Here is a 43905-nt window from a genome sequence, read left to right as displayed (position 1 = left end):
TCTTCAAGACCACAAATCAACGTTCAGGTTGCCTATTACCCGATCAAGGGCAACCCGGCGCCTTGCGCTGGTGGTCTTCGTCGTACTTTTCCAGGCCTTCCGGGCCCACGCGCTTGCCGATGACCGGCACAGTCTCGGCCTGCCAGTCGGACTGATAGCAACCGCCCTTGTGCGACTGCGCCGGGTCGGTATCCGAGGCCGGGCTGCCCGCGCAAGCGCTCAGCAGACCGGCCAGCATCATCACAGGCAATTGTTTGACCACCAGGCCACTCCCTTTGCCAAGCGCCGACGTCATCAGGCCTTGGCCCGCTCTTCCAGGATTGCCACAGCTGGCAGGACCTTGCCCTCGACGAACTCGAGGAAGGCGCCACCACCGGTAGAAATGTAGGAGATTTCCTTGCTGACGCCATATTTGTCGATGGCGGCCAGGGTGTCACCGCCACCGGCGATGGAAAACGCGGCGCTGTCGGCGATGGCCTTGGCCAGTACCTTGGTGCCGTTGCCGAACTGATCGAATTCGAACACGCCAACCGGGCCGTTCCACAGAATGGTTTTCGACGATTTCAGCAGCTCGGCGAAGTTGGCTGCGGTTTGCGGGCCGATGTCCAGGATCATGTCGTCGGCAGCTACGTCGGCAATGGCTTTGACGGTAGCTTCGGCGCTCTCAGCAAACTCCTTGGCAACCACCACGTCGACTGGCAGCGGCACGCTGACCTTGGCGGCAATGGCCTTGGCGGTGTCGACCAGGTCAGGCTCGTACAGCGACTTGCCCACCGGGTGGCCGGCAGCGGCCAGGAAGGTGTTGGCAATACCGCCACCGACGATCAGCTGGTCGCAAACACTGCTCAGGCTGTTCAGCACGTCCAGTTTGGTGGAAACCTTGGAGCCGGCAACGATGGCCGCCATTGGCTTGGCCGGGGCTTTCAGGGCCTTGCCCAGGGCATCCAGTTCGGCTGCCAGCAGTGGGCCGGCAGCGGCCACCTTGGCGAACTTGGCGACGCCATGGGTCGAGCCTTCGGCGCGGTGTGCGGTGCCGAAAGCGTCCATGACGAATACGTCGCACAGGGCTGCGTATTTCTGCGCCAGCTCGTCGGCGTTCTTTTTCTCGCCCTTGTTGAAGCGCACGTTCTCGAACAGCACCAGTTCACCGGCCTGTACCGCGACACCGTCCAGGTAGTCGGCAACCAGCGGCACGTCACGGCCCAGGGCCTTGCTCAGGTAATCGGCGACCGGCTTGAGGCTGTTCTCGGCAGAGAATTCGCCTTCGGTCGGGCGGCCCAGGTGCGAGCAGACCATTACCGCTGCGCCCTTCTCCAGGGCCAGCTTGATGGTCGGCAGCGCTGCCAGGATACGCGCGTCGCTGGCTACCACACCGTCCTTCACAGGCACGTTGAGGTCTTCGCGGATCAGTACGCGCTTACCTTGCAGGTCGAGGTCGGTCATCTTCAACACGGTCATGAATGCAGTCCTTCAGGGCTGTTTGTTGCGGGTTGGGTGAACGACGTGCAGAAAGTGTTCGGCAACGTCGAGCATACGGTTGGCAAAACCCCATTCGTTGTCGAACCAGGCCAGCAGGTTTACCAGGCGGGGCCCGGAAACACGCGTCTGGCTGGCATCAACGATCGCCGAATGCGGGTCATGGTTGAAATCACAGCTGGCGTGCGGCAGCTCGGTGTAGGCCAGCAAGCCTTTAAGCGGGCCTTCCAGCGCGGCCTCGCGCAGCACTCGGTTGACTTCGGCCGCACTGGTGTCGCGGGCGGTCTGCAGGGTGATGTCCAGGCACGAGACGTTGACGGTCGGTACACGTACCGCTTTGGCCTGGATTCGCCCGGCAAGTTCCGGAAGCAGGCGCTCGATGCCACGCGCCAGGCCAGTGGACACGGGGATCACCGACTGGAAGGCCGAACGCGTGCGGCGCAGGTCTTCGTGGTGATAGGCATCGATCACCGGCTGGTCGTTCATCGCCGAGTGGATGGTGGTGATCTGCACATATTCGATGCCAAACGCCTGGTCCAGCACACGCAGCAGCGGCACGCCGCAGTTGGTGGTGCACGAGGCGTTGGACACCAGGCGCTCGCTACCGGTTAGGCAGTCCTGGTTGATGCCGTAGACCACCGTGGCGTCAACGTCAGCCTCGCTGGCCATGGGCTGCGAGAACAGCACCCTTGGCGCCCCGGCTTCGAGGAAACGCTGGCCATCGGCACGGGTGTTATAGGCACCGGAACACTCCAGCACCAAGTCGATGCCCAGCGCAGCCCAGTCGATGCCTTCGGGGGTGGCACTGCGCATTACCTTCACGCAGTCGCCATTGATGTGCAGACAGTCGCCGTCGACCTTGACCTCGCCGGGAAAACGCCCGTGGGTGGAGTCGAAGCGTGTCAGGTATTCGAGGCTGGCCTGATCGGCCAGATCGTTCAGCGCGACGATCTCGAAACCGGCCTTTGCCCCCCGCTCGAACAGCGCGCGCAGGACACAGCGGCCGATACGGCCATAACCGTTGAGTGCAACTTTGTAGGGACGGTGGGGCATTCGGGGCTCACGAGACAGTTCAATTGTCGTCAGCCTGCGGAATTTGCGGTGTGGCATTCGCGGGCAAGCCCGCTCCCACAGGGTTTCATGCAACCTCTGTGGGAGCGGGCTTGCCCGCGAATGAAGGCGACACCGCCCGCAGATCTTTAAATCAGTCTTCCAGCAGCTCTTCGGCAGTACCGAGGATGTTCTCCAGGGTGAAGCCGAACTCTTCGAACAATGCCGAAGCCGGCGCCGACTCACCGTAGGTGGTCATGCCGATGATACGACCTTCCAGGCCGACGTACTTGTACCAGAAGTCGGCGTGGGCAGCTTCGATGGCGATGCGCGCACCGACTTCCAGCGGCAGCACGGACTGCTTGTAGGCAGCGTCCTGGGCATCGAACACGCTGGTGCACGGCATGGAAACCACGCGCACCTTGCGGCCTTGCTCGGTCAGCTTGTCGAAGGCCTGAACAGCCAGGCCCACTTCGGAACCGGTGGCGATCAGAATCAGTTCAGGCTCGCCGGCGCAGTCCTTGAGCACATAACCACCGCGGCTGATGTCGGCGATCTGCTGGGCATCGCGGTCCTGGTGCTGCAGGTTCTGGCGCGAGAAGATCAGCGCCGATGGGCCGTCCTTGCGCTCCAGGGCGCTTTTCCAGGACACAGCGGATTCCACCGCGTCGGCCGGGCGCCAGGTGTCCAGGTTCGGGGTGCTGCGCAGGCTGGTCAGCTGCTCGATCGGCTGGTGCGTCGGGCCGTCTTCGCCCAGACCGATGGAGTCGTGGGTGTACACGTGGATCACGCGCTGCTTCATCAGTGCCGACATGCGCACGGCGTTGCGGGCGTATTCCATGAACATCAGGAAGGTCGCGCCGTAAGGTACCAGGCCACCGTGCAGGGCAACGCCGTTCATGATGGCGGTCATGCCGAACTCGCGCACGCCGTAGAACACGTAGTTGCCGCTGGCGTCATTGGCTTCGACGCCCTTGCAACCTTTCCACAGGGTCAGGTTGGAGCCGGCCAGGTCAGCCGAACCGCCGAGGAACTCGGGCAGCAGCGGGCCGAAGGCGTTCAGGGCGTTCTGGCTGGCCTTGCGGCTGGCGATGGTTTCGCCTTTGGCAGCCACTTCGTTGATGTAGGCCTGGGCCTTTTCGCTGAAGTCGGCCGGCAGCTCGCCGCTGGCACGGCGCTTGAACTCGGCAGCCAGCTCCGGGTAGGCCTTGGCGTAGGCGTCGAAGCGCTGGTTCCACTCGGCTTCAACCTTGGCACCGGCGGCCTTGGCATCCCACTCGGCGTAGATGTCGGCCGGGATTTCGAACGGGCCGTGGTTCCAGTTCAGGGCCTGGCGGGTCAGGGCGATTTCGTCGTTGCCCAGCGGGGCACCGTGGCAGTCTTCCTTGCCCTGCTTGTTCGGCGAACCGAAACCGATGGTGGTTTTGCAGCAGATCAGGGTCGGGCGATCGCTCTTGCGGGCGGTCTCGATGGCCATCTTGATTTCTTCGGCATCGTGGCCGTCGACGTTGCGGATCACCTGCCAGTTGTAGGCTTCGAAGCGCGCCGGGGTGTTGTCGGTGAACCAGCCGTGCACTTCGCCGTCGATGGAGATGCCATTGTCATCGTAGAAGGCGATCAGCTTGTTCAGGCCCAGGGTGCCGGCCAGCGAGGCGACTTCATGGGAGATGCCTTCCATCATGCAGCCGTCGCCGAGGAACACATAGGTGTTGTGGTCGACGATATTGTGGCCGTCACGGTTGAACTGGGCAGCCAGCACTTTTTCGGCCAGGGCGAAGCCCACGGCGTTGGCGATACCCTGGCCGAGCGGGCCGGTGGTGGTTTCAACGCCTGGGGTGTAGCCGTATTCCGGGTGGCCCGGGGTGCGGCTGTGCAGTTGGCGGAAGCCTTTGATGTCATCGATGGTGACGTCGTAGCCGGTCAGGTGCAGCAGCGAGTAGATCAGCATCGAACCGTGGCCGTTGGACAGCACGAAGCGGTCACGGTCGGCGAAGCTCGGGTTGCTCGGGTTGTGCTTCAGGTAGTCGCGCCAAAGCACTTCGGCGATATCCGCCATGCCCATGGGGGCACCTGGGTGGCCGCTGTTGGCCTTTTGCACGGCATCCATGCTGAGGGCACGAATGGCGTTGGCACGTTCACGACGGCTGGGCATCGCTGATCTCCTAGGGGGCTTGAATAGGTGGTGTCACGAAAAAGGCGGCCATTTTCGCCCACTGGGGGCGCTTGGGGCAAACATTTAAGCGCCAAGCGCCAGCTTTAAGCCGCAACTGAAGAAGCAGAGCGCGACTCGGGGCGCCCCAAAGCGTGTAACTTGAGGCTTTCGGCTTGCAGCACATCGCCAATATCAAAACTTTTTGATATTGGCCTTGCTAGGGCATCGATGCCTGTCTAGACTGCCGCCCCATGAATCTGCGTGCGCAATCGATCCCCGAGCAACGCGAAACATTGGCCGCCCTGTGCAAAGCCAGTGGCGATGCGTTGCGCCTGAACGTATTGCGCGCCTTGGCCAATGACTCGTTCGGTGTGCTGGAGCTGGCGCAGATCTTCGACATCGGCCAGTCGGGCATGAGCCATCACCTCAAGGTGCTGGCTCAGGCCGACCTCGTGGCAACCCGCCGCGAAGGCAACGCCATCTTCTACCGCCGTGCCCTGCCCGATGGCCTGCGCCTGGGTGGCCGGCTGCACGCGGCGCTGCTCGAAGAAGTCGACGACCTGGCCCTGCCGCCCGATGTGCAGGCGCGCATAGCCCATGTCCAGCAGCGCCGGGCGGCCACCAGCCAGGACTTCTTCCTGCGCGTGGAAGAGAAGTTCCGTGCCCAGCAGGACCTGATCGCCGGCCTTCCGCAGTACCGCGACAGCCTGCTGGCGCTGCTCGACAAACTGCATTTCGACCCGGCCGCCAGCGCGCTGGAAGTCGGCCCCGGCGACGGTGGCTTCCTGCCCGACCTGGCCCGGCGCTTCGCCCAGGTCACCGCCCTGGACAACAGCCCTACCATGCTCGAGCTTGCGCGCCAGGTGTGCCAGCGCGAAGGGCTCGACAACGTGAACCTGCAGTTGGCCGATGCACTGGGTGCAACGGATGTGGCCGCCGACTGCGTTGTGCTGAACATGGTGCTGCACCATTTCAGCGACCCGGCCCTGGCCTTGCGCCAGCTGGCCAAACGGGTGAAGGCAGGCGGCAGCCTGCTGGTCACCGAACTGTGCAGCCATGACCAGGGGTGGGCGCGCGAAGCCTGCGGCGACCTCTGGCTGGGCTTCGAACAGGACGACCTGGCGCGCTGGGCCAACGCTGCCGGGCTGGCCCATGCGGACAGCCTGTACGTGGGCTTGCGTAACGGTTTCCAGATCCAGGTCCGCCATTTTCAGCGGACGGCTGGCGACATACACCATCGGTAAATTTCAGGAACCTTCGAGATGAGCGAATACTCCCTTTTCACCTCCGAGTCCGTGTCCGAAGGGCATCCGGACAAGATCGCCGACCAGATTTCGGACGCAGTCCTTGATGCCATCATCGCTCAGGACAAATACGCCCGCGTAGCCTGCGAAACCCTGGTCAAGACCGGTGTCGCCATCATCGCCGGCGAAGTCACCACTTCGGCCTGGGTCGACCTGGAAGACCTGGTGCGCAAAGTCATCATCGACATCGGCTACAACAGCTCCGACGTCGGCTTCGACGGCGCCACCTGCGCCGTGATGAACATCATCGGCAAACAGTCGGTAGACATCGCCCAGGGCGTGGACCGCTCCAAGCCGGAAGACCAGGGCGCCGGTGACCAGGGCCTGATGTTCGGCTATGCCAGCAACGAAACCGAAGTCCTGATGCCTGCACCGATCTGCTTCTCGCACCGTCTGGTAGAACGCCAGGCCGAGGCGCGCAAGTCCGGCCTGCTGCCATGGCTGCGCCCGGATGCCAAGTCGCAGGTCACCTGCCGCTACGAGAACGGCAAAGTGGTCGGTATCGACGCCGTGGTGCTGTCGACCCAGCACAACCCGGAGGTTTCGCAGAAAGACTTGCAAGAAGCCGTGATGGAGCTGATCGTCAAGCACACCCTGCCGGCCGAACTGCTGCACAAAGGCACCCAGTACCACATCAACCCGACCGGCAACTTCATCATCGGTGGCCCGGTGGGTGACTGCGGCCTGACTGGCCGCAAGATCATCGTCGACTCTTACGGCGGCATGGCCCGTCACGGGGGTGGCGCGTTCTCCGGCAAGGACCCGTCCAAGGTCGACCGTTCCGCCGCCTACGCCGGCCGCTACGTGGCCAAGAACATCGTCGCCGCCGGCCTGGCCGAGCGTTGCGAGATCCAGGTGTCGTACGCCATTGGCGTGGCCCAGCCGACCTCCATCTCGATCAACACCTTCGGTACCGGCAAGGTCTCCGACGACAAGATCATCCAGCTGGTGCGCGAGTGCTTCGACCTGCGTCCGTACGCCATCACCACCATGCTCGACCTGCTGCACCCGATGTATCAGGAAACCGCTGCCTACGGCCACTTCGGCCGTACTCCGCAGCAGAAGACTGTCGGCGACGACACCTTCACCACCTTCACCTGGGAGCGCACCGACCGCGCCCAGTCGCTGCGTGACGCTGCCGGCCTGTAAGCTTCCTGCAGCGCCAGACGAAAGCCCCTGCCGAGCGATCGGCAGGGGCTTTTTTGTGCCTGTCACGGCATGTTCATCGCCCGTGAGATCGAGCGCCGCGCTCGTTTCTTGCTCCGCCTCGGGCTTGGAGACGAGCACCAGCGAAATATCACCTGACAACTGCACGCACCGCCCGCCCCGCCACCCGCCTACGCTAAGCGCTTCCCCGCCATGCAAGGATGCCAGGCCATGCCGTACCTGTTGTTGTTCGCCCTGCTATTTGTGCTGAACACCCCATTGGCCAGGGCTGCCTCATGCCCACACTGGAACCCGCAACAGGCCAAGGCCGAAGTTGCGCAACTGCGCGCCACGCTTGCCCGATGGGACGAGCACTACCATCGGCAGGGCATAGCCCTGGTGGCCGACGAACTGTACGACCAGAGCCGCGAGCGCCTGAACCACCTGCAGCAGTGCTTCGCGGTTGGCACCAGCCCCTCCCCCCTGGCCAGTGCTCGCGGCCCGGTCCCCCACCCCGTGCCGCATACCGGCGTCGACAAGCTGGCAGACCGCCAGGCCGTGGCGCGATGGATGGCCGGCAAGACCGGCGTGTGGGTACAGCCCAAGGTCGACGGCGTAGCCGTTTCCCTCACTTACCAACAGGGCCGATTGGTGCAGCTGACCAGCCGGGGGGACGGTGTACACGGCCATGACTGGAGCCGACACATCCCACAGCTCGGCGCTGTCACCCGGCAGTTGCCTGAGGCGGTCGACCTGCACTTGCAAGGTGAGCTGTATCTGCGCCTGGACGAACATGTGCAAGCCAAGGCAGGCAGCGCCAACGCCCGGGGTACCGTGGCAGGGCTGCTCGCACGCAAGCAACTGACTGGCGCACAAGGCAACGCTATCGGCCTGTTCGTATGGGGCTGGCCGCACGGCCCCGAGCAACAGGCCGAACGCCTCGCCCAGCTGGCACGACTGGGTTTTCCGGATAGCCAGCTTTACAGCATCGCCATCGATACGCTGGAGGATGCAGCACACTGGCGCGAGCACTGGTATCGCTCTGCTCTGCCCTTCGCCACCGACGGTGTGATCCTGCGCCAGGGCAGTCGGCCACCTGCCGAGCGCTGGCAGGCCAAGGCGCCCTACTGGATCGCGGCCTGGAAGTACCCCTATGCACAAGCCTTGGCCGAAGTACGCGACGTGCGCTTTCGGGTCGGCCGCACTGGCAGGGTCACGCCCGTTCTTCACCTGCAACCCGTTACCCTCGATGACCGGCGCATTACCCAAGTCAGCCTTGGGTCGCTGGCGCGCTGGCAACGCCTGGATATTCGCCCCGGCGATCAGGTGGCCGTCAGCCTTGCCGGGCTGACCATTCCCCGGCTCGAACACGTCGTGCACCGCGCTGTAGAGCGCCAACCGATAACCGCACCAGCACCCGACCAGCATCATGCCCACAGCTGTTGGCAGGCCAGCGAGGGCTGTGATGAGCAGTTCATTGCCCGCCTCACCTGGCTTGGCGGTAAACAGGGCCTGGCCTTGCCACGCACCGGGCCCGGCACATGGCGTCGGCTGGTCGAAGCTGGCTTGGTAACGTCCATGACCGACTGGCTGCAGCTCGATGCCGAGCGCCTGCAGCAGGCCCCCGGTATCAGCAGGCTCACTGCGGCACACCTGATGGGCAGTTTCGACGAAGCTCGCTCACGCCCATTCGATCAGTGGCTGCGCGCCCTTGGTATGCCCATTGGCAAGCATTTGCCACTGACTGGCGACTGGCAGGCGCTGGCCTCACGCAGTGCCGGGCAATGGCAAACCGTGCCCGGCATCGGCGCAAAACGCTCGCGCCAACTTGTGGAGTTTTTCGCGGCCTCCGAGGTGCAAGCCATTGCCGCACAGTTGGCCGAAGCCGGCATAGAAGGTTTCCGGACCCCACCCCAGCGCATTGAGCAATGATTTTTTACCAAATAGTGCGTAGGAAAAACCCGAGACTCCGGCAGAAAACCTCACCAAGGGTTTCTAAATGGGCAAAACCAAGGCAGGATTTCCCCCAACTTTTGCTGCCCCGCCCCGTTAGGGAGGCTTTTCATGAAACGTATTTCGACTCTTTTCCTGCTCGCAACACTGGGCCTGGCCGCGGGCACTGCTCAGGCTGCCCAGCCGGATGCCGGCCTGACCGGTTGCGCCGCCAAGCGCAGCGCCATCGAAAACCAGCTGAAAATTGCCCGTGACCACGGCAACAGGGACCAGGTTGCAGGGCTGGAGGAAGCCCTGCGCGGTGTGGACAACTGCACCGACGCCAGCCTGCGCAAGGAACGTGAGCAGAAGGTGCTCGATGCGCGTCACGAAGTGGCGCAGCGGGAAAAGGACTTGAAGAAGGCAGAGAAGAAAGGCGACGCCGAGAAGATCAACAAGCGCAAGGACAAGCTGGCCGAGTCGCGTAAAGAGCTGCAGGAAGCGGTCGACGCTCTCGACCGCTAAGGCATCTGGCCGGCAAGCCTGGTCTTTGTGGAATTTGTACACGCCTCGAAGGTTTGCGCAAACAGCACAGCCATTCAATGATTACGAAATTCGCTATGACAGGCCTTGCACGCAGCCTCGACCTTGTCCATCGGTGCCTTCAGTTGCGCAGCATCCAGTGGCTGGTTGCGGGTGACATCGACCAGTTCGCCGGTGACGCCCTCAAGCTGCCGGGCCAGGTCATGGAACCGCGCCTGGCGCTCCCACACTTCGGCACGGGCGGCGCTGTCACCACCATCGCGCACCTGTGGAAAATGCTGCCACGGCTGATGCGACAGGCTGTCCAGCTTCAGCGCACCGTCGGCAAACTTCACCCCGTCGAACGGCAACCGGCCACGCAGCATGCCGCCGAGGTCCTCGCTGGTCTTGAGCATGTCCTTGAAGATCACCTTGCGTTTGCCCAGCGGCGAATTCGGGTCAACCCGGTCACAACCCGTCAGAGCCCCTCCCAGGGCAAGTGCTGCCAGCAGAACAACGGTCAATCGCTTCAACATCACGCTCACTTCGGCCTACGCAAATGGGCGGCCAGTATCGCTGCCCCTGGGCCAAACACCAATAGCCACATAAAAGACAGGGGCGAACCTTCATGTTCGCTCATGACAGGAATGCACACATGAAATCTGCCCTGCGCCACCTGGCCTGGACACTGCCGGTGCTGGCTTTGCTGGCCGGCTGCAACGGCGGCGAGAGCGCCAAGCCCGAGCCCCACGCTGTCGCCACCTATGCCCCGGCCACTTGGAAAGACTTGCCGGCCGTCAGCGATGAAGACCTGCTGGCAGGCTTTTATGCATGGCGCAACGGCTGCGAAAAACTCAAGCGCGACGCGGTGTGGGCCGCCACCTGCGAAGCGGCCGGCAGCGCCACAGCCAGCGCCGCCCAAGTGCGAACCTTCCTTGAGCAGAACCTGCAGGTGTACGGCCTGCGCTCTGCAGAGAACAATGCCAACGGCCTGATTACCGGCTACTACGAGCCAGTCTACCCAGGCAGCCTGAGCCAATCGGCAACCAACCATGTGGCGGTCTACGGCATCCCTGATGACATGATCGTGGTCGACCTGGCCAGCGTGTACCCCGAACTGAAGGGCAAACGCCTGCGCGGCCGCCTGGAGGGTCAGGTGCTCAAGCCCTACGACACGGCCGAAGTCATCAACCGTAATGGCGTCAAGGCACCGGTGCTGGCCTGGCTGACCGACCCGATGGACCTGCAATTCCTGCAGATCCAGGGTTCTGGCCGGGTGCAACTGGAAGGCGGACGTCAACTGCGCCTGGGCTACGCCGACCAGAACGGCCACCCCTATCGGCCGATCGGCCGCTGGCTGGTGGAGCAAGGTCAGCTGAAAAAAGAAGAAGTGAGCATGGGCGCCATTCATGCCTGGGCCCAGGCCAACCCGCAGCGCGTACCAGAGCTGCTGGCCAGCAACCCCAGCTACGTATTCTTCAGCACCCGCCCGGACAGCAACGAAGGCCCGCGCGGCTCGCTGAACGTACCGCTTACCGCCGGCTACAGCGTGGCCATCGACCGCAAGGTGATTCCCCTGGGCAGCTTGTTATGGCTGTCTACCACACGCCCGGACGGCACGCCGGTGGTACGACCGGTTGGCGCGCAAGACACCGGCGGGGCGATTACCGGCGAAGTGCGTGCCGACCTGTTCTGGGGCACCGGGCCGGAAGCCGGCGAACTGGCCGGGAACATGAAGCAGCAAGGGCAGATCTGGATGCTATGGCCCAAGGGCCAGCCACTGCCTGAGGTACCCAAGGTACCTTGATCGTTGTGGCTATCTTCGCGGGGGCTGCCCGCGAAGATGGCCAGCCGGTTTCAGATGGAAACCACGAAGAACGACACGATCAGTGCCAGGCTGGCAAACCACACCAGCGACCGCAAGGCAGCCCAGTCGGCCAGGTAGCAGATGATGTAAAGCAAGCGGCTGGTGATATACATCACCCCCAGCACATCCTGGGTCACCTGCTCTGCATTGCCCACGATATCCGCCACAAGCACCGCCGCAGCAAATGCCGGAAACGCTTCGTAGCCATTCTGCTGCGCTGCATGAGCACGCCGCGGCAGGCCCGACAAGGTATCGAGAAAGGCTCGCGGATCGTGATTGTCCTTAAGGCCGAAACGGCCACTGCTCGCCTTGGCGATCAAGGCACAAAGCGGGTTCAACAGCAGCGCAATCAGGATGCACCACAGGGCAACAGTCATGGACAGGACTCCTTGTTCAGTCTTCAGTTCAAAGCTTCATTACCAGCATGCCGGCCAACACCAGCCCGCAAGCTAGGAGTCTTGGCCCGCCAAAAGGTTCTTTGAGGTAGCGCATGCCCAGCAGCACCACCAGGATCACGCTCAACTCCCGCAGTGCCGCCGCTTCGGCCACTGACCCCAGATGCATGGCCCACAGCACCAGGGCATAGCTGAACAATACGCAGAACCCTACCGCCAACCCAAGGCGCCATTGGGTTCGCCAGAACAGTACGAATGGCGCCCGCCGCGCTACGCCCGCCAACAACGGGAATTGCCAGGCGCTGAGCAGGGTCAGCCAGACCAGGTAATCCCACGGCTTGCCCCACAGGCGCACGGCCTGGCCGTCGAACCAGGTGTAGCAACCAATGCACAGGCCAATCAAGGCAACTACCGGCAGCATCGACCATGGCAGCCGGTCACCGCCGCCGCCCTGCCACAACAGGCAGGCCATGCCACAGGGGATCAACAGGATACCGATGATCTGCTGCTGGCTCAGCGATTCCCCGGCAAAGGCCAGGGTCAGCCCCAGCACCACCAGCGGTGACAGCCCGCGCATCAGAGGATAGACCAGCCCCAGGTCGCCCACGCGGTAGGCCTTGATCAGCAGATAGCGGTACAACTGCTCAGCCAGTGCCGAAGCTACCAACCAGGGCCAGATTTCAGCAGGCGGAACATCGACGAAGGGCACCGCCAGCACCGCGAAGGCCAGCGCTACCGTGTCCATGCTGGCAATTACCAGCAAGCGCTCGCCACTGAATTTGATCAAGGTATTCCAGGTTGCATGCAGCAGGGCGGCAACCAGCACCAGAGATGTTGCCAACACGCCTTCTTGTCCTTATGGCTTTTCATGGCTGTGAATATATAGCGTTCAGGGGGGCTTTGTGGGAGCGGGCATGCCCGCGAAGAATGCAACTCGGTGTATGGCACCGGCTTTGCCGGTGTTCGCGGGCACGCCCGCTCCCACAGGGTAACCAGTGCAGACTGTCACGGGAACGATTTGGACTAATTCGGTCAAACCCTGTGCCCCGAACCCCGAGCCAGGTCATCAAAGAACTGCCCGAGTCACTCGGGTAACGACTTGGAAGCCACTGTTACAGGATTCGGGATGCTTGAATTAGTTGCCGCGTTTATCTGCCTCACCACCCTTCTTACCTATGTCAATTACCGCTTCATCGGCCTGCCCCCCGCTATCGGCGTGATGGTTACGGCGCTGTTGTTTTCCCTGATATTGCAAGGCCTGAGCCTTGTCGGCTTCCCCGGCCTGGAAGAGCGCGTCGAAGGGTTGATGAACCAGATCGACTTCAACGATCTGCTCATGCACTGGATGCTGGCGTTCCTGCTGTTTGCCGGCGCCCTGCACGTCAACCTCAGCGACCTGCGCAGCTACCGCTGGCCGATCGGCCTGCTGGCCACCTTGGGCGTGCTGATCGCCACCGTGGTCATCGGCTACCTGGCGCATTGGGTGTTTGCCCTGTTCGGCTGGCAGGTGCCCCTGATCTACTGCCTGCTGTTCGGTGCACTGATCTCACCGACCGACCCGATTGCAGTGCTTGGCGCGCTGCGTACTGCCAATGCGCCCAAACCGCTTAAAACCACCATCGTCGGCGAGTCACTGTTCAACGACGGCACGGCAGTCGTGGTATTCACCGTGTTGCTGGGCATCATCCAGCTGGGTGAAACACCGAGCATGGCCGACACGGCGATCCTGTTCGCCCGCGAGGCCATTGGCGGTGTGGTGTTCGGTGGCCTGATCGGCTACGCCACCTACCGCATGATCAAGAGTGTCGAGCAGTATCAGGTGGAGGTCATGCTGACCCTGGCGCTGGTAATCGGTGGTTCGGCGATGTGCTACGAGCTGCATGTGTCGGCACCGATCGCCATGGTGGTGGCAGGCCTGATCATCGGCAACCTGGGGCGCAACCTGGCGATGAATGACATGACCCGCCGTTACATGGACGGTTTCTGGGAGCTGATCGACGACATGCTCAATGCCCTGCTGTTCGCATTGATCGGCCTGGAGCTGTTGCTGCTGCCGTTCAACTGGATGCACCTGGCGGCCGGCGGCGTGCTGGCGCTGGCAGTGCTGCTGTCGCGCCTGTTGACGGTGGCCCCGGCGATCGTGCTGCTGCGGCGCTGGCGCCCGGTGCCCAAAGGCACGGTGCGGGTGCTGACCTGGGGCGGCCTGCGCGGTGGCGTGTCGGTGGCACTTGCGCTGTCGCTACCGCTGGGCGATGAACGGGACCTGCTGCTGTCGATCACCTACATCGTGGTGTTGTCGTCGATTCTGGTGCAGGGGTTGAGCATTGGGCGGGTGGTGCGCAAGGTCAGCGCCCAGCCTTGAGAATGCCGGGGCCGCTTTGCGGCCCATTCGCGGGTTCACCCGCGAAGAGGCCGGCACAGGCAACCAGGGTCTATTCGACTGCCGAATCCGGGAACTGGTCCTGCACGTACTTGATCTCGGTGCGCCCATGGGCTGCCGGCAAGCCATCCTCGCCCAGGTTGACGAACACCATCTTGTCGACAGTCAGAATGCTCTTGCGGGTGATCTTGTTACGCACTTCGCACTTGAGGGTGATCGAGGTGCGGCCGAACGCGGTAGCGGTGATGCCCAGCTCGATGATGTCACCCTGACGCGAAGCACTGACGAAGTTGATTTCCGACATGTACTTGGTCACCACACGCTGGTTGCCCAACTGGACGATGGCGTAGATCGCCGCCTCTTCATCGATCCAGCGCAACAGGCTGCCACCGAACAGGGTGCCATTAGGGTTGAGGTCTTCGGGTTTAACCCACTTGCGGGTGTGAAAGTTCATCTGTACTCCTGACCTGCTTGGCTAACGTGTAGCAATGATGGCAGAGCGGCTGCCTTCGCTCCATTGAACATCGACTATCGTCGCGATTAATCGACGGAAAACCTTGGGCAAGCCGGCGGGGACAGCTATAATCTGCGCCGTTTTACATGGTTGCCCACAGCGGTGCCATGCCCGCCACCTGTCCGAGGGGCGCTGCAGCAGGCTAGGCCTGTCAGGCTCGGATGGGGCGTTGCTCGCTCCCGCGAGCGCTTAACGCACAACGGCGCCCATTCGCACATTACGAATGGAGGCTCTCATGAGCGCTGCAAACATGCCTGCTGGTTTTACCGATTACAAAGTCGCCGACATCTCCCTGGCCGCCTGGGGCCGTCGCGAAACCATCATTGCCGAATCGGAAATGCCTGCGCTGATGGGCCTGCGTCGCAAGTACCTGGCCGAGCAACCGCTCAAGGGTGCGAAGATCCTGGGCTGCATCCACATGACCATCCAGACCGCCGTGCTGATCGAAACCCTGGTTGCCCTGGGTGCCGAAGTGCGCTGGTCGTCCTGCAACATCTTCTCGACTCAAGACCAGGCCGCCGCCTCGATCGCCGCCGCCGGTATCCCGGTGTTCGCCTGGAAAGGTGAAACCGAAGAAGAGTACGAGTGGTGCCTGGAGCAGACCATCCTGAAAGATGGCCAGCCATGGGACGCCAACATGATCCTCGACGACGGTGGTGACCTGACCGAACTGCTGCACAAGAAGTACCCGCAGGTACTGGAACGCGTGCACGGCGTGACCGAAGAGACCACCACCGGCGTACACCGCCTGCTGGACATGCTGGCCAAGGGCGAGCTGAAAGTCCCGGCGATCAACGTCAACGACTCGGTCACCAAGAGCAAGAACGACAACAAGTACGGCTGCCGTCACAGCCTGAACGATGCCATCAAGCGTGGTACCGACCACCTGCTGTCGGGCAAGCAGGCCCTGGTGATCGGCTACGGTGACGTGGGCAAGGGCTCGGCCCAGTCCCTGCGTCAGGAAGGCATGATCGTCAAGGTCTCCGAAATTGACCCGATCTGCGCCATGCAGGCCTGCATGGACGGCTTCGAGCTGGTCTCGCCGTTCATCGACGGTATCAACGATGGCACCGAAGCCAGCATCGACAAGGCCCTGCTGGGCAAGATCGACCTGATCGTGACCACCACCGGTAACGTCAACGTCTGCGACGCCAACATGCTCAAGGCCCTGAAAAAGCGTGCCGTAGTCTGCAACATCGGCCACTTCGACAACGAGATCGACACCGCCTTCATGCGCAAGAACTGGGCCTGGGAAGAGGTCAAGCCGCAGGTTCACAAGATCCACCGTACCGGCGCTGGCAGCTTCGACCCGCAGAACGACGACTACCTGATCCTGCTGGCCGAAGGCCGCCTGGTCAACCTGGGCAACGCCACTGGCCACCCAAGCCGCATCATGGACGGCTCGTTCGCCAACCAGGTTCTGGCACAGATCTTCCTGTTCGAGCAGAAGTTCGCTGACCTGCCGGCCGAAAAGAAAGCCGAGCGCCTGACCGTTGAAGTGCTGCCGAAGAAACTCGACGAAGAAGTGGCCCTGGAAATGGTCCGCGGCTTCGGCGGCGTGGTCACCCAGCTGACCAAGCAGCAAGCCGACTACATCGGCGTGACCGTCGAAGGCCCGTTCAAGCCGCACGCCTACCGCTACTAAGCGGCAAGCATGAAGCTGCAAGTGGCAGGCAAAGGCATACCGTGCCGTTGCCACTTGCAGCTCCGGAAACACAGATCTTGAACGACGCCCAAGCCAGACCGGCCATCACCGATCTGGCTTTTACTTGCAGCTTGCCGCCAGACGCTTGTTGCCAGAGGAACGCCTGATGTCACAAGAACGCCGCTACAGTTTCGAGTTCTTCCCGACCAAGACCGATGCCGGTCACGAAAAGCTGATGGGCGTCGCCCGCCAGCTGGCCACCTATAACCCGGACTTCTTCTCCTGCACCTACGGTGCCGGTGGCTCGACCCGCGACCGCACGCTCAATACCGTGCTGCAGCTGGAAAGCGAAGTGAAGATACCTGCCGCGCCGCACCTGTCGTGCGTGGGCGACACCAAGGCCGAATTGCGTGCCCTGCTGGCCGAGTACAAGGCAGCCGGCATCAAACGCATTGTCGCGCTGCGTGGTGACCTGCCGTCGGGCATGGGCATGGCCAGTGGTGAACTGCGCTATGCCAGTGACCTGGTCGAGTTCATCCGCCAGGAGACCGCTGATCACTTCCACCTGGAAGTGGCTGCCTACCCGGAAATGCACCCGCAGGCGCGCAACTTCGAGGCGGATCTGGCCAACTTTGTGCACAAGGTCAAGGCCGGTGCCGACAGCGCCATCACCCAGTACTTCTTCAACGCCGACAGCTACTTCTACTTCGTCGAGCGTGCACAGAAGCTGGGCGTGGAGATTCCGGTGGTACCGGGCATCATGCCGATCACCAACTACAGCAAGCTGGCCCGCTTCTCCGATGCCTGTGGCGCCGAGATCCCGCGCTGGATCCGCAAGCAGCTGGAAGCCTATGCCGACGACACCGCCAGCATCCAGGCCTTCGGCGAAGAAGTGATTACCCGCATGTGCGAACAGCTGTTGCAAGGCGGCGCGCCGGGCCTGCACTTCTATACCTTGAACCAGGCCGAACCGAGCCTGGCGATCTGGAACAACCTGAAGCTGCCGCGCTGAAATCTTTTGGCAAAGTCTGCTTAAGAAATGATTAAGGCTTTGGTCATAGACTAAAGCCTTATTCATTTTCGGGTTAAACAGGTCTTGCCTGCCATGCAGCACACCCAACCTTCGCGCCCACAGCTTGTATACCTGGCTTTTGGCCCGGCAACCTACCATCAGGAAGCCTGCTTCAGCATCGTCAGCGCCCTCGCCCAGCTAGGCAGCGCAGCCGGCGAGGCCATGGACATCCAGGTCTACACCGACAATGCGCAGCCCTACGCCAGGCTGCCCGTCACCGTCCACCTGCTGGACGAGGCCACGCGCCAGGCATGGAATGCCCCGCACGGTTATCACTTTCGCAGCAAGCATGTGCTGCTGCGCCAGGTACTGCAGCAACACCCGCTGGCAGTGCTGATCGACACCGACACCTTCTTCCGCACTTCGCCGATGCATCTGTTCGCCCGTGTGACGCCCAACCGCCTGCTGTGCAACGCCATCGGCACGCGCTACGGCGCTGACCAGAAGTGCCTGTTGTACAAGAACCTGCTGGCCATTCTCGAGTCCCGGGGACTGGCCGACTGCCAGATGCCGCTCGTCAATTCCGGCGTTATCGGCCTCACTGCCGAGAACTGCGACACCCTGGACCGCTCCATCGCCATGATGGACGAATTCTACCCCTTGGCTCGGGAGGCCTATACCCTTGAGGAGTTCTGCCTGGCAGTAGCGGCCTACCGCAACCTGGAGCTGGCCGAGTGTACCGATGTCATTCATCACTACTGGAGCCGGAAGGCGCAGTTCCGCGCCAAGATCCAGGCCTGGCTGCGCAAGCACGAGCACGACCCACTCAGCCCCTCGGCCTTGGCCGACGTTGCGCTGGTCAACGACCAACTGCCGCGGCCACCCACTCTGCACCGCCTGGGTTACAAGGCGTTGAGCCTGACCCTGCCCAGTCACGAGCGCCAGTTCGCCCGCGAATTGCTCTATGGCTGCTACCCCTACCCCAATGAGTTCGATCGCGCCTGTGCGTCTGCCTGGTGGGACAAAGCCCTGGAAAACCTCAATGACCGCTACGGCCACGTGGAGCCCGAGCGGCTGCGTCAGTGCCTGCGCCATCCGGGGCTACGGCTATCGCTGGGCGAGCGGCGCAAGGATATCGAGGCGCATCTGCTGCGATCCACCCAAGCCTGATGTGCCCGCAAAACTCATTGCCTTGCGCGGTCTTGTGGGAGCGGGCGTGCCCGCGAAGAGAGCAACCCGATCGTTGACACCGGCTTCGCCGGTGTTCGCGGGCACGCCCGCTCCCACATCGATAATGCATGCCTTTACCGTACACCGGCCGAGCGCGTAATCTCCGGCCATGCCACATATCGCCCGTCTGTTCTGGATCCTCCTGCTCGTTTGCCTGAGCCCGTTGGCTCTGGGCGAACGCTTGCGCCTGGTAACCGACGACTGGGCACCTTATGTGTTTCAGCACAACGGCCAACCGCGCGGCATCGACTATGAAGTCGCCAGCCAGGTCTTCGCACGCCTCGGCGTCGAGGTGGAGTGGCAATTCCTGCCTTGGAAGCGCTGCTTGGCGATGGCTGAGCAGGGCCTGGCCGATGGCATTCTCGACATCTTCCAGACGGACGCGCGCCAACCCTACATGGTGTATGGCTCCGAACCCATGTCGGAGGTCGAATTCGTCCTGTTCCAAAGCCGCTCGCGCCGCCATGCCGTCACCCACCTGGACGACCTCGCCGGCCTCACCGTCGGCACATCGCCCGGCTACGCCTACGGTAAAGCGTTCACCGAGGCCCCACACTTCAAGCGCGAAGCCGCACCCACCCACGAAGCCAACTTCGGCAAGCTGGTGCTGGGCCGTATCGACCTGGCGATCACCGACCGCAGGGTCGGGCATTACCTGCTCCGCCAGCTCGGCCTGCAACAGCAAGTCGAAGAACTGCCGCTGGTAGTCAGCCGCCAGGCGCAGTATTTAGGCCTGGTGCGCAAGCCTGGGCGCGAGGCACTGGCCGTGGCCTTTGCCGAAGAGCTGCAGCGGTTCAAGCAGGAGCCGGCCTATGCAGCGATCAGCAACCGCTACACAAGCGACACTGGAAACATTCTCAACGCCGTTGAGCAGCAGGAAAGCAGCACAGCGCGATAGCTCTGTTATACTCGGGCCTTCCCGCCCGGCTCACGCCCGGACGCTCGGCCTCGCAACAGGCATCCCGATCGGTACCGACGCCCCTTCGCGTCCAGCCTCCGTTTCCCGGATGTGCAGTGAAAGCCCAGCTGGACCGGACGCGATCGCATTTCATCGATGCCCGTCGCGCCAGGCAGAACATCCCAACGGGCCCAGCCCACACGAGAACAGGATCGCCCATGTCCTTTGCTTCCCTCGGTCTCTCCGAGGCTCTTGTCCGCGCTATCGAGGCTGCGGGCTACACCCAGCCGACCCCCGTGCAACAGCGGGCTATTCCCGCCGTGTTGCAAGGCCGCGACCTGATGGTTGCCGCACAGACAGGTACGGGTAAAACCGGCGGCTTCGCCCTGCCGATTCTCGAGCGCCTGTTCCCGGCCGGCCATCCCGACAAATCGCAGCGCCACGGCCCACGCCAGCCTCGCGTGCTGGTCCTGACACCGACCCGCGAACTGGCAGCCCAGGTGCATGACAGTTTCAAGGTCTATGCCCGTGACCTGCCACTGGTCAGCGCCTGCATCTTCGGCGGCGTTGGCATGAACCCGCAGATCCAGGCCATTGCCAAAGGCGTTGATGTGCTGGTCGCCTGCCCAGGCCGCCTGCTCGACTTGGCCGGTCAAGGCAAGGTCGACCTGGCCCACGTGGAAATCCTGGTACTTGATGAAGCCGATCGCATGCTCGACATGGGCTTCATCCACGACGTCAAGAAGGTCCTCGCCCGCCTGCCGGCCAAGCGCCAGAACCTGCTCTTCTCGGCCACCTTCTCCAAGGACATCACCGACCTCGCCGACAAGCTCCTGCACAACCCGGAGCGTATCGAGGTCACCCCGCCGAACACCACCGTCGAGCGTATCGAGCAGCGGGTGTATCGCCTGCCTGCCAGCCACAAGCGTGCCCTGCTGGCGCACTTGATCACCTTGGGCGCCTGGGAACAGGTGTTGGTGTTCACCCGAACCAAGCATGGCGCCAACCGCCTGGCCGAGTACCTGGAAAAGCAAGGCCTGACCGCCGCCGCGATCCACGGCAACAAGAGCCAGAACGCCCGCACCAAGGCTTTGGCCGACTTCAAGGCCAACAGCGTGCGCGTACTGGTCGCCACCGACATCGCTGCCCGCGGCCTGGACATCGACCAGTTGCCCCACGTTGTCAACTTCGAGCTGCCGAATGTCGAGGAGGACTACGTCCACCGCATTGGCCGTACCGGCCGTGCCGGTCGGTCGGGCGAAGCAATTTCCCTGGTCGCGCCAGATGAAGAGAAGCTGCTCAAGAGCATCGAGCGGGTGACCAAGCAGCGCATCGCGGATGGCGACCTGATGGGCTTCGACGCCAGCCAGGTAGAAGCCGAGAAGCCCGAAGCACGCGAGCGCCCACAGAACAACGGCCGCGGCGGCCGCAACCAGCAAGCCCGTGGCGAAGGTGCTAAAGACAGCAACGGCGGCCGCAAGGACAAAGGCAAGGACAAAGGCAAAGCCAGGCAGCAAGCTGCGGCCAAGCCGGACGACAAGGAAAAGAGCGGCGACAAGCAGCAACCGCGCAAGCCGCGTGACAAGAAACCACGCCCGCAGCAGGCCAGCAGTAACAGTGTTCCGAAGCCGCCGGCAGACCGCGACCCGGAAGAATTCCTGGACGACGAGCTCGATAACTTCGGTAACCGCGCCGACTATGTCAGTCCGTACCAGGGCAAGAACCAGGGCCGCAACCGCCGCCCGGGTGGTGCTGGCCAAGGTCAGGGGCAAGGCAATGGCCAACGCAGCAACGCTGGCGGCCAGGGCCAAGCCCGCAATGGCGGCCAGCCACGCAGTGGTGGCGGAGAAAAACGCCCGCCCCGCGCCAACAACGGTGGCGGTGCCCGTCGTGATGGCGGCGGTGGCCGTGGTCGCCCTGCGCGTGACGATGCTGCCCGGCAAGAGCCGGCTGTGCGCAACCCGCGTCAGCCGGAAAAACAGCCAGTGATCATTCGCAAGGAGTCCAAACTGGACCGTTTCCCGACGCCTGAGCAACTGGATGACCTGCCAAGCCGCCCACGCGGTGAGCGCCCAGCGCTGCTGACCCGCAAGGGCTGATAGAAGTACCGAGGGGGCTGCTTCGCAGCCCTATCACGACACAAGGCCGCGCCTGCAGAGAATTTCTTGATCTCTGCAGGAGCGGCCTTGTGTCGTGATAGGGCCGCAAAGCGGCCCCCTCGGTTTTCAGCTGGCAGAAATTACTTCTGCTTCACACCTTCGACACTGATATCCAGGTCCAGGGTCTGCGAGGTAGCACCTGGGCCTTTGATGCCGAAGTCGTTCAGGTTCAGCGTCGTGGTGGCGTTGAAGCCTGCGCGCTCACCACCCCATGGGTCCTTGCCTTCACCGTTGAAGGTAGCCTTGAACGTCACCGGTTTGGTGACACCGTGCATGGTCAGGTCGCCAGTCACGTCAGCAGTCTTGTCGCCAGTCGACTTGACGCTGGTGGAGACGAATTTGGCGTCCGGGTACTTCTTCACGTCGAGGAAGTCGGCGCTGGCGATGTGCTTGTCACGCTCGGCGTGGTTCGACCACAGGCTGGCAGTTTTCAAGTCGACGCTGATCTTGCTGGCTTCAGGCTTGGCACTGTCCCAGGTGAAGCTGCCGTCGAAATCCTTGAAAGTACCGTGGATGAAGCTGTAGCCCAGGTGGCTAATTTTCCAGTCAACGAACGCGTGCTGGCCTTCCTTGTCGATCTTGTACTCGGCAGCCATGGCCTGGCCAGCAGAGAGCAGAGCGGTACCGAGCGCCAGAGCGGCAAAAGTCTTTTTCAACATCCTGTTCCTTCCTGTGTAATTGAGGTTGAGAGTCAAGCTTTGCGGCCCAGCATGCGAGTCAGGGTCGCGTCACGGTCGATGAAATGATGCTTGAGCGCGGCAAGGGCATGCAGCACGGCAAAAATCACCAGCCCCCAAGCCAGCCACAAATGAACCACACCCGCCACATCTGCCTGGTCAGGCAGGTCGCTGATCAGTGCCGGCACTTCGAACAGGCCGAACACCGGAATGCCGACGCCGTCGGCGGTGGAAATCAGGTAACCGGCAACCATCACCGCAAACAGCCCAAGGTACAGGGCCAGGTGGCCCAGCGTGGCCGCCAGGCGTGTGACCGCACCATGGTTGGTTGGTGCCGGTGGTGGCGGGCTGATGAAACGCCAGACTACCCGCAGCAGCATCACCGCCAGCAGCACCAGGCCGATGCTCTTGTGCAGGTCCGGGCCAGCTTTGCGCCAAGGGCTGTAGTAGTCGAGGCCGACCATCCACAAGCCCAGGCCGAACAGGCCGAAAACTGCCAGCGCCACGCCCCAGTGCAGGATGATGCTGACCACGCCGTAGCGAGAAGGTGAATTGCGCAGTTGCATGTTGCGTGTTTCCCCGTGAAAGCTATGCACAGACTAACGCGTAACGTATCGAAGAAAAGCGGAAAAAATTGCTTTGGATTATCGAGGAATCCGATATTTATTCTGTTAGCCGACCATTAAGAAAACATTAACGATAGTAGGAGAGTTGGGGTTGCAGTGCCGGCCCTCAGGCGAACAGGCCGGCACTGTCGATCGATCAGCCCGCCTTGGCCTGGGTATTGGTTACAGCCTTCTTCGCAGGCTCCGACTTGGCTGTCGCCTTCTTCGTCTCGGCAGGCTTGTGGGCTGGCTTGTGCGCGGGCGCATGCTTGGCGGGAGCGGCTTTGGTTGCCGCAGGCTTGGCAGCCGTTTCCTTGGCCACAGGCGCAGGTGCTGCAGGAGCCGGAGCTGCCTGTGGAGCGGGCGCAGGTGCAGGCGCCACTTCCTCAGCCTTGGCAATTGGCTCAACCTTCGCCTCTGGCGCTTGCGCCCCGCCAAACAGGCGCTTGAAGAAGCCTGGCTTGTCCTGCGTGTCCTGCTTGGCCTCTTCGGCCTGCTTAGGCTCAGCTTTGGCCGGCGCCTTGTCAGCTTTGTCGCCCTTGTCGGACGAACCGCCGAACATATTGGAGAAGAAGCCGCCCTTGCTCTCCTTGGCGGCCGCCGCACCTGCCGCCGCCGCAACCGGCAGCGCCTTGGCCGGGTCGAACGACTTGCCGGCCAACAGGTCCTGTGCCTGGCTGGCCGCACGCTGGCCACTGCGCAGCGCGCCTTCCAGGGTGCCCGGGTACAGGGCATCCGTGTGCTCACCGGCAAAGGTCATGCGCTGCACCGGACGTTCCCACAGGCGCCAGTATTTACTGATCTGCCCTGGGCCGTAGGCCAGGTAGGCACCACCCGTGCCAGCGTCCGCGCTGTATCGCTTGACCTCGTAACCAGTGAACGCGCCACGGGCCTGGGGGTAGAACGCATGCAGACGGATCAGCACCTGGTCGACCATCTGCTTTTCACCAAAGGCCTGCAGCAGGCGAGCGTTATCGCCGGACAGGTTGATCACCACATTGGCACCACCCTTGAGCGCCGGCTCGACCCACAGCATGCCGAGGCCGGCGTTACTGTAGATTTCGCCCGACATGCGTGCACGGCTTTCCCATACGGGTTTCTTGAACTTGAGCATGATCTGGTCGCGCCAACCATAGTTGGTGCCCTTGAGCGCCGCCAGGTGCTGGCTGTCCAGGCCAGGGGTCATCTGAATCTTGGCCAGCGCGCGCAGGGGCACAGCCATGACCAGATAGTCCGCCTTGTAGCCGACGCTGCCGACTTTTACCGTGACACCATCCTTGTCCTGGACAATGGCGGTAACCGGCGAGTTGGTCTTGATGGTTTTCAGCTGCTTGACGAAAGCCTGGGCCAGCACCGGGCTGCCACCGGGCAGGCGCGCAGCGCGCAGGTCGCGGTCGCTGACGCCGCGGTAGACGCGGTTCTGCTGGGCGAAGTACAGCAGCGACAGGCGCGACGGTTCATCGTAACGGGTGCGGATCTGCTGATTGATCAACTGACGGGCGGTGGCCGGCAGTTGCAGTTTGTCCAGCCAGGTGGATACGTTGATCTGGTCGAGGGCGAACAGCGTGCTGGTTGCCTGCGGGTTCAGCGGGTCATCGATCGAGCGGGCCAGGTCATCGAGGGTTTTCTCGTAACGCTTGAGCGCCTCGGCAGTGGCCGGTTGCTTGGTGGCCAGGTCGCTGGCGCTGAAGTACTCGCCGTCGATCAGGTAACCCGGGGTACGCACGAACTCGGGCGCCGGCAGTGTTTCAAGCTTGAAACGGTCGAGGTACTGGTTGAGCACCGGCTGTGCCTTGGCGTTGCCGATCCACTCGCTGGTGGCCAGGCCCGAACGCCCGCCCATGCCCGCCTTGGCCTCCAGCAGGGTCACCTGCCAGCCTTTGTTCTGCAGCTCGTAGGCTGCCGTCAGGCCTGCCAGGCCACCCCCCACGACAATCGCCGTGGGCGTCTTGTCTTTTGCCAGCGCAGCGCCGCTGGACACACCAATCAATACCAACGCGCACAGGCGCACCCAAGCAGCAGCCATGTCGGCGAACTCCGAGTCAGAGGTTACAGAAACGGGGAGAGGCAGGAATGCCCCGGGAAGATGCGTTAAGAATACGTCAGGTCCGGTCACCCTGCCAGCGCAGTGACATCAAGTCCTTTTGGCAACTGACATTTTTGCCAGTAGCCATGTCACAGGGTGGTAGACGAAGCTGGCGAAGATGGCCAAAAGCCCGCCAGGGGGGGGCTGCGCATGATCTTCGAGGAGCGTTTCAACCAAGTGGAGCGGCAGCTTCTGTTACACAGGCAGACACTTCGCACAGCCTCAGGCCTGAGCTTCCACGCCAGCAGCACGTCCTGGATCGGCTTTCACGAAGCCTTCAAGGGCGAGGACGGTACCGAGCTGGTCATTGGTGAACACAGCGAAATTTCGATTGCGTTCGCTCAAGAGGTCGAGTCCCTGCGGCTGGAATACTACGTAGTCAGCGACTTTCTGAGCGAAGACCTGCACATGTTGTTCGATGCCGAGAACATCGACTATGACCTGGTTGCGCCATCCCCTCGCATTTTTTACTGGCTCACCCTCGAAGGTAGCGGCTTCCGGGACGCTCGCCCGGGCCCGATCGCTACACACCCCTACTACCAGGTGATTGACGGCCCCTTTCGGCGCCTGACCATCTCCACCTCGCACGCCGGCACCGTGCATATCCGCAAGCTGGAATGGACCGGCACCCACCGCCATTGAACGGCAGCGGTTGTCCTGCCCTGCGGCATTGCTTAGGCTTACGCGGTCGAACCACGCCGCAAAGCCAGGAGAAGTGCCCATGGGCCTCAATGATCAGTGGATGCAACGCGACCTCAAGGTCCTGTGGCACCCCTGTACCCAGATGAAAGACCACGAGCAGCTGCCGCTGATCCCGATCAAGCGCGGCGAAGGCGTGTGGCTGGAAGACTTCGAGGGCAAACGCTATCTGGATGCGGTGAGCAGTTGGTGGGTCAACGTCTTCGGCCATGCCAACCCGCGCATCAACCAGCGCATCAAGGACCAGGTCGACCAGCTCGAGCACGTGATCCTGGCCGGTTTCAGTCATCAGCCAGTGATCGAGCTGTCCGAGCGCCTGGTCGCCATGACCCCGGCCGGTCTCGACCGGGTGTTCTATGCCGACAATGGCTCGTCGTGCATCGAGGTGGCGCTGAAGATGAGCTTCCACTACTGGCAGAACATCGGCAAACCGGACAAGAAGCGCTTCGTCACCCTGACCAACAGCTACCATGGCGAAACCATTGCCGCCATGTCGGTGGGTGATGTGCCGCTGTTCACCGAAACCTACAAGGCGCTGCTGCTCGACACCCTCAAGGTGCCAAGCCCTGACTGCTACCTGCGCCCCGAGGGCATGAGCTGGGAAGAGCACTCGCGCAACATGTTCCAGGCCATGGAGCAGACCCTGGCCGAACACCACGCCTCGATCAGCGCCGTGATCGTCGAGCCGCTGATCCAGGGTGCCGGTGGCATGCGCATGTACCACCCGGTGTACCTCAAGTTGTTGCGCGAGGCCTGCGACCGTTACGACGTGCACCTTATCCACGACGAGATCGCCGTGGGCTTCGGCCGCACCGGCACGATGTTCGCCTGCGAGCAAGCCGGCATCCGCCCGGATTTCCTGTGCCTGTCCAAGGCCCTGACCGGCGGCTACCTGCCGCTGGCCGCCTGCCTGACCACCGACAAGGTGTACCAGGCGTTCTATGACGATTACCCGACACTGCGCGCATTCCTGCACTCGCACAGCTACACCGGCAACCCGCTGGCGTGCGCTGCAGCGCTGGCGACCCTGGATATCTTCGAGCAGGACAACGTGATCGAGGCCAACAAGGCCCTGGCCACGCGCATGGCCACAGCCACTGCACATTTGGCCGATCATGCTCATGTTGCCGAAATACGCCAGACTGGCATGGCCCTGGCCATCGAAATGGTGCAAGACAAGGCAGGCAAGCTTGCCTATCCCTGGCAGGAGCGCCGTGGCCTGAAGGTGTTCGAGCACGCCCTGACCCGCGGCGCCCTGCTGCGACCGCTGGGCAGCGTGGTGTACTTCCTGCCGCCGTACGTGATCACCCCCGAGCAGATCGACTTCCTTGCCGAAGTGGCCAGCGAAGGCATCGATATCGCCACCCGCGACAGCGTCAGTGTCGCAGTACCGGCCAACTTCCACCCCGACTTCCGCGACCCGGGCTAGGCCCGGCAATTCGCCACACCACTTTTCCTGTGGGAGCGGGCGAGCCCGCGAACAAGGGCGAAGCCCTTGCCAGGCACCGCGGCGCCTGATTCGCGGGCACGCCCGCTCCCACAGGGGATCTGCGTCTCTCTATTTACCGAGCAAACCCATGAGACTGTCCCGCTTCTTCATCGACGCCCCCCTGAGCCTTGGCGAGCACGACCTGCCCGAGGCCCAGGCCCATTACATTGGCCGCGTGCTGCGCATGGCACCCGGCGACGCCGTGCAGCTGTTCGATGGCAGCGGCCAGGAATACCGTGGTCAGTTGCTCGAGGTGGGCAAGAAAACTGTCCGCGTCAGCCTTGACCAGGCCTTTGCCGGCCAGGCCGATTCACCGCTGCATGTGCACCTGGGCCAGGGCCTTTCCCGTGGCGAGCGCATGGACTGGGCGATCCAGAAGGCCACCGAGCTTGGTGCCAACGAAATCACCCCGATCGTCAGCGAGCGCTGCGAAGTGCGCCTGAAAGACGAGCGCGCCGACAAGCGCCTGGCCCACTGGCGCCAAGTGGCGATCAGCGCCTGTGAACAATGCGGGCGTTCTACCTTGCCCGTCATCCATCCACCCGTGACCCTGGCCGAATGGTTGAGCAGCACCAAGGCTGACCTGAAGCTGGTCCTGCACCCGGTGGCCGAGCCGCTCACCAGCCATGAAAAGCCCGCCACCCTGGCCTTCGTGATCGGCCCCGAAGGCGGCCTTAGCGAAGCCGAGGTCGAGCAGGCCAAAGCCGCCGGCTTCCACGCAGCACGCCTTGGCCCGCGCGTGCTGCGCACCGAGACCGCGCCGGTGGTGGCGCTGTCGGTGGCACAGCAGTTGTGGGGCGACTTTTAACTAGCGCACGTAGAGCGACACCGCCACGAAGTGCATCAGGCTGCCAGCGATGACGAACAGGTGCCAGATGCCATGCCAGTGGCGGAAACGGCTGTCGAAGGCGAAGAAAATGATGCCGACGGTGTAGAACACGCCGCCGGCAGCCAGCCAGGCGAAGCCTGCAGTGCCCAGCGAGTTCAGCAGTGGCTTGACTGCCACCAGCACGATCCAGCCCATTACCGCATAGATTATGATCGACAGGATCCGCGCCTCGGAGCGCGGCTTGATCTCTTGCAACATGCCGATGATCGCCAGCCCCCAGACCACGCCGAACAGGCTCCATCCCCAAGGGCCGCGCAGGCTGACCAGGCAAAACGGCGTGTAGCTGCCGGCAATCAGCAGATAGATCGACAGGTGGTCGAGCTTGCGCATGATCACTTTCGCCCGCCCACGGGTGCTGTGGTACAGGGTGGAAATGCTGTACAGCAACAGCAGCGTGCCGCCGTAGATGGAGAAGCTGACGATCTTCCACGGGTCGCCTTGCAGGCCCGCAGCCACGATCAGCCAGATGGCACCAATAGCAGCGAGGACGGCACCGACCAGGTGGGTCCAGGCGTTGAAGCGTTCACCGTAATACATGCAAACACAGACCTCCTGAGGTGGGCTGGGTTCCTGTTGTGATGCTGATGACCCCTTCGCGGGTAAACCCGCTCCTACAACGGAGCGCGCAGCCATTGTAGGAGCGGGTTTACCCGCGAAGAGGCCCTGCGCCTCACATCCTAACCAAGGTCAGGTTGCAGATCCGCGTCACGCACCAGCCTTTCCAATGCGACCAGGTCCGGCACCCGCGCCACCTGCTCACCCACCTGCACCGCCGCCAGCTCCAACCTGCCCAGCGCCACATCCACGTAGTTAAGCTGACTGTCGAGCTTGCACGAGCGCGGAATGTCCTGCAGCAACAGCGCCAGGTAGCGCAAACCGGTATCGCCCAACGCATTGAGCACCACCACGCGAGCCCGCTCCCCGCACGGTGTCTCACCACCGCATGCGGCCTCGAAACCGATCAACGGCAGGCGTTGCTGACGCCAGTCGATCCACCCCAGGTGCCAGGCGGGGTCGCCGTGCTGGCACACCAGGTTACGCTGCCCGCTCAACTCGGCCACCGCCACGTTGGGCAACACCAGCGTGCGGTCGCCCAACGGCAGCAACAGCCCGGTCAGGCTGCTGCGCTGGCCGGAAATCAGTTCAAGCATGGGCCTGGCTCCAATGGGCGATGCTCTGCAACAGCAGCGATTCCTGGTACGGCTTGCCCAGGTATTCGTTGACGCCGATGGCCATGGCGCGGTCCCGGTGCTTCTGGCCGGTGCGCGAGGTGATCATGATGATCGGCAAGTCTTTCAGCCGTGCGTCACGGCGGATGCGTGTGGCCACCTCGAAGCCGTCCATCCGCGGCATCTCGATGTCCAGCAACAACACGTCGGGCCGGTGCTCTTCCAGCAGGGCCATGGCATCGACGCCATCCTTGGCCGTGAGCACGCTCATGCCGTGGCGCTCCAGCAGGCGGCTGGTTACCTTGCGTACGGTTACCGAATCGTCCACCACCATCACCAGCAAGGCACGGCGCGGTGCCGGGCCAAGCAACTGGCGTTGGCTACCGCCACCAGGCAAGCGGGCCAGCCGTCGCTGCTGGCCGCGCAGCTGGCCCAGCAGGTCAAGAATCAGCACCACCCGGCCATCGCCCAGCAGTGTCGCCCCCGATAACCCGGCAACCGCGGCAAACTGCGGCCCCAGGCTTTTCACCACGATCTCGCGGCTGGGCGACAGGCTGTCGGCCTGGATGGCGAACGACTGCTCCTTGGAATGCACCAGCAGCACCGGCAACGGCACGCTCTGCCCCAGCAGCGCGGGGCGCGGCAGGCCTTGCAGCAACTCGCCCAGATAGCGCAGCTCGTATTCGTGGCCGGCATAGACATAGCGCGGCGAGTCCAGCTGGTAGCACGCCGCAAGCTCGGCAGGTGGCACGCGGACGATGCCCTCGATGGTATTGAGCGGAATGGCGTATTGCTCTTCGCCCAGGTGCACCATCAGCGCACGATTGATCGACACGGTGAACGGCAGGCGGATCAGGAAACGCGCCCCCTTGCCCTGCGCCGACTCGATACTCATCGAGCCACCCAGTTGCTTGACCTCCTCGTGCACCACATCCATGCCCAGCCCGCGCCCGGAAATCTGGGTGATCTTTTCGGCGGTGGAAAAGCCTGGCCGCAGGATGAACTGCAGGATCTCGTGGTCACTCAACTGCGCCTGCGGGTCCAGCAGGCCGCGCTTGATGGCCTTGCGCCGCACCGCCTCCAGGGGCACGCCGGCACCATCATCCGTCATTTCGATGACGATATCGGCGCCCTCATGCAGCAAATTCAGATGGATGGTGCCCTGCTCCGGCTTGCCGGCAGCCAGGCGCATTGCGCGGCTTTCCAGGCCGTGGTCAACGGCGTTGCGCAGCATATGCTCCAGCGGCGCCACCATACGTTCCAGCACGCTGCGGTCCAGTTCGCCCTCGGCATTGCCAACCACCAGTTCCACCTGCTTGCCCAGCTCGCTGGCCACCTGCCGCACCACGCGCTGCAAGCGCGGCACCAGGCGCTCGAACGGCACCATCAGGGTGGCCGTCAGGCCCTCCTGCAACTGGCTGTTCACCCGCGCCTGCTGTTGCAGAAGGCTGTAGGCCTCCTGAGCGCGCTGAGTCAGGGTTTCCTTCAGGTCCAGCAGGTCCGAGGCAGACTCGAAGAGGGCCCGTGACAGCTGCTGCAGCTGGGAATGGCGGTCCATTTCCAGCGGGTCGAAGTCGTCATAGGCATCGCCTTCGAACTGCTGCCGGCTGGAGATTCGCCCCTGGGTCTCGACATCCAGACGCAGCAACTGATCACGCATGCGCTCGAGTGTGGTCTCCATCTCGTTGAGGGCGAACTGCGCATCGTTGACCTGCTGCTCGATGCGCCCCCGGATGATCGAGTGCTCGCCGGCCAGGTTACCCAGGTCGTCGAGCAGCTCGGCGTCGACCTTGACCATGTCACCTGGTGCCCGCTCTGGCGCTGCTGCCGGTACTTCGGCAGTTGCAGCTTCTGGCGGCCCCTGGCCCGCGGCACTGTCTGTCAGTGCGGCGCTGCTGAAGTTGCGAATGTAGTCGATCAGCGCTGTAGCGGCATGCAGCGGCTGCCCCAGGCGCACGGCGTCAAGCATATGCGCCAGCCGGTCGTGGCAGTTCTGCAGCAGTGCGAACAGTGGCGCGCTTGGCGGCAATCTACCCGCAGCCAACAGCTCATAGAGGAACTCCAGTTCGTGGGCCAGGTCGCCGATCGGGGTAATTTCGACCATGCGCGCCACGCCCTTGAGGGTGTGCAGGTCGCGCATCAGGTTGTCCACCTCGACGCTGCTGCGCGGGTCGGCCTGCCAGCGCGCCAGGGCCGCCGCGGCGCTCTCGACGATGTCCGAGCTTTCTTCCAGGAACACTTCCAGCAGCTCTTCGCCGGGGCTTTCCGGCTCCTCGGCAAGCGGCTCGGCCACCTGCGGTTGCAACGGCGGGCGTGGCAACCCCAAGGTATCGGACAGGTCCATGTCCGGGTGCAGTGGTGTGACCGTATCGATGCCCACCAGGCCGGTGGCATCTGGCGCCAAGGCCTGGTCCAGCAGGTTGCGCAGGCTGTCGACCAGCTCCGGGCGCGGTGGAATATCCTGCCCGGCCGCCACTTCGTCCAGCATGTCCAGCAAGGCTTCATGGGCCCGCTGCGCCTGGCTGAAGAAGCGGGCATCGGCAGGCAGGCTGCCCTCCTCCACAGCGCCATACAGGTCCAGCAACGCCTCGCACACGTCATCCATCTGCCACAGGTCGGCCAGGTGCGCGGCGTGCCCCAGGGTGGTCATCTGGTCGAGCAGGTTATCCAGTGCGTCGCGCTGGCCGGGCTGTTGCTGCCAGCGCGACAACAACGTCTCTGCATCGAGCAGAATGTCCATGGCCTGCGCCAGGAAGCTGGCGACCAACTGCGGATCACGCTTGCTGCGGCCGGCAGGGTGCGAGTCTTCATGCAGACTGGCCAGGCGGCCGTCCACGGCCTGGCCCACCTGCTCGATCAGTTCCGCGGCGCCGGGAATGGCGGCCAGCGGTGTGCTATCGAGTTGCGCCAAGCCCAGATGGAACAACGACCGCGCAGCTTCCAGCCACTCCATCTCGGCCATTTGCAGTGGCAGTTGATGACCCTTGTATTCACGGGCCAGGCGGTCGAAGGCGGTGGCCAGTTCGGCGACCGGCATCACCCCGGCCATGGCGGCACTGCCTTTGAGCGTGTGCAAGGCACGCTGCAAGTCATCGCTGACCGGCGTGTCGTGGCCACCGGCGCTTTGCAGATAAACCTCAAGGCTGGCCAGATGGCCCTGCGCCTCGGTACGAAAAATGCCCAGCAACTGCGGATCGAGGCCATCGACACCGGCAGCCGCCGGGGCATCGTTTTCGGCCAGGCTGTGCAGGTGCCCGGCCAATTGCTCGATTTCAGTCAGTTGCGGCAACTGGCCGGCGGCAAAGTCGGCCAGCAAGTCAGGCAGGTGAACGAACACCTGCTGCAGCGCTACAACCCCTTCCGGGGTGAGCACGCTGCGGCCCTCGAGCACCCGGTTCAGCAGGTGCTCGGCGCCCCAGGCCAGTTCAGCCACCGCCTCGGCATGCACCATGCGGCCACTGCCTTTGAGTGTATGCAGCGCGCGACGCACTTCGCCCAGCGCCTCGCGCTGCTGGTTGTCGGCACGCCAGCGCAGCCAGTGGCGCTCGATTTCCGGCAGCAGCTCGCCCGCTTCATCAAGGAACACCTCGCGAAGCTCGTCATCGATGCCGTCGCCACTGCCGTCCAGGTCTGCGCTGACCCCAACCACCGCGCACTGCACACCCAGCGCCGCCAAGCTGGCCCGCGCCATCTCGATAAAGGGTTGGCCATCGGCCAGCGGGTCGGCCGCCCGCCATTGCAGGTAGCATTCGGCAGCGCTCAGCGCCTCAGCCAAGTGCGTCAGCTCATCAACCGGCGGCTCTTCCTCCAGGTGCTGCAACCAACGCTGCACATAGCTTGCGCAGCCGACAAACAGCTCGGCCACGGCGGGCAGCATCAACATGGCCAGTGCCCCGCGGATCTGCTGCAACAGCCCCGGCAAGGGTTGCAGGCGTTGCCGGGGCCAGTCGGACTCCAGGTAATCGCCGATCAGATCCTTGGCCTGCTGCAACACGTTCAGCGCTTCATGCAGCACCAGCTGGCGTATCTCCGCCAGGTCCGAGCCTGGCAGGCTGCCTTGGCCGCTTTCCTCCAAAGGGCCGACCATGCCGTTCAAGGAGGCCTCCACGTACAGCAGGGCCCCCGCCACGTCCATCAACACCGCGTCGTCCACCGCCCGCTCGCCCTGAGCCAATGCCTGCAACGCCAACACCTGGTCGATGATCACCCGCCGCGGTTGCTGAAAGCCCAGTACCGCCAGGGTGTCAGCCACGTGGCGCAACGGTGCCAGCAGCGCATCGAGCTGCTCGCTGTGCTGACGGTCGCCGCGGCCGTACTGGTCCAGGCGCTCCTTGATGCGCATCAAGTCGTCGCACAGTGCAGTCACCACCGAACGCAGCGCATCGCGCCCTGACCCGGCCTGCAGCTGGTCACGCCAGTTGCCCAGCGACAGGTCGAGGTTGGCAAGGTCATCGTCACCCGCAAAGCGTTGGGCGGCACCGGTCATCAGGCTGGCCTGGGCCAGCGGTTCCTCCCCACGGCAGGCACGCAGCTGGTTGAGCAACGGCAGCATGACCAGTGGCAGGTCGTGGCGGGCACCGCGCAACCGCTCCAGGTACGAGGGCAACTGCTCCAGGCCGCGGAACAATGCGCCCAGGCAATCACCCCGGGGGCTGACCTGGCCGTCGGCCAATGCCTTGGCGAACAGCTCCAGCTCCTCGGCCAGGCGCGTGGCGCCGCGCAGTTCGAGCATGCGCAGGCAGCCGCGCACCTGGTGCAGGTTGTCGACCACAAAAGCCATCATCGACAGGTCACCCGTCTCGCCGGCAAAGCGCTCCAGCGCCTGCCGTGCCTGGCCCAGGCAATCGAGGATGGCGGCCTTGGTCCAGGCCAGCGCCACTGTTTCGTGACGCTCGGGGCTTACTGCAGAAGCCATGGTCACTATTCCTTAACGCGGCTCGGTCGGTGGTGGCAGGGTGAAACCGGACACCGAACGGCGCATCTCGCTGGCCATGCGGGCCAAGTGGCGGATGCTGTCGGCGGTGGCACCGGAGCCGGCAGAGGTTTGCGCGGTAATCTGCTGGATCACCGCCATGGTGTGGGAGATCTGCCCGGCCGACGAGGTCTGCAACTGGGCAGCGTCGGAGATGCTGTGGATAAGGTCGGCGAGGTTCTGCGATACCCCTTCGATCTCGGCCAGCGCCACCCCGGCATCCTGGGCCAGGCGTGCGCCACGCACCACTTCGGCGGTGGTCTGCTCCATGGAGATCACCGCTTCGTTGGTATCGGCCTGGATGGTACGCACCAACGCCTCGATCTGGCGGGTGGCAGACGATGAGCGTTCGGCCAGGCGCTGCACCTCGTCGGCAACCACGGCAAACCCGCGCCCGGCCTCACCGGCCAGCGAGGCCTGGATGGCGGCGTTCAGGGCAAGGATGTTGGTCTGGTCGGCAATGTCGTCGATCAGGCTGACGATGTCGCCGATTTCCTGGGAGGACTCGCCCAGGCGCTTGATCCGCTTGGCGGTGTCCTGGATCTGCTCGCGAATGTTGTCCATGCCGTTGATGGTGTTGTGCACCACCTCGTTGCCCTTGTTGGCGATGGCCACCGAACGCTCGGCCACCTTGGCCGATTCGTAGGCATGCGCCGAAACCCGGTCGATCGACTCGACCATGTCACCCACCGCCTCGGACGCCTCGCTGATCTGTGCAGCCTGGTGCTCGGAGGCCTTGGCCAGTTGCCGCGCAGTGTTCTGCGTGTCCTGCACGGCGGCGGCGACCTGCATTGCACTGTGGTTGATGGTGGCGACCAGGTCGCGCAACTGGTCCACGGAATAGTTGATCGAGTCGGCAATGGCGCCGGTAAAGTCTTCAGTCACCGATACGGTTACCGTCAGGTCGCCATCTGCCAGCTCTTCGATTTCGTCGAGCAGGCGCATGATGGCCTGCTGGTTGCGTTCGTTCTTTTCTGCGGTCTCGCGCAGTTGGCGGTTGGTGGTGCGCACCATGACCAGGCCGATGAGGATGATCGAGGCCAGCGCCAGCAGCCCCAGGGCATAGCCGCCAACGGTGTCGAGGGTGCGCCCGCCAGCCAGGTTCTCGAAACCGTTCGCCAGGTGCGACGCTTCGTCGAGCAGGGTTTGCGAAAGGCTGAAGATGTTGCCCGCAGCCTCCCGCACACGGAACAGTTCGGGCGAGGTTTCGAGGATTTCATCCACCGAACCGGCAACGAACTGGAACAACTCGGCAATTTCGGCCAGCCGCGCACGCGCATCGGCGTCCTCGACGCGGGTTATCTGGATTGTCGCATTGCCATCGAGCATGCCCTCCAGCACCTGGCCAAAGCGCCCGGCGTCGCGGCCGAAGGCATCGGCCGCCTGGGCGGCGCTGTCGTCACCGGCCAGCACGGTGTTGACCGAACCAAGGATGCGTTCGGCCAGCAACAGCTGGCGCTGGGCCACCGCAACCTGATTGGCCGGGGCACCGCTCTGCAGCAGGATCTCGACCACTTTTTCGTATTCCACCTGCAGCTGCGGCACGGTCTCGGCCAGGGTCGCTGCCACCTGGTGCAGCGACAGCACGGTCTGCTCGCTGGCCAGGATGATGTCGGTGTTCTTGCGCAGGTTTTCCCAGTCGCGGCGTACCGATTCCATCTCGTCACGCACCGCAGGTGGCGCAGGCGGCAGGCCAGTGGACTTGTCACCCTGGCGCAGGTAACCCCAGCGCCGTTCGAAATCATTGCGCGCATCCGACAGCAGCTTGAAGGCCAGGGCCTTGCCGGTGGCCGCCTCGGTGGCGTTCTTGGCGATACGCTGCGACAGCACGCGCAGCTCGCCGGCATGGCCGATGTACTGCTTGTCGTAGTTGGATTGGGTATTCAGGTAAGCAAAGTTGGCGAACAGCAAGATGATCGAAAGGATCAGGATCAGGAACAGCACGGTGATCTGCGCGATGCTGCGGGTACGTGGGCTCACGGTGGTGGCAGTGACGGGGGTGGCAGGCTTGTTCACGTTCGCAGGTCCTATAACGCCACATCGAGAAAGCCCGGCGCCTGGGCCAGGGCAAAGGGGCTGAAGATCGCCCAGTTACGTTCACGCGGAAAATACCCCTGCACAAAGCGTGCAGCGGCAGGGATCAGCGGCTGCGGCGGCGACAGCTGCAGGCTGTCGAGGGCAAAGTGCTGAAGGCCCAGCACCTCGTCGACCAGCAAACCGACGAACAGGTCGTCGTGGTCCAGCACCAGCACTCGCCGCTGCTTGCCCGGTGCGGCGTGGCCCAGGCCAAAGAAGCAGCTCAGGTCCATCACCGGCAACAGCCGGCCACGCAGGTTGGCCACCCCGCACACCCACGGCTGCACGCCGGGGACGCGGCTACTGCGCGGTTCGCGCAGCACCTCGGCCACTTCGCCCATGGGCGCGACGAACCACTGCCCGGCAATGCGAAAGCCAATGCCGCTCCACTGCTGCACGCGGTTGTCCTGCGGCGGCTGGTCGGCAACCAGCAGGCGACAGCGCCGGTCGATGTCCAGCAACAACTCAAAGGCGGTCAGCGACGCGCCTTGCGGGCGGGTGGTCAAGCCCCCAGCACTTCTTTGAGCTTGGCGATCAGCGCCTCCTCTTCCACCGGTTTGGTCAGGAAGTCACGGGCACCCTGGCGCGTGGCCCAGATACGGTCGGTTTCCTGGTCCTTGGTGGTTACCACGATCACTGGAATAGCGCTGGTGTCCGGGTCCTTGCTGAGCTGGCGGGTGGCCTGGAAGCCGTTCATGCCAGGCATGACGATGTCCATCAGCACCGCGTCGGGCTTGTCCTGCCGGGCCAGGGCCACGCCGTCGGCACCGTTGCTGGCCTTGAGCACCTGGTAGCCGTGCTTTTCCAGCCATTCGGTCAATCTGTACATCTCTGTCGGCGAGTCGTCGACAATCAGAACTCGGGCCATGCTGTTTCCCCATCAGGAAAGTAGGACCGCGCCATGGCGGGGCTCGGTCAGGGTGCGTGTTGTTGAGGTGCGGCAAACCCGGGCACATGGGCGCGGATCGCGTCGAGCAGTTCTTCCTTGCTGAACGGTTTGGTCAGGAACTGATCGGAACCGACCACCCGGCCGCGGGCCTTGTCGAACAGGCCATCGCGGGACGACAGCAGGATAACCGGGGTGTCCTTGAAGGCACTGTTGTGCTTGATTACCGCGCAGGTCTGGTAGCCGTCCAGGCGTGGCATCAGCACATCGACGAAAATGATGCTGGGCTGATGGTCGACGATCTTGGCCAGGGCATCGAAGCCATCGCTGGCGGTGATCACCTCGCAGCCCGCTTCACCGAGCAACATCTGCGCGGTGCGGCGGATCGTGCGGGAATCGTCGATCACCATCACCTTCAGGGGTTGTTCCATAGACGCCTACCAGTAGGATTGAAGCCGCAAGTTGCAAGCGGCAAGCTGCAAGAAAGCAGCTCGGCGCATGGATGCTCTTTTCTTGAGGCTTGTAGCTCAAGGCTTGCAGCTGCATTTTTAGCATACTCCGGGTGGCCATTCCATCTGCCGCGCCCCTTGACCGTCGGCGTTCGCGGCGCCACCCTGAGCCACTTTTCTTTCGATCCACCGCGGCCACCTGCCGCCAAGAGGACCCACCATGAGCGTTCGCCTCGGCATTGTGATGGACCCCATCGCGTCCATCTCCTACAAGAAGGACAGCTCGCTGGCCATGCTGCTGGCCGCCCAGGCACGCGGCTGGAGCCTGTTCTACATGGAACAGCAAGACCTGTATCAGGGCGAAGGCAAGGCCCGCGCCCGCATGCGCCCGCTGAAGGTGTTTGCCGACCCTGCACGCTGGTTCGAACTGGGCGAGGAGCAGGACAGCCCGCTGGCCGAGCTGGACGTGATCCTGATGCGCAAGGACCCGCCCTTCGACATGGAGTTCGTCTACAGCACTTACCTGCTGGAACAAGCCGAGAACGACGGCGTACTGGTGGTAAACCGCCCGCAAAGCCTGCGCGACTGCAACGAGAAGATGTTCGCCACGCTGTTCCCGCAATGCACCACCCCGACCCTGGTCAGCCGCCGCCCGGACATCATTCGCGAATTCACCGCCAAGCATGCCGACGTGATCCTCAAGCCACTGGATGGCATGGGCGGTACGTCGATCTTCCGTCACCGGGCTGGCGACCCCAACCTGTCGGTGATCCTGGAAACCCTGACCGCACTGGGCACCCAGCAGATCATGGCGCAGGCCTACCTGCCGGCAATCAAGGACGGCGACAAGCGCATCCTGATGATCGATGGCGAGCCAGTGGACTATTGCCTGGCACGCATTCCGGCCAGCGGCGAAACCCGTGGCAACCTGGCCGCGGGCGGGCGTGGCGAAGCCCGCCCACTGACCGAGCGCGACCGCTGGATCGCCGCCCAGGTCGGCCCGACGCTGCGCGAGAAGGGCCTGCTGTTCGTTGGCCTGGACGTGATCGGCGACTACCTCACCGAAATCAACGTCACCAGCCCCACCTGTATCCGCGAAATCGATGCCGCCTACAACACCGATATCGGTGGCAAGCTGATGGATGCCATTGATCGCAAGCTAAAGGCACGCTGACAGCCAACGCGAAGTAAAGCCGTAGAGTGGGGTATGATGCCGGTCCTATTCGACTGAGCTGCTGCCCCGCCCTGCGGTTGCTGGATACCTGATGACGCACCCCGCTGACGTCCCTGCCGACCTGCTGCCTCCCCGTGTTCGCCCTGCGGACCGGCTTGGCTTCACCCTGTTCCTGGCTGCGCTGGTGCACCTGGCGCTGATCCTTGGCGTCGGCTTCACCGTGGTCAAGCCTGCCGAAATCCGCCACACCATGGACATCACCCTGGCCACCTTCAAGAGCGAGAAACCGCCCGAGAAGGCTGACTTCCAGGCCCAGGACAACCAGCAAGGCAGCGGCACCCTGGACAAGAAAGCGGTGCCCAAGACCACCGAGCTGGCGCCGTTCCAGGACAGCAAGATCAACAAGATCACCCCACCGCCTGCGGCCAGGCCCGAGGTGGTCCCACCCCCTCCCCCGAAAAAGTCGGCAGTGGTGACGACGGCGCCCAAGCCGCACAAGGTCGAGCCCAAACCCAAGGAAAGCAAGGCGCAGCCCAAGCCAGCCGCACCGGCACCGGACTTCGACAGCTCGCAGCTGTCCAGCCAGATCGCCAGCCTGGAAGCGGAGCTGTCCAACGAGCAGCAGATGTACGCCAAGCGCCCGCGCATCCATCGCCTGAACGCCGCGTCGACCATGCGCGACAAGGGCGCCTGGTACAAGGAAGAGTGGCGCAAGAAGGTCGAGCGCGTGGGTAACCTCAACTACCCCGACGAAGCACGCCGACAGCAGATCTACGGCAACTTGCGCATGATGGTGTCGATCAACCGCGATGGCTCGCTGTACGAGGTGCTGGTACTGGAATCATCCGGGCAGCCCGTGCTGGACCAGGCGGCGCAACGCATCGTGCGGCTGGCCGCGCCGTTTGCACCGTTTACCGGGGATCTGGCCGAGTTCGACCGGCTGGAGATCATCCGCACCTGGCGCTTTGCCCGTGGGGACCGTTTGTCCAGTAACTGATTTTCTGCCTGTGCCGGCCTCTTTTTGTGGGCACGCCCGCTCCCACAGGTTGCTCACCGGCGCTGAAGCCTGTGGAGTATCGGCGGGAGCGGGCATGCCCGCGAAGGGGCCGGCACAAGCGACACAAAGCCCACCTTGTCAGTCTCGCCACCTGGCGCCACACTATCCCCCATGAAAACCCTCGCACCCAGCTACCTCAAGCACCAGTTCCTGATCGCCATGCCGCACATGGCCGATCCGAACTTCGCCCAGACCCTCACGTATATCGTCGAGCACAATGAGCATGGCGCCATGGGCCTGGTGGTCAACCGACCACAGGAACTGAGCCTGGCCGACATCCTCGAGCAACTGCGCCCGGACGAAACGCCGCCGGCCAGCACCTTGCAGGTGCCGATCTACCAGGGTGGCCCGGTACAAACCGACCGCGGCTTCGTGCTGCACAGCAGCGAGTGCAGTTTCCAGGCCAGCGTGGCGCTGGAAGGGCTGTCGCTGACCACGTCACAGGACATATTGCTGGCTATCGCCGCCGGTGTGGGCCCGAAACAGAGCCTGATCACCTTGGGCTATGCCGGTTGGGAAGCGGGCCAACTGGAAGCGGAACTGGCCGACAACGCCTGGCTGAACTGCCCGTTCGACCCGGAAATCGTCTTCGGCATGGCCAGCGACCTGCGCCTTGAGGCTGCGGCCGCCAGCCTGGGGATCAACCTGCACCTGCTGACCAGCCAGGCGGGCCACGCCTGATGGCTGATCTACGCCTGCTGCTGGGCTTCGACTATGGCAGCAAACAGATCGGCGTGGCCGTCGGCCAGGTGATTACCGGCCAGGCCCGCGAACTGTGCACCCTGAAGGCGCAGAACGGCGTACCGGACTGGGCCCAGGTGGAAAAGCTGATTGCCGAATGGAAGCCAGATGCCATTGTCGTAGGCCTGCCGCTGAACATGGACGGCACACCCAGCGAAATGAGCGCCCGCGCCGAAAAGTTCGCCCGCCGCCTGAACGGCCGCTTCAACCTGCCCGTGCACACGCACGACGAGCGCCTGACCACCTTCGAGGCCAAAGGCGAGCGCATGGCCCGTGGCGGCCAGCGTGGCAGCTACCGCGACAACCCGGTCGATGCCATTGCCGCCGCCTTGTTGCTGCAAGGCTGGCTGGAGGCCAATACCTGATCATCTTTGCCGCCGGGCCCACCCGGCGCACCCTTCCGAGGAGCCCGCAATGAGCCTACCCAATCCCGCCGAGCTGATCCGGCAGATGGCTGTCGACCTTCGTGCCCACCTGGCGCGCCGGGCAATCACCGAGCCCCGTTACATCGGTATCCGCACCGGCGGCGTCTGGGTTGCCCAGGCCCTGCAGGATGCCATGGGCGACACCAGCCCAATGGGCACCCTGGACGTGTCGTTCTACCGCGACGACTTCAGCCAGAACGGCCTGCACCCACAAGTGCGCCCGTCCGAGTTGCCGTTCGAGGTCGAAGGCCAGCACCTGGTGCTGGTGGATGACGTGCTGATGAGCGGTCGTACCATCCGCGCTGCGCTCAACGAACTGTTCGATTACGGCCGCCCGGCCAGCGTCACCCTGGTCTGCCTGCTGGACCTGGATGCCGGCGAACTGCCGATTCGCCCGAACGTGCTCGGCGCTACCCTGTCGCTGGCCGCCCATGAACGGGTAAAATTGACCGGACCCGCACCGCTCGCCCTCGAGCGCCAGGACCTCGCCTCCGCTTCCGCCCTTTAAGAGTCCCCCGCGATGACGCCAATCGACGCCAAGCGCCCGCTGCAGCTCAATGATCAGGGCCAGCTGCGCCACTTCCTCTCGCTTGACGGTTTGCCCCGCGAACTGCTCACCGAGATCCTCGACACCGCCGACTCCTTCCTGGAAGTCGGTGCCCGGGCTGTGAAAAAAGTCCCGTTGCTGCGCGGCAAGACTGTGTGCAACGTGTTCTTCGAGAACTCGACCCGTACCCGTACCACCTTCGAACTGGCAGCCCAGCGCCTGTCGGCCGACGTGATCAGCCTGAACGTGTCGACCTCCTCGACCAGCAAGGGCGAAACCCTGTTCGACACCCTGCGCAACCTCGAAGCCATGGCCGCCGACATGTTCGTCGTACGCCACTCCGACTCCGGCGCCGCGCACTTCATCGCCGAGCACGTGTGCCCGGAAGTGGCCGTGATCAATGGCGGTGACGGCCGCCACGCGCACCCGACCCAGGGCATGCTCGACATGCTCACCATCCGCCGTCACAAAGGCAGCTTCGAAAACCTGTCCGTGGCGATCGTCGGCGACATCCTGCACTCGCGTGTGGCCCGTTCCGACATGCTCGCGCTCAAAGCGCTGGGTTGCCCGGACATCCGCGTGATCGGGCCGAAAACCCTGATCCCGATCGGTATCGAGCAGTACGGCGTAAAGGTCTACACCGACCTCGCCGAAGGCCTGAAGGACGTCGACGTGGTGATCATGCTGCGCCTGCAGCGTGAGCGCATGGCCGGTGGCCTGCTGCCCAGCGAAGGTGAGTTCTACCGCCTGTTCGGCCTGACGACCGCGCGCCTGGCCGGGGCCAAGCCTGACGCCATCGTCATGCACCCGGGCCCGATCAACCGTGGCGTGGAAATCGAGTCGGCGGTTGCCGATGGCAAGCACTCGGTGATCCTCAACCAGGTCACCTACGGTATCGCCGTGCGCATGGCCGTGCTGTCCATGGCCATGAGCGGGCAGAACGCGCAACGTCAATTGGACCAGGAGAACGCCCAGTGACCATCAGTATTCTCGGCGCCCGGGTCATCGACCCCAACAGCGGCCTGGACCAGGTCACCGACCTGCACCTGGACGGCGGCCGCATTGTCGCCATCGGCGCCGCACCGGCCGGTTTCAGCGCCAGCCGCACGATCCAGGCTGATGGCCTGGTCGCTGCGCCCGGTCTGGTTGACCTGGGCGTGTCCCTGCGCGAGCCGGGTTACAGCCGCAAAGGCAACATCGCCAGTGAAACCCGCGCTGCCGTTGCCGGCGGTGTCACCAGCCTGTGCTGCCCGCCACAGACCAAGCCGGTGCTGGACACCTCGGCGGTAGCCGAACTTATCCTTGACCGCGCCCGCGAAGCCGCCAACAGCAAGGTCTACCCGGTCGGCGCCCTGACCAAGGGCCTGGAGGGCGAGCAACTGGCCGAACTGGTGGCCCTGCGTGACACCGGTTGCGTAGCGTTTGGCAACGGCCTGAAGGAAATCCCCAACAACCGTACCCTAGCCCGCGCCCTGGAGTATGCCGCCACCTTCGACCTGACGGTGGTGTTCCACTCCCAGGACCGCGATCTGGCCCAGGGCGGCCTGGCCCACGAAGGTGCCATGGCCAGCTTCCTCGGCCTGCCGGGCATCCCGGAGAGCGCCGAAACCGTGGCCCTGGCGCGCAACCTGCTGCTGGTGGAACAGAGCGGCGTGCGTGCGCACTTCAGCCAGATCACCAGCGCCCGTGGCGCGCGGCTGATCGCCCAGGCCCAGGCCTTGGGCCTGCCGGTAACCGCCGATGTAGCGCTGTACCAGCTGATCCTCACGGACGAGTCGCTGCGCGAGTTCTCCAGCCTGTACCACGTGCAGCCGCCGCTGCGCACCGCTGCCGACCGTGACGGGTTGCGCGAGGCGGTGAAGTCGGGGGTGATCCAGGCCATCTCCAGCCATCACCAGCCGCACGAGCGCGACGCCAAGCTGGCCCCGTTCGGCGCCACCGAGCCGGGTATCAGCAGCGTCGAGTTGCTGCTGCCACTGGCCATGACCCTGGTGCAGGACGGCCTGCTCGACCTGCCGACCTTGCTGGCCCGCCTGAGCAGCGGCCCGGCTGCCGCCCTGCGCCTGCCGGCCGGTGAGCTGAAAGTGGGTGGCGCGGCCGACCTGGTGCTGTTCGACCCGCAAGCGTCCACCGTTGCTGGCGAACAATGGTTCTCCCGTGGCGAGAACTGCCCGTTCATCGGCCACTGCCTGCCGGGCGCGGTGCGTTATACCTTGGTCGATGGGCACATCTGCCACGAGGCCTGAGTAACATGCTTCGCGGGCGCGCCCGCTCCCACAGGA

Annotated in this window: 39 protein-coding genes and 1 riboswitch; of the genes, 21 read left to right on the top strand and 18 right to left on the bottom strand. The window is 63.7% G+C overall.

All coding sequences use genetic code 11. From position 1 onward, the window contains the following. Positions 1–43 precede the first annotated feature (43 nt). From V7787_RS37995 to tkt, 4 genes are all read right to left on the bottom strand, one after another. Positions 44–295 (bottom strand): hypothetical protein, encoded by a 252-nt coding sequence (locus tag V7787_RS37995; protein WP_020193575.1) that lies wholly within the window; start codon positions 293–295, stop codon positions 44–46. Further along, entirely contained in the window at positions 295–1458 is a 1164-nt protein-coding gene (locus V7787_RS37990) for a phosphoglycerate kinase (RefSeq protein WP_010955537.1), read from the bottom strand. Before V7787_RS37990 ends, V7787_RS37995 begins: the two co-directional genes overlap by 1 nt. A 12-nt stretch (positions 1459–1470) precedes the next feature. Then, positions 1471–2529 carry an erythrose-4-phosphate dehydrogenase gene (epd, locus tag V7787_RS37985; protein WP_064492596.1) on the bottom strand — a complete coding sequence of 353 codons (1059 nt, stop codon included), beginning with the start codon at positions 2527–2529 and terminating at the stop codon, positions 1471–1473. A 151-nt stretch (positions 2530–2680) separates the two neighbouring features. Then, positions 2681–4678 (bottom strand): transketolase, encoded by a 1998-nt coding sequence (gene tkt, locus V7787_RS37980; protein WP_020191821.1) that lies wholly within the window; start codon positions 4676–4678, stop codon positions 2681–2683. A gap of 251 nt (positions 4679–4929) precedes the next feature. On the opposite strand from tkt, the gene V7787_RS37975 reads away from it, so the two are divergent. The 4 genes from V7787_RS37975 to V7787_RS37960 all read left to right on the top strand — a co-directional run bounded on the left by V7787_RS37975 (position 4930) and on the right by V7787_RS37960 (position 9585). Next, positions 4930–5922 (top strand): ArsR/SmtB family transcription factor, encoded by a 993-nt coding sequence (locus V7787_RS37975; protein WP_003249377.1) that lies wholly within the window; start codon positions 4930–4932, stop codon positions 5920–5922. Between the two features lie 18 nt (positions 5923–5940). Next, positions 5941–7131, top strand: coding sequence for a methionine adenosyltransferase (metK, locus tag V7787_RS37970; RefSeq protein ID WP_003249375.1), 1191 nt, complete (start codon positions 5941–5943; stop codon positions 7129–7131). Positions 7132–7359: 228 nt separating this feature from the next. Continuing rightward, a complete protein-coding gene (gene ligB / locus V7787_RS37965) occupies positions 7360–9060 on the top strand; it encodes an NAD-dependent DNA ligase LigB (RefSeq protein WP_104886972.1) in 1701 nt (566 codons plus the stop codon). Positions 9061–9192: 132 nt separating this feature from the next. Further along, on the top strand, positions 9193–9585 hold the full coding sequence (locus tag V7787_RS37960; RefSeq protein WP_104886971.1) for a DUF1090 domain-containing protein: 393 nt from the start codon (positions 9193–9195) through the stop codon (positions 9583–9585). A gap of 74 nt (positions 9586–9659) precedes the next feature. On the opposite strand, the gene V7787_RS37955 is transcribed toward V7787_RS37960, so the two are convergent. Beyond that, the gene (locus tag V7787_RS37955; RefSeq protein WP_021783774.1) at positions 9660–10118 is read right to left on the bottom strand and encodes a c-type cytochrome; all 459 of its coding nucleotides are present in this window, start codon (positions 10116–10118) and stop codon (positions 9660–9662) included. Between the two features lie 119 nt (positions 10119–10237). Between V7787_RS37955 and mltA the strand changes: the two genes are divergently transcribed. After that, positions 10238–11389: a murein transglycosylase A gene (gene mltA, locus V7787_RS37950; protein WP_336092770.1), complete on the top strand. Its 1152-nt coding sequence runs from the start codon at positions 10238–10240 to the stop codon at positions 11387–11389. A 50-nt stretch (positions 11390–11439) separates the two neighbouring features. Here mltA and V7787_RS37945 read toward each other — a convergent pair whose 3' ends face one another. Next, positions 11440–11826 (bottom strand): MAPEG family protein, encoded by a 387-nt coding sequence (locus V7787_RS37945; protein WP_010955544.1) that lies wholly within the window; start codon positions 11824–11826, stop codon positions 11440–11442. A gap of 28 nt (positions 11827–11854) precedes the next feature. Then, positions 11855–12688 (bottom strand): DMT family transporter, encoded by an 834-nt coding sequence (locus V7787_RS37940; protein WP_020191826.1) that lies wholly within the window; start codon positions 12686–12688, stop codon positions 11855–11857. Between the two features lie 282 nt (positions 12689–12970). Here V7787_RS37940 and V7787_RS37935 point away from each other — a divergent pair, with 282 nt between their 5' ends. After that, positions 12971–14206 carry a cation:proton antiporter gene (locus V7787_RS37935; protein WP_064492987.1) on the top strand — a complete coding sequence of 412 codons (1236 nt, stop codon included), beginning with the start codon at positions 12971–12973 and terminating at the stop codon, positions 14204–14206. 70 nt (positions 14207–14276) lie between these two features. Here V7787_RS37935 and V7787_RS37930 read toward each other — a convergent pair whose 3' ends face one another. Beyond that, positions 14277–14678 (bottom strand): acyl-CoA thioesterase, encoded by a 402-nt coding sequence (locus tag V7787_RS37930; protein WP_003249362.1) that lies wholly within the window; start codon positions 14676–14678, stop codon positions 14277–14279. Between the two features lie 178 nt (positions 14679–14856). Further along, positions 14857–14953: riboswitch (S-adenosyl-L-homocysteine riboswitch) on the top strand. Between the two features lie 20 nt (positions 14954–14973). On the opposite strand from V7787_RS37930, the gene ahcY reads away from it, so the two are divergent. The 5 genes from ahcY (at position 14974) to V7787_RS37905 (ending at position 21622) form a co-directional block, all read left to right on the top strand. Next, positions 14974–16383 carry an adenosylhomocysteinase gene (gene ahcY / locus V7787_RS37925; protein ID WP_020191828.1) on the top strand — a complete coding sequence of 470 codons (1410 nt, stop codon included), beginning with the start codon at positions 14974–14976 and terminating at the stop codon, positions 16381–16383. Positions 16384–16549: 166 nt separating this feature from the next. Continuing rightward, the gene (gene metF / locus V7787_RS37920; protein ID WP_020191829.1) at positions 16550–17395 is read left to right on the top strand and encodes a methylenetetrahydrofolate reductase [NAD(P)H]; all 846 of its coding nucleotides are present in this window, start codon (positions 16550–16552) and stop codon (positions 17393–17395) included. Between the two features lie 93 nt (positions 17396–17488). Further along, positions 17489–18565 (top strand): hypothetical protein, encoded by a 1077-nt coding sequence (locus V7787_RS37915; RefSeq protein WP_198747159.1) that lies wholly within the window; start codon positions 17489–17491, stop codon positions 18563–18565. 169 nt (positions 18566–18734) lie between these two features. Further along, positions 18735–19523: a substrate-binding periplasmic protein gene (locus tag V7787_RS37910; protein WP_012053904.1), complete on the top strand. Its 789-nt coding sequence runs from the start codon at positions 18735–18737 to the stop codon at positions 19521–19523. A 218-nt stretch (positions 19524–19741) separates the two neighbouring features. Then, positions 19742–21622 carry a DEAD/DEAH box helicase gene (locus tag V7787_RS37905; protein ID WP_020191535.1) on the top strand — a complete coding sequence of 627 codons (1881 nt, stop codon included), beginning with the start codon at positions 19742–19744 and terminating at the stop codon, positions 21620–21622. 140 nt (positions 21623–21762) lie between these two features. Here V7787_RS37905 and V7787_RS37900 read toward each other — a convergent pair whose 3' ends face one another. From V7787_RS37900 to V7787_RS37890, 3 genes are all read right to left on the bottom strand, one after another. Continuing rightward, positions 21763–22341, bottom strand: a complete 579-nt coding sequence (locus V7787_RS37900; RefSeq protein ID WP_020191536.1) for a YceI family protein — start codon at positions 22339–22341, stop codon at positions 21763–21765. Between the two features lie 32 nt (positions 22342–22373). Then, positions 22374–22925 carry a cytochrome b gene (locus tag V7787_RS37895; RefSeq protein WP_104962680.1) on the bottom strand — a complete coding sequence of 184 codons (552 nt, stop codon included), beginning with the start codon at positions 22923–22925 and terminating at the stop codon, positions 22374–22376. Positions 22926–23121: 196 nt separating this feature from the next. Continuing rightward, a complete protein-coding gene (locus V7787_RS37890) occupies positions 23122–24990 on the bottom strand; it encodes a flavin monoamine oxidase family protein (RefSeq protein WP_336092766.1) in 1869 nt (622 codons plus the stop codon). Between the two features lie 210 nt (positions 24991–25200). Here V7787_RS37890 and V7787_RS37885 point away from each other — a divergent pair, with 210 nt between their 5' ends. From V7787_RS37885 to V7787_RS37875, 3 genes are all read left to right on the top strand, one after another. Further along, positions 25201–25692 carry a hypothetical protein gene (locus V7787_RS37885; RefSeq protein WP_003249344.1) on the top strand — a complete coding sequence of 164 codons (492 nt, stop codon included), beginning with the start codon at positions 25201–25203 and terminating at the stop codon, positions 25690–25692. 79 nt (positions 25693–25771) lie between these two features. Continuing rightward, complete coding sequence (locus tag V7787_RS37880) at positions 25772–27178, top strand: adenosylmethionine--8-amino-7-oxononanoate transaminase (protein WP_010955554.1); 1407 nt, start codon at positions 25772–25774, stop codon at positions 27176–27178. 148 nt (positions 27179–27326) lie between these two features. Beyond that, a complete protein-coding gene (locus V7787_RS37875) occupies positions 27327–28046 on the top strand; it encodes a 16S rRNA (uracil(1498)-N(3))-methyltransferase (protein ID WP_019436737.1) in 720 nt (239 codons plus the stop codon). Here V7787_RS37875 and trhA read toward each other — a convergent pair whose 3' ends face one another. The 7 genes from trhA to V7787_RS37840 all read right to left on the bottom strand — a co-directional run bounded on the left by trhA (position 28047) and on the right by V7787_RS37840 (position 37661). After that, positions 28047–28664: a PAQR family membrane homeostasis protein TrhA gene (gene trhA, locus V7787_RS37870; RefSeq protein ID WP_010955556.1), complete on the bottom strand. Its 618-nt coding sequence runs from the start codon at positions 28662–28664 to the stop codon at positions 28047–28049. 140 nt (positions 28665–28804) lie between these two features. Then, complete coding sequence (locus V7787_RS37865) at positions 28805–29278, bottom strand: chemotaxis protein CheW (RefSeq protein WP_003249336.1); 474 nt, start codon at positions 29276–29278, stop codon at positions 28805–28807. Continuing rightward, positions 29271–34211 carry a hybrid sensor histidine kinase/response regulator gene (locus tag V7787_RS37860; RefSeq protein WP_336092763.1) on the bottom strand — a complete coding sequence of 1647 codons (4941 nt, stop codon included), beginning with the start codon at positions 34209–34211 and terminating at the stop codon, positions 29271–29273. Before V7787_RS37860 ends, V7787_RS37865 begins: the two co-directional genes overlap by 8 nt. 12 nt (positions 34212–34223) lie before the next feature. Then, positions 34224–36248, bottom strand: a complete 2025-nt coding sequence (locus tag V7787_RS37855) for a methyl-accepting chemotaxis protein (protein WP_237715384.1) — start codon at positions 36246–36248, stop codon at positions 34224–34226. 47 nt (positions 36249–36295) lie between these two features. After that, positions 36296–36850, bottom strand: a complete 555-nt coding sequence (locus tag V7787_RS37850; protein WP_010955559.1) for a chemotaxis protein CheW — start codon at positions 36848–36850, stop codon at positions 36296–36298. After that, on the bottom strand, positions 36847–37212 hold the full coding sequence (gene pilH, locus V7787_RS37845; RefSeq protein ID WP_003249327.1) for a twitching motility response regulator PilH: 366 nt from the start codon (positions 37210–37212) through the stop codon (positions 36847–36849). The genes V7787_RS37850 and pilH overlap by 4 nt, the downstream gene beginning before the upstream one ends. 47 nt (positions 37213–37259) lie before the next feature. Beyond that, a complete protein-coding gene (locus V7787_RS37840) occupies positions 37260–37661 on the bottom strand; it encodes a response regulator (protein ID WP_010955560.1) in 402 nt (133 codons plus the stop codon). 238 nt (positions 37662–37899) lie between these two features. Between V7787_RS37840 and gshB the strand changes: the two genes are divergently transcribed. From gshB to V7787_RS37805, 7 genes are all read left to right on the top strand, one after another. Continuing rightward, the gene (gene gshB / locus V7787_RS37835; RefSeq protein WP_010955561.1) at positions 37900–38853 is read left to right on the top strand and encodes a glutathione synthase; all 954 of its coding nucleotides are present in this window, start codon (positions 37900–37902) and stop codon (positions 38851–38853) included. 91 nt (positions 38854–38944) lie between these two features. Beyond that, positions 38945–39850 (top strand): energy transducer TonB, encoded by a 906-nt coding sequence (locus tag V7787_RS37830; RefSeq protein ID WP_014592660.1) that lies wholly within the window; start codon positions 38945–38947, stop codon positions 39848–39850. 171 nt (positions 39851–40021) lie between these two features. Next, complete coding sequence (locus V7787_RS37825) at positions 40022–40591, top strand: YqgE/AlgH family protein (RefSeq protein WP_003249318.1); 570 nt, start codon at positions 40022–40024, stop codon at positions 40589–40591. Next, complete coding sequence (gene ruvX / locus V7787_RS37820) at positions 40591–41016, top strand: Holliday junction resolvase RuvX (protein ID WP_010955563.1); 426 nt, start codon at positions 40591–40593, stop codon at positions 41014–41016. The genes V7787_RS37825 and ruvX overlap by 1 nt, the downstream gene beginning before the upstream one ends. 49 nt (positions 41017–41065) lie before the next feature. Further along, positions 41066–41584 carry a bifunctional pyr operon transcriptional regulator/uracil phosphoribosyltransferase PyrR gene (gene pyrR, locus V7787_RS37815; RefSeq protein WP_020191541.1) on the top strand — a complete coding sequence of 173 codons (519 nt, stop codon included), beginning with the start codon at positions 41066–41068 and terminating at the stop codon, positions 41582–41584. A gap of 12 nt (positions 41585–41596) precedes the next feature. Then, positions 41597–42601 (top strand): aspartate carbamoyltransferase catalytic subunit, encoded by a 1005-nt coding sequence (locus V7787_RS37810; RefSeq protein ID WP_003249311.1) that lies wholly within the window; start codon positions 41597–41599, stop codon positions 42599–42601. Continuing rightward, the gene (locus V7787_RS37805; protein WP_010955564.1) at positions 42598–43869 is read left to right on the top strand and encodes a dihydroorotase; all 1272 of its coding nucleotides are present in this window, start codon (positions 42598–42600) and stop codon (positions 43867–43869) included. The genes V7787_RS37810 and V7787_RS37805 overlap by 4 nt, the downstream gene beginning before the upstream one ends. Positions 43870–43905: the final 36 nt, after the last annotated feature.

The sequence above is a fragment of the Pseudomonas sp. CGJS7 genome, assembly GCF_036961695.1.
This window is presented reverse-complemented; position numbering and strand designations above follow the sequence as displayed.

Excerpts from the sequence above, each read along its gene's own strand:
- V7787_RS37935 (WP_064492987.1), top strand. The coding sequence starts at position 12,971 with ATGCTTGAATTAGTTGCCGCGTTTATCTGCCTCACCACCCTTCTTACC.
- V7787_RS37915 (WP_198747159.1), top strand. The coding sequence starts at position 17,489 with ATGCAGCACACCCAACCTTCGCGCCCACAGCTTGTATACCTGGCTTTT.
- epd (WP_064492596.1), bottom strand. The coding sequence starts at position 2,529 with ATGCCCCACCGTCCCTACAAAGTTGCACTCAACGGTTATGGCCGTATC.
- V7787_RS37990 (WP_010955537.1), bottom strand. The coding sequence starts at position 1,458 with ATGACCGTGTTGAAGATGACCGACCTCGACCTGCAAGGTAAGCGCGTA.
- V7787_RS37890 (WP_336092766.1), bottom strand. The coding sequence starts at position 24,990 with ATGGCTGCTGCTTGGGTGCGCCTGTGCGCGTTGGTATTGATTGGTGTG.
- gshB (WP_010955561.1), top strand. The coding sequence starts at position 37,900 with ATGAGCGTTCGCCTCGGCATTGTGATGGACCCCATCGCGTCCATCTCC.
- pilH (WP_003249327.1), bottom strand. The coding sequence starts at position 37,212 with ATGGCCCGAGTTCTGATTGTCGACGACTCGCCGACAGAGATGTACAGA.
- V7787_RS37905 (WP_020191535.1), top strand. The coding sequence starts at position 19,742 with ATGTCCTTTGCTTCCCTCGGTCTCTCCGAGGCTCTTGTCCGCGCTATC.
- metF (WP_020191829.1), top strand. The coding sequence starts at position 16,550 with ATGTCACAAGAACGCCGCTACAGTTTCGAGTTCTTCCCGACCAAGACC.
- V7787_RS37810 (WP_003249311.1), top strand. The coding sequence starts at position 41,597 with ATGACGCCAATCGACGCCAAGCGCCCGCTGCAGCTCAATGATCAGGGC.
- V7787_RS37930 (WP_003249362.1), bottom strand. The coding sequence starts at position 14,678 with ATGAACTTTCACACCCGCAAGTGGGTTAAACCCGAAGACCTCAACCCT.
- V7787_RS37825 (WP_003249318.1), top strand. The coding sequence starts at position 40,022 with ATGAAAACCCTCGCACCCAGCTACCTCAAGCACCAGTTCCTGATCGCC.
- ahcY (WP_020191828.1), top strand. The coding sequence starts at position 14,974 with ATGAGCGCTGCAAACATGCCTGCTGGTTTTACCGATTACAAAGTCGCC.
- V7787_RS37945 (WP_010955544.1), bottom strand. The coding sequence starts at position 11,826 with ATGACTGTTGCCCTGTGGTGCATCCTGATTGCGCTGCTGTTGAACCCG.
- ruvX (WP_010955563.1), top strand. The coding sequence starts at position 40,591 with ATGGCTGATCTACGCCTGCTGCTGGGCTTCGACTATGGCAGCAAACAG.
- V7787_RS37955 (WP_021783774.1), bottom strand. The coding sequence starts at position 10,118 with ATGTTGAAGCGATTGACCGTTGTTCTGCTGGCAGCACTTGCCCTGGGA.
- V7787_RS37865 (WP_003249336.1), bottom strand. The coding sequence starts at position 29,278 with ATGCTTGAACTGATTTCCGGCCAGCGCAGCAGCCTGACCGGGCTGTTG.
- metK (WP_003249375.1), top strand. The coding sequence starts at position 5,941 with ATGAGCGAATACTCCCTTTTCACCTCCGAGTCCGTGTCCGAAGGGCAT.
- V7787_RS37840 (WP_010955560.1), bottom strand. The coding sequence starts at position 37,661 with ATGGAACAACCCCTGAAGGTGATGGTGATCGACGATTCCCGCACGATC.
- V7787_RS37975 (WP_003249377.1), top strand. The coding sequence starts at position 4,930 with ATGAATCTGCGTGCGCAATCGATCCCCGAGCAACGCGAAACATTGGCC.
- V7787_RS37860 (WP_336092763.1), bottom strand. The coding sequence starts at position 34,211 with ATGGCTTCTGCAGTAAGCCCCGAGCGTCACGAAACAGTGGCGCTGGCC.
- V7787_RS37960 (WP_104886971.1), top strand. The coding sequence starts at position 9,193 with ATGAAACGTATTTCGACTCTTTTCCTGCTCGCAACACTGGGCCTGGCC.
- ligB (WP_104886972.1), top strand. The coding sequence starts at position 7,360 with ATGCCGTACCTGTTGTTGTTCGCCCTGCTATTTGTGCTGAACACCCCA.
- trhA (WP_010955556.1), bottom strand. The coding sequence starts at position 28,664 with ATGTATTACGGTGAACGCTTCAACGCCTGGACCCACCTGGTCGGTGCC.
- V7787_RS37885 (WP_003249344.1), top strand. The coding sequence starts at position 25,201 with ATGATCTTCGAGGAGCGTTTCAACCAAGTGGAGCGGCAGCTTCTGTTA.
- V7787_RS37910 (WP_012053904.1), top strand. The coding sequence starts at position 18,735 with ATGCCACATATCGCCCGTCTGTTCTGGATCCTCCTGCTCGTTTGCCTG.
- V7787_RS37900 (WP_020191536.1), bottom strand. The coding sequence starts at position 22,341 with ATGTTGAAAAAGACTTTTGCCGCTCTGGCGCTCGGTACCGCTCTGCTC.
- mltA (WP_336092770.1), top strand. The coding sequence starts at position 10,238 with ATGAAATCTGCCCTGCGCCACCTGGCCTGGACACTGCCGGTGCTGGCT.
- pyrR (WP_020191541.1), top strand. The coding sequence starts at position 41,066 with ATGAGCCTACCCAATCCCGCCGAGCTGATCCGGCAGATGGCTGTCGAC.
- tkt (WP_020191821.1), bottom strand. The coding sequence starts at position 4,678 with ATGCCCAGCCGTCGTGAACGTGCCAACGCCATTCGTGCCCTCAGCATG.
- V7787_RS37995 (WP_020193575.1), bottom strand. The coding sequence starts at position 295 with ATGACGTCGGCGCTTGGCAAAGGGAGTGGCCTGGTGGTCAAACAATTG.
- V7787_RS37830 (WP_014592660.1), top strand. The coding sequence starts at position 38,945 with ATGACGCACCCCGCTGACGTCCCTGCCGACCTGCTGCCTCCCCGTGTT.
- V7787_RS37880 (WP_010955554.1), top strand. The coding sequence starts at position 25,772 with ATGGGCCTCAATGATCAGTGGATGCAACGCGACCTCAAGGTCCTGTGG.
- V7787_RS37875 (WP_019436737.1), top strand. The coding sequence starts at position 27,327 with ATGAGACTGTCCCGCTTCTTCATCGACGCCCCCCTGAGCCTTGGCGAG.
- V7787_RS37895 (WP_104962680.1), bottom strand. The coding sequence starts at position 22,925 with ATGCAACTGCGCAATTCACCTTCTCGCTACGGCGTGGTCAGCATCATC.